The sequence below is a fragment of the Peptoniphilus senegalensis JC140 genome, from assembly GCF_000321025.1.
GTDB classification, from domain to species: Bacteria; Bacillota; Clostridia; order Tissierellales; family Peptoniphilaceae; genus Peptoniphilus_A; species Peptoniphilus_A senegalensis.
The window spans coordinates 560,950-617,238 of sequence record NZ_HE610717.1 but is presented as its reverse complement, the minus strand read 5'-3'; the positions used below and the strand labels follow the sequence as shown (position 1 = coordinate 617,238).

53 protein-coding genes and 1 pseudogene are annotated in these 56,289 nt (G+C 31.0%); 45 read left to right on the top strand and 9 right to left on the bottom strand.

Annotation, left to right across the window (positions count from 1 at the left end; all coding sequences use genetic code 11):
* Positions 1-270 precede the first annotated feature (270 nt).
* Positions 271-1,500: a sodium/glutamate symporter gene (gene gltS, locus PTSHG_RS02990; RefSeq protein WP_019107411.1), complete on the bottom strand. Its 1,230-nt coding sequence runs from the start codon at positions 1,498-1,500 to the stop codon at positions 271-273.
* A 265-nt stretch (positions 1,501-1,765) separates the two neighbouring features.
* Between gltS and PTSHG_RS02985 the strand changes: the two genes are divergently transcribed.
* From PTSHG_RS02985 to phaC, 5 genes are all read left to right on the top strand, one after another.
* A complete protein-coding gene (locus PTSHG_RS02985; protein ID WP_019107410.1) occupies positions 1,766-2,194 on the top strand; it encodes a flavodoxin in 429 nt (142 codons plus the stop codon).
* Positions 2,191-2,775 carry a DUF3793 family protein gene (locus PTSHG_RS02980; RefSeq protein ID WP_019107409.1) on the top strand — a complete coding sequence of 195 codons (585 nt, stop codon included), beginning with the start codon at positions 2,191-2,193 and terminating at the stop codon, positions 2,773-2,775. Before PTSHG_RS02985 ends, PTSHG_RS02980 begins: the two co-directional genes overlap by 4 nt.
* Before the next feature lie 166 nt (positions 2,776-2,941).
* Positions 2,942-3,607 carry a GNAT family N-acetyltransferase gene (locus PTSHG_RS02975; protein ID WP_019107408.1) on the top strand — a complete coding sequence of 222 codons (666 nt, stop codon included), beginning with the start codon at positions 2,942-2,944 and terminating at the stop codon, positions 3,605-3,607.
* Between the two features lie 115 nt (positions 3,608-3,722).
* Positions 3,723-4,781 carry a poly(R)-hydroxyalkanoic acid synthase subunit PhaE gene (locus PTSHG_RS02970; RefSeq protein ID WP_019107407.1) on the top strand — a complete coding sequence of 353 codons (1,059 nt, stop codon included), beginning with the start codon at positions 3,723-3,725 and terminating at the stop codon, positions 4,779-4,781.
* Between the two features lie 16 nt (positions 4,782-4,797).
* Positions 4,798-5,868, top strand: a complete 1,071-nt coding sequence (gene phaC, locus PTSHG_RS02965; RefSeq protein WP_019107406.1) for a class III poly(R)-hydroxyalkanoic acid synthase subunit PhaC — start codon at positions 4,798-4,800, stop codon at positions 5,866-5,868.
* A gap of 94 nt (positions 5,869-5,962) precedes the next feature.
* On the opposite strand, the gene PTSHG_RS02960 is transcribed toward phaC, so the two are convergent.
* On the bottom strand, positions 5,963-6,544 hold the full coding sequence (locus PTSHG_RS02960) for a class II aldolase/adducin family protein (protein ID WP_019107405.1): 582 nt from the start codon (positions 6,542-6,544) through the stop codon (positions 5,963-5,965).
* 92 nt (positions 6,545-6,636) lie between these two features.
* On the opposite strand from PTSHG_RS02960, the gene PTSHG_RS10190 reads away from it, so the two are divergent.
* From PTSHG_RS10190 to PTSHG_RS02950, 3 genes are read left to right on the top strand one after another with little or no spacing between them, the layout of a single operon-like run.
* Complete coding sequence (locus PTSHG_RS10190) at positions 6,637-7,167, top strand: purine-nucleoside phosphorylase (RefSeq protein WP_262361375.1); 531 nt, start codon at positions 6,637-6,639, stop codon at positions 7,165-7,167.
* Positions 7,145-7,465, top strand: a complete 321-nt coding sequence (locus tag PTSHG_RS10185; protein WP_262361374.1) for a phosphorylase family protein — start codon at positions 7,145-7,147, stop codon at positions 7,463-7,465. Before PTSHG_RS10190 ends, PTSHG_RS10185 begins: the two co-directional genes overlap by 23 nt.
* Positions 7,466-8,506, top strand: coding sequence for a s-methyl-5-thioribose-1-phosphate isomerase (locus PTSHG_RS02950; protein ID WP_019107404.1), 1,041 nt, complete (start codon positions 7,466-7,468; stop codon positions 8,504-8,506).
* Between the two features lie 79 nt (positions 8,507-8,585).
* Here the strand turns inward: PTSHG_RS02950 and PTSHG_RS02945 are convergent, their stop codons facing one another.
* Together PTSHG_RS02945 and PTSHG_RS02940 are read right to left on the bottom strand one after the other, a co-directional pair.
* Positions 8,586-10,400 (bottom strand): zinc ribbon domain-containing protein, encoded by a 1,815-nt coding sequence (locus PTSHG_RS02945; RefSeq protein ID WP_019107403.1) that lies wholly within the window; start codon positions 10,398-10,400, stop codon positions 8,586-8,588.
* A gap of 165 nt (positions 10,401-10,565) precedes the next feature.
* Positions 10,566-10,850, bottom strand: a complete 285-nt coding sequence (locus tag PTSHG_RS02940) for a hypothetical protein (protein WP_019107402.1) — start codon at positions 10,848-10,850, stop codon at positions 10,566-10,568.
* Between the two features lie 185 nt (positions 10,851-11,035).
* Between PTSHG_RS02940 and dnaX the strand changes: the two genes are divergently transcribed.
* From dnaX to PTSHG_RS02915, 5 genes are all read left to right on the top strand, one after another.
* Positions 11,036-12,706, top strand: a complete 1,671-nt coding sequence (dnaX, locus tag PTSHG_RS02935) for a DNA polymerase III subunit gamma/tau (RefSeq protein WP_019107401.1) — start codon at positions 11,036-11,038, stop codon at positions 12,704-12,706.
* A gap of 8 nt (positions 12,707-12,714) precedes the next feature.
* Positions 12,715-13,056, top strand: coding sequence for a YbaB/EbfC family nucleoid-associated protein (locus tag PTSHG_RS02930; protein ID WP_019107400.1), 342 nt, complete (start codon positions 12,715-12,717; stop codon positions 13,054-13,056).
* A gap of 1 nt (position 13,057) precedes the next feature.
* Positions 13,058-13,660, top strand: a complete 603-nt coding sequence (recR, locus tag PTSHG_RS02925; protein ID WP_019107399.1) for a recombination mediator RecR — start codon at positions 13,058-13,060, stop codon at positions 13,658-13,660.
* A gap of 55 nt (positions 13,661-13,715) precedes the next feature.
* Positions 13,716-15,602, top strand: coding sequence for an ATP-dependent zinc metalloprotease FtsH (gene ftsH / locus PTSHG_RS02920; protein WP_019107398.1), 1,887 nt, complete (start codon positions 13,716-13,718; stop codon positions 15,600-15,602).
* A 164-nt stretch (positions 15,603-15,766) separates the two neighbouring features.
* Positions 15,767-17,068, top strand: a complete 1,302-nt coding sequence (locus PTSHG_RS02915; protein WP_019107397.1) for a Na+/H+ antiporter NhaC family protein — start codon at positions 15,767-15,769, stop codon at positions 17,066-17,068.
* Between the two features lie 176 nt (positions 17,069-17,244).
* Here PTSHG_RS02915 and PTSHG_RS02910 read toward each other — a convergent pair whose 3' ends face one another.
* Entirely contained in the window at positions 17,245-17,661 is a 417-nt protein-coding gene (locus tag PTSHG_RS02910; RefSeq protein WP_019107396.1) for a Fur family transcriptional regulator, read from the bottom strand.
* 131 nt (positions 17,662-17,792) lie between these two features.
* Between PTSHG_RS02910 and PTSHG_RS02905 the strand changes: the two genes are divergently transcribed.
* The 3 genes from PTSHG_RS02905 to PTSHG_RS02895 are packed head-to-tail and all read left to right on the top strand — an operon-like array spanning position 17,793 to position 20,331.
* Positions 17,793-18,881, top strand: a complete 1,089-nt coding sequence (locus tag PTSHG_RS02905) for a metal ABC transporter solute-binding protein, Zn/Mn family (protein ID WP_019107395.1) — start codon at positions 17,793-17,795, stop codon at positions 18,879-18,881.
* A complete protein-coding gene (locus PTSHG_RS02900) occupies positions 18,881-19,540 on the top strand; it encodes a metal ABC transporter ATP-binding protein (RefSeq protein ID WP_019107394.1) in 660 nt (219 codons plus the stop codon). The genes PTSHG_RS02905 and PTSHG_RS02900 overlap by 1 nt, the downstream gene beginning before the upstream one ends.
* Positions 19,540-20,331: a metal ABC transporter permease gene (locus PTSHG_RS02895; protein WP_019107393.1), complete on the top strand. Its 792-nt coding sequence runs from the start codon at positions 19,540-19,542 to the stop codon at positions 20,329-20,331. The genes PTSHG_RS02900 and PTSHG_RS02895 overlap by 1 nt, the downstream gene beginning before the upstream one ends.
* Positions 20,332-20,388: 57 nt before the next feature.
* On the opposite strand, the gene PTSHG_RS09490 is transcribed toward PTSHG_RS02895, so the two are convergent.
* The gene (locus tag PTSHG_RS09490) at positions 20,389-20,997 is read right to left on the bottom strand and encodes a hypothetical protein (protein WP_019107392.1); all 609 of its coding nucleotides are present in this window, start codon (positions 20,995-20,997) and stop codon (positions 20,389-20,391) included.
* A 348-nt stretch (positions 20,998-21,345) separates the two neighbouring features.
* On the opposite strand from PTSHG_RS09490, the gene aroB reads away from it, so the two are divergent.
* From aroB to ppsA, 19 genes are all read left to right on the top strand, one after another.
* Positions 21,346-22,389, top strand: a complete 1,044-nt coding sequence (gene aroB, locus PTSHG_RS02885) for a 3-dehydroquinate synthase (RefSeq protein ID WP_019107391.1) — start codon at positions 21,346-21,348, stop codon at positions 22,387-22,389.
* Positions 22,382-23,617 carry a 3-phosphoshikimate 1-carboxyvinyltransferase gene (locus tag PTSHG_RS02880; RefSeq protein WP_019107390.1) on the top strand — a complete coding sequence of 412 codons (1,236 nt, stop codon included), beginning with the start codon at positions 22,382-22,384 and terminating at the stop codon, positions 23,615-23,617. Before aroB ends, PTSHG_RS02880 begins: the two co-directional genes overlap by 8 nt.
* Positions 23,607-24,692, top strand: a complete 1,086-nt coding sequence (gene aroC, locus PTSHG_RS02875) for a chorismate synthase (protein WP_019107389.1) — start codon at positions 23,607-23,609, stop codon at positions 24,690-24,692. Before PTSHG_RS02880 ends, aroC begins: the two co-directional genes overlap by 11 nt.
* A complete protein-coding gene (locus PTSHG_RS02870; RefSeq protein WP_019107388.1) occupies positions 24,689-26,197 on the top strand; it encodes a shikimate kinase in 1,509 nt (502 codons plus the stop codon). Before aroC ends, PTSHG_RS02870 begins: the two co-directional genes overlap by 4 nt.
* Complete coding sequence (gene aroQ / locus PTSHG_RS02865) at positions 26,178-26,618, top strand: type II 3-dehydroquinate dehydratase (protein WP_019107387.1); 441 nt, start codon at positions 26,178-26,180, stop codon at positions 26,616-26,618. Before PTSHG_RS02870 ends, aroQ begins: the two co-directional genes overlap by 20 nt.
* On the top strand, positions 26,615-27,664 hold the full coding sequence (locus PTSHG_RS10035) for a glutamine amidotransferase-related protein (protein ID WP_238318705.1): 1,050 nt from the start codon (positions 26,615-26,617) through the stop codon (positions 27,662-27,664). Before aroQ ends, PTSHG_RS10035 begins: the two co-directional genes overlap by 4 nt.
* Positions 27,665-27,708: 44 nt before the next feature.
* Positions 27,709-28,626, top strand: coding sequence for an anthranilate synthase component I family protein (locus PTSHG_RS10030; protein ID WP_238318703.1), 918 nt, complete (start codon positions 27,709-27,711; stop codon positions 28,624-28,626).
* Positions 28,627-29,412 carry a 3-deoxy-7-phosphoheptulonate synthase gene (gene aroF / locus PTSHG_RS02855; protein ID WP_019107386.1) on the top strand — a complete coding sequence of 262 codons (786 nt, stop codon included), beginning with the start codon at positions 28,627-28,629 and terminating at the stop codon, positions 29,410-29,412.
* A complete protein-coding gene (locus PTSHG_RS02850) occupies positions 29,396-30,109 on the top strand; it encodes an aminotransferase class IV (RefSeq protein ID WP_019107385.1) in 714 nt (237 codons plus the stop codon). The genes aroF and PTSHG_RS02850 overlap by 17 nt, the downstream gene beginning before the upstream one ends.
* Before the next feature lie 104 nt (positions 30,110-30,213).
* The gene (ybaK, locus tag PTSHG_RS02845; RefSeq protein ID WP_019107384.1) at positions 30,214-30,684 is read left to right on the top strand and encodes a Cys-tRNA(Pro) deacylase; all 471 of its coding nucleotides are present in this window, start codon (positions 30,214-30,216) and stop codon (positions 30,682-30,684) included.
* A gap of 2 nt (positions 30,685-30,686) precedes the next feature.
* Entirely contained in the window at positions 30,687-32,351 is a 1,665-nt protein-coding gene (locus tag PTSHG_RS02840; RefSeq protein ID WP_019107383.1) for a phospho-sugar mutase, read from the top strand.
* A gap of 4 nt (positions 32,352-32,355) precedes the next feature.
* Complete coding sequence (locus PTSHG_RS02835) at positions 32,356-33,264, top strand: PfkB family carbohydrate kinase (protein ID WP_019107382.1); 909 nt, start codon at positions 32,356-32,358, stop codon at positions 33,262-33,264.
* An 11-nt stretch (positions 33,265-33,275) separates the two neighbouring features.
* The gene (locus PTSHG_RS02830; protein ID WP_019107381.1) at positions 33,276-33,827 is read left to right on the top strand and encodes an isochorismatase family protein; all 552 of its coding nucleotides are present in this window, start codon (positions 33,276-33,278) and stop codon (positions 33,825-33,827) included.
* Between the two features lie 67 nt (positions 33,828-33,894).
* Positions 33,895-34,590, top strand: coding sequence for a metallophosphoesterase family protein (locus PTSHG_RS09120; RefSeq protein ID WP_019107380.1), 696 nt, complete (start codon positions 33,895-33,897; stop codon positions 34,588-34,590).
* 26 nt (positions 34,591-34,616) lie between these two features.
* Positions 34,617-34,916 (top strand): hypothetical protein, encoded by a 300-nt coding sequence (locus tag PTSHG_RS10025; RefSeq protein ID WP_019107379.1) that lies wholly within the window; start codon positions 34,617-34,619, stop codon positions 34,914-34,916.
* Positions 34,906-37,155 carry an ATP-binding protein gene (locus PTSHG_RS02820; protein WP_019107378.1) on the top strand — a complete coding sequence of 750 codons (2,250 nt, stop codon included), beginning with the start codon at positions 34,906-34,908 and terminating at the stop codon, positions 37,153-37,155. The genes PTSHG_RS10025 and PTSHG_RS02820 overlap by 11 nt, the downstream gene beginning before the upstream one ends.
* A gap of 7 nt (positions 37,156-37,162) precedes the next feature.
* On the top strand, positions 37,163-37,861 hold the full coding sequence (locus tag PTSHG_RS02815; RefSeq protein WP_019107377.1) for a metallophosphoesterase: 699 nt from the start codon (positions 37,163-37,165) through the stop codon (positions 37,859-37,861).
* The gene (locus tag PTSHG_RS02810; protein WP_019107376.1) at positions 37,845-38,378 is read left to right on the top strand and encodes a class IV adenylate cyclase; all 534 of its coding nucleotides are present in this window, start codon (positions 37,845-37,847) and stop codon (positions 38,376-38,378) included. Before PTSHG_RS02815 ends, PTSHG_RS02810 begins: the two co-directional genes overlap by 17 nt.
* A 55-nt stretch (positions 38,379-38,433) precedes the next feature.
* Positions 38,434-40,785, top strand: coding sequence for a phosphoenolpyruvate synthase (ppsA, locus tag PTSHG_RS02805; protein ID WP_019107375.1), 2,352 nt, complete (start codon positions 38,434-38,436; stop codon positions 40,783-40,785).
* 155 nt (positions 40,786-40,940) lie between these two features.
* On the opposite strand, the gene PTSHG_RS02800 is transcribed toward ppsA, so the two are convergent.
* Genes PTSHG_RS02800 through PTSHG_RS02790 form a run of 3 tightly spaced genes read right to left on the bottom strand, consistent with a single transcriptional unit; the run spans position 40,941 to position 42,394 of the window.
* Entirely contained in the window at positions 40,941-41,243 is a 303-nt protein-coding gene (locus PTSHG_RS02800; RefSeq protein WP_148498656.1) for a CC/Se motif family (seleno)protein, read from the bottom strand.
* Between the two features lies 1 nt (position 41,244).
* The gene (locus tag PTSHG_RS02795) at positions 41,245-41,532 is read right to left on the bottom strand and encodes a hypothetical protein (protein WP_019107373.1); all 288 of its coding nucleotides are present in this window, start codon (positions 41,530-41,532) and stop codon (positions 41,245-41,247) included.
* Between the two features lie 49 nt (positions 41,533-41,581).
* A complete protein-coding gene (locus tag PTSHG_RS02790; protein ID WP_019107372.1) occupies positions 41,582-42,394 on the bottom strand; it encodes a precorrin-2 dehydrogenase/sirohydrochlorin ferrochelatase family protein in 813 nt (270 codons plus the stop codon).
* A 214-nt stretch (positions 42,395-42,608) separates the two neighbouring features.
* Here PTSHG_RS02790 and PTSHG_RS02785 point away from each other — a divergent pair, with 214 nt between their 5' ends.
* From PTSHG_RS02785 to PTSHG_RS02740, 10 genes and pseudogenes are all read left to right on the top strand, one after another.
* Complete coding sequence (locus PTSHG_RS02785; protein ID WP_019107371.1) at positions 42,609-44,645, top strand: S-layer homology domain-containing protein; 2,037 nt, start codon at positions 42,609-42,611, stop codon at positions 44,643-44,645.
* A 75-nt stretch (positions 44,646-44,720) separates the two neighbouring features.
* A complete protein-coding gene (locus PTSHG_RS02780; RefSeq protein ID WP_019107370.1) occupies positions 44,721-45,794 on the top strand; it encodes an S-layer homology domain-containing protein in 1,074 nt (357 codons plus the stop codon).
* Between the two features lie 46 nt (positions 45,795-45,840).
* Positions 45,841-46,521 carry a tRNA threonylcarbamoyladenosine dehydratase gene (locus PTSHG_RS02775; RefSeq protein WP_019107369.1) on the top strand — a complete coding sequence of 227 codons (681 nt, stop codon included), beginning with the start codon at positions 45,841-45,843 and terminating at the stop codon, positions 46,519-46,521.
* Between the two features lie 46 nt (positions 46,522-46,567).
* Positions 46,568-48,763 (top strand): ATP-dependent helicase, encoded by a 2,196-nt coding sequence (locus PTSHG_RS02770; protein WP_019107368.1) that lies wholly within the window; start codon positions 46,568-46,570, stop codon positions 48,761-48,763.
* A gap of 9 nt (positions 48,764-48,772) precedes the next feature.
* Entirely contained in the window at positions 48,773-50,770 is a 1,998-nt protein-coding gene (ligA, locus tag PTSHG_RS02765; protein ID WP_019107367.1) for an NAD-dependent DNA ligase LigA, read from the top strand.
* On the top strand, positions 50,763-51,044 hold the full coding sequence (gene gatC, locus PTSHG_RS02760) for an Asp-tRNA(Asn)/Glu-tRNA(Gln) amidotransferase subunit GatC (protein ID WP_019107366.1): 282 nt from the start codon (positions 50,763-50,765) through the stop codon (positions 51,042-51,044). The genes ligA and gatC overlap by 8 nt, the downstream gene beginning before the upstream one ends.
* A gap of 9 nt (positions 51,045-51,053) precedes the next feature.
* A complete protein-coding gene (gene gatA, locus PTSHG_RS02755) occupies positions 51,054-52,505 on the top strand; it encodes an Asp-tRNA(Asn)/Glu-tRNA(Gln) amidotransferase subunit GatA (protein WP_019107365.1) in 1,452 nt (483 codons plus the stop codon).
* A pseudogene (gene gatB, locus PTSHG_RS09115) lies at positions 52,502-53,933 on the top strand (Asp-tRNA(Asn)/Glu-tRNA(Gln) amidotransferase subunit GatB). The gene gatA and the pseudogene gatB overlap by 4 nt, the downstream one beginning before the upstream one ends.
* A 220-nt stretch (positions 53,934-54,153) precedes the next feature.
* Positions 54,154-54,825, top strand: a complete 672-nt coding sequence (locus PTSHG_RS02745) for a response regulator transcription factor (protein WP_019107364.1) — start codon at positions 54,154-54,156, stop codon at positions 54,823-54,825.
* Complete coding sequence (locus PTSHG_RS02740) at positions 54,809-56,245, top strand: sensor histidine kinase (protein ID WP_019107363.1); 1,437 nt, start codon at positions 54,809-54,811, stop codon at positions 56,243-56,245. The genes PTSHG_RS02745 and PTSHG_RS02740 overlap by 17 nt, the downstream gene beginning before the upstream one ends.
* The last annotated feature ends 44 nt before the right edge of the window (positions 56,246-56,289 follow it).

Below are 56,289 nucleotides of genomic sequence, written 5' to 3'. Positions count from 1 at the left end.
CCACCGGCTATACTGGTGGTAGGAAAACAAGCTTTAGTTTCAAGCAAAAAGCTCTATGTCAAATATTTGATAGACTGCTTATTTGGAGTATATTTTTTTATCATCATAATATCCATGCTTGGACCTGGGTATTCTAATTACAAAAAAACCACCGGCTTATGAACTGACCCCAAAAGTTGGACTAATAAACCAACTTGAGGAGGTCAGTTCATTATGGGGTTACCACATAAGCCGGTGGTTATGATTATTAGATAAATTGCAATAGTATTTTTATTTTACAAAGGTCTTAATAAATGTCAATACTATAGGTTGGTAGATTATATCAACTAAGAAAGCTCCCACAATAGGAACTATCATCATAGCCTTTCTACTCATTCCATATTCTTCGTTGATTGCTGTCATGTTTACTATAGCAGATGGTGTAGCACCAAGTCCATGACCACAAAGTCCGGCACACATAACAGCGGCATCATAATTCTTTCCAAGAACTCTAAATACAAAGAAGTAAGCGTAAATTAACATGAAGATGACTTGACAAATTAGGACTACGAGAACGCCACCCATTAAGTCTTGAAGTTCCCAAAGTTTTAATGTCATAAGTGCAAGTGCAAGGTAAAGGTTAAGCATTACATCGCCTATACCGTCAACTAGGTTGCCGTTAAATTTATAGAAGTGAGCTTTTTCATTTACATTTCTAAGTATAACTGCTATAAACATAGCACCTACATAATCTGGGAAGTCCATATCAATTAATTTACCAATTTGTTTTGAAACAAGAGTACCTAATGCCATACATATAATAATTGCTGCAACATTTTTTATAATATCTAAGTTTGTTAGTTCTACTTTATCTTCTTTAAATAAATTGTCAAGTGCTGATGAATCAAAATTATCATCAATAGGTTTTAAGTCGTTTTTAAATATTAACCTTCTACCAAGGGGACCACCAATAACTACGCCAAATATAAGTCCAAAAGTTGCTGCTGCGGCACCAACTACTGGAGCTTGTTCATAACCCATTTTTGCAAAGGTTGAACCGTAACTCATTGCAGCGCCATGACCACCAATCATTGAAATTGAAGATGCAAGCATTCCATAAGCAGATTCAAGACCAATTGCTTTCGAAACTCCAATTCCAATTGTATTTTGAACAAGTGAACAAAAACCACAAACTAGCCAATAGATAATTAATAATTTACCGCCTGATTTTAAAATTTTTAAATTTGCACCAAGTCCAACTGTTGTAAAGAAAGCCAACATAAATGTAGATTGAAATATATTTTCATAGACAAAGTTAAAAGTATTTGTCTTATAACCAATAAAAGTTATAAACATGAATATAAATCCACCAACTACTGGTGCAGGGATACAATATTTTCTCAAAAATTTAGATCTATTCTTTACTCCATAGCCAACTAATAAAACTATAACTGCTAGGGCTAGAGTTAAAATAGAATCCAAGTTAATTGTTAAGATGCCATTTTCTCTTACAAATTCCATAAATTCCTCCTTATTATCCTTATTGCAATTTTTATCTATATAAATCATAACAAATATTAGCTTTTTACTCAAATATATAGATGAAAGCATGTGTTTAAATTTATAAAGTTTTACAAATAGTAGAAAAAATAGGATTAAGTCCAAATAAATATTTGGCAGTAAATATTTATTTAAAAAATTATAATAATTTTATATAAAAATTATTCCTAAAATTTATTAAAATTAAAGTAAATGATAATTAATTTCAAAATATGGAGGAAATGAAATGAGTAAAGTAAATGTAATATATTGGTCAGGAACTGGACACACAGAAAAAATGGCTGAAGCGGTAGTAAGAGGAGCAGAAAAAGAGGGCGCAGAAGTAAAATTAATTCAAGTTGCTTCTGCAACAGAAGATGATGTAAAAGGTGTAGATAGAATTGCTTTTGGATGTCCTGCAATGGGAGCAGAAGAGCTTGAAGAAACAGAAATGAGACCTTTTATGGATAAAGTAAATTCACTTCTAGCAGGAAAGAATGTTGCTTTATTTGGATCTTATGAATGGGCTGATGGTGAATGGATGAAATTATGGCAAGAAGAAGTTGAAAATACTGGAGCAAAATTAGTTGATGATGGTCTAATTGCTTATGATGATCCAAATGAAGAAGCAATAGAAGATTGTGAATCTCTAGGAAAAGAACTTGCAAGATCATGACTTACAATTCTATATTCATTGAATTTTTAAGCCAAATTAAAAATTTTAAAGATTTTGAATATTTACTTGCCCTTATTAAATCAACAGTTGCCCCAACTTTAAAAGATTTAAAATTGGGGACAATGATGAATTTAAGAAATGGGAAGAGATTATTGAAAGATACTTGGTTAAAAAATAAATTTATTATAAAAGATTCTCTTAATATTGATTTTTGCGAGCTAAATGAAGGGGAAGATTTTATATTAGTTTATTTTTTTAAAAGAAGTATGCTCATGAAAAGACTTTCTCAAAAGAAAATTTTGGAGTTTTTAAATTCAATGGGTTATGAAAATTGTAAGTCTATAGATGACTATTTAAGTCACTTGAAAAGTAAATTTGTGAATTTTTGTCCAGATGAGATTGGAATATTTCTTGGTTATCCTTTAAATGATGTAATTGATTTTAAGGACAGAGATAAAAAAGTTTGCAAGTGCACAGGTTATTGGAAGTGCTTTAATGATGAGAAGAGCTCAAAAAAAGCCTTTGAAAAGTTTGATGAGATAAAGATTGTTGAAATGAAAAGTATATTGGAAAGTTTTTAGACTGCTGAATTTTTGGCAGTCTTTTTTAGAATTCACTAGATTATTTTATTATTATAAGGTAAAATAGTAAGAACATTTAATTTATTAGAGTAATAAAGGGAAATATACTTAGTATTTACAAGGAATTTATTTTCAATTAAAATTTTATGATTATTATAGAGGTACTATGAAAAAATTAATTTTTAAGTTTTTAGAAAAAGAAGATATTGATGAAATTTATGAGCTTACATCGGAAGTGTATGAAGGCATTGAGAACAAAGAAATTTTTTCTCACGATAGCAAAGAAGATTTGGAGCATTTGATTGACAAGGGTGGTGCTTTCATAGGTGTATATGATGATGACAAACTTGTAGCTTATAGAAGTATAAAGGTGCCAGGTGATGAAGAAAATTTGGCATACGATGTAGATTTTTATGTCGATCCAGACAGAGTTATTATAAATGACACAGTTGTAGTTTTAAAAGATTATAGAGGAAGAAATCTACAAAATATTACTAGGCAAAAGTTGGAAGAGAAATATGAGGGTTCAAAATTTGCTCACAAGATGTCAACTATTTCTCCAAAAAACCACCGCTCCTATAAAAATACCTTAGATTCTGGCTATATGTTAGTTGCACTTAAAAAGAAGTATCCTGATGAATTTTCAAAAGAGGGTTATGACAGGTTTATTCTCTTAAAATCAGATGAAATTGATTTTGATTTTACTGGAGAAGAAATCACAATCCATGCAAGTGAAATAGATAAGTTAAAAGATGCTTTTGATTCAAATTATTATGGAGTTGCTGTGGACGATGATGGCAATATTTTATTTAAAGAGGCAAAAGTAAAATAATTTATTTAATGAAATCATTAAATGTATAAATTGTTAATATTATAAAACATAGGGTATAACTTAAATAAGATAATAGTTTACAAGTATTTTATATAAAATAAGAGGAGGAATTATTTTGGATAAAGGATACAATTTTTTTGAAGAGTATATGAATTCACAAAAGAAGATGATGGACATGTGGCAAGACTATGCAAAGTCTTTTGGCGGCAATAACTTTAATCCTTTTAATGCTGAATATATTTCTAGTATGAATAGGATTTTTGGCGACTTAGGAACTGCAGACTTTTTTAATTTCCACGGAACTCCTAGCGAAGTTGCAAAGAAAATAAAGGATACTTCTAAGTTATATTACAGCATTTATGAACTTTATAAAAATATTTATGATGAAAATATTGAGCCTACTAAGGAAAATATTGAAAGAATAATGAAAGAATATAAGGAAGGCTCACTTCAGTACATCAATAATTATCTCTTCCCATATATTCCTGTAGACCTTCAAAATTTAATCAAACAGTGCATGGGTGCTGCTGAAAGCTATAGAGATATGCTTGTAACTATTTATGGTCCTTGGATGGACAATTCTTCTGATTTAATGGATGATATAATGAAGGGAATTTTTGAAGACCCTAAAGCATTCCAAGATTTTTTCAAACTTTGGAAGAAAAATTATGGAGAAACTTTTGGAAAGATGCTAAACTCTCCACAATTTGGAATTGACAGAAATACTTATGAAATGCAAATGAAGACTATAGACAAGCTTATTACCTTTATTGGAAATTATTCTGAGCTAAGTATAATGCTTTCTAATTTAATCAATGAATCAACAGAAGATGTCATAAAGAAATCCTTTGAGTTAATCAAAAAAGGAGAAGCTCCAAAGACTTTTGAAGAATTTTACAATTTTTGGAAAAACCAAACTTCTAATGAATTTGACAAATTATTCTACTCTGACGAATTTTCTAAATTTTTAGGAAACTTTGTCGATTCGCTAATGCTTCTTAAAATCGACTTAGATAGGGTAGTGGAAGACTCACTAAAATGGTTCCCAATACCAACTAACTCTGATATGGACTCACTTTATAAGACTGTTTATGAACTTAAAAAAGAAGTTAGAGAACTTAAGAGATATATTAGAGACAAGGAATATCAAGAAGATAATAAGGACAATAAATAAGTAGGAGGTTATTAATTTGAAAAATATGTTTGGAATAGATTATGTTAAGTCAATGTCCGATATGGTAGATTCTTACGAAAAACTTATTAAAGGTGTAGATACACTTATGAATGTTGACTACAGTGGCTATGATGCAACTCCAAAAGAGCTTATTTTTGAAGAAGACAAGATGAAGTTATTCCACTATGAGCCAAAGGTAAAGGATCCAAATAAAATTCCAACTCTAATTGTATATGCTCTTGTAAATAAGCAATACATGATGGACTTGCAAGAAGATAGATCTCTTATAAAAAATTTATTAGAAGGTGGACAAGATATTTATATCATTGATTGGGGTTACCCAACTATGGATGACAAGTACCTTGGACTTGAAGACTACATCAATGGATATATAGATGATAGTGTTGAAATTATTAGAAGAAAACACAATATTGATAAAATTAATCTTATTGGAATTTGTCAAGGGGGGACATTCTCTTTCATTTACACTGCAACTCATGGGGATAAGGTAAATGCACTTGTTTCACTTGTAACTCCAATTGATTTTTCTACTGATGATGGACTTTTATTCAAATGGGGACCTTATCTAAATCCAGAAAACATGGTTAAGGCTTTTGGAAATGTGCCAGGAGAATTTATGAATGCAGGTTTTGTATTCTTAAAGCCAATTGATTTAATGATGGACAAATATGTAGGCGTAATTGATTCACTTGATGATGCAAATAAACTTGCAAACTTCCTTCGCATGGAGCACTGGATTTTCGATTCACCTGACCAAGTTGGAAGAGCTTACAAAGAGTTCCAAGAAGAAATGTATCATAAAAATAATTTAATTAAGGGAGAATTTTATCTAGATGGCGAAAGAGTTGACCTTAAAAATGTAAAATGTCCTGTGCTTGCAATTTTAGGTACAAAGGACAACCAAGTTCCACCAAATGCAACTAGGCCTATTCCTAAGGCTGTTGGCTCAGAGGATGTAGAGCTTGTTGAAGTTGAAACTGGTCACATTGGATTATTTGTGTCTGGCAGAAGCCAAAGAGAAGTTGCACCAAAGATTAATGATTTTTTAACAAATAAATCTAAATAAAAAAATTACCGAGCATAATTTTATTTGTGCTCGGTTTTTTATGTCATTTTTTATTTTAAAAGCCTAAAAGATTTTATTCAAAAAAGAATTTTTACTAAGAAATAATTTTGGGTTCTCCAATATTTAAGGAATAATAATAAATTTTTGCCGCATCTTCAACATATTCTGCAGATAAAAAAGCAGATTCCATGTCCTTGCCACAAGAGACCACTCCATGATTTGCAAGTAGGCAGGAATTTGATTTTTTAAGATAAGGAATAGTTGATTTTGCAAGTTCAAGAGAACCTGAAAGTTCAAAGGGAGCGACTTCAATCTCGCCACCCAAAAAAGGATTCATTTCAATTAAAATTAGTGGAATTTTTTTTCGTGAAACTGCGAAGGCTGTTGCCATAGGAGAGTGAGTGTGGACTATGGCATTGTAAGATGGATAATTTTTGTAAATTTCTCTATGCATCATCCACTCTGAGGAAGGTTTCTTGTCTCCATCTAAAATTTCGCCATCAAAATTTATTTTTACAATGTCATTTTCTGTGATTTCTAAGTAGTCCATGCCACTTGGAGTAATGTAAATCTCATCGCCTTCTCCTCTAAGACTTAAATTTCCACTTGTGCCTGCCACTAATTTTTTATCTAAAAGTTTTTTACCATATTCTACTAAAATTTTTCTGTAATTCATCTCGCACCTCAAATATAATTTATCACATTTAGGATGCAATTGACAATTGATTATGCTGTGTTAGACTAAAGATAAATAAATGGAGAGGTATTATGTTAAAAGAAAAAATTTTTGATAAGTATAAAGAAAGTGCAGACTATATTTTAAAAAGGATAAAAGTAAAACCAGAAATTGCAATTATTTTAGGCACAGGACTTGAAAACCTATTAGATGAAATGGAAGATAAGATTGAAATTTCTTATGGAGATGTACCAAATTTTTTAATTTCAACAACTAATAATAGCCAAGGAAAATTTATTTTTGGAAAATTATCTGGAAAGTATGTTATTTGCATGACTAAAAGATTTCACTACTATGAAGGCTATGATTTTGACGAATTAGCCATGCCAGTCTATGTTTTAAAACTTCTTGGCGTGAAAAATTTAATTCTTACAAATGCAGCAGGTGCTGTAAATTATAATTTTTATCCTGGAGATATTTGTTTAATAAGAGACCATATAAATTTTTCAGGAGTAAGTCCAACTAGGGGAAACAATTTGCCAGAGTTTGGGGACAGATTTTATCCCATTGACAATTTATATGACAAGAAACTTCGTAGCCTTGCCAAAAAAATGTGCTCTTGAAGAGGGAATTGAATTAAAGGAAGGAGTCTACTTTTTCACAGTTGGTCCATTTTTTGAATCGCCATCAGAGATTAGGGCAATAAGAACTTTGGGTGGAGATTTAGTTGGCATGTCAACTATTACAGAAACTTTGACAGCAGGTCACTGTGGCATGAAAGTCCTTGCATTTTCTGTTGCCACAAATTATTCTTCTGACAGAATAGAAAATATGGATGGAAGCGAAGTGGAAGATGTAGCAAGAGAAGTTTCGCCAAAATTAAAAAATTTGATTGTGAAAATAATTGGAGAGTTGGATTAAATGAAAAGACAAGATTATGATATGCCCTTTATGTTAAAATATGAAAATGTAGCTTGGTATGAGGATGGAGAAGTTAGGATTTTAGACAGGAGAGTCTATCCCAAGGAAATACGCTTTGAAATTTGTAAGACTCACAAGGAAGTAGCAAAGGCAATAAAGGATATGGTTACTCAGTCAGCAGGGCCTTATACGGCTGCTGGAATGGGTATGGCACTTGCTGCTTATGAGGCGAGAGATTTAAAGGAAAAAGATTTAATAGGGTTTTTAGAAGATGCTGCCAAGACAATTTCCAATGCGAGACCAACTACATCTACAAGACTTAAAAAAGTAACAGAAGGCTCCATAGAAGCTGCCAAAAGGGCAATGGAAAAGGGAGAAAATGTAATAGAGGCTCTTTTTCAAGAATCAATAAATTCTTTAAACAGAAGATACAGCGCTATGAATGAAGTTGCAAAATATTTATGTGATTTAATTCCAGATGGAGGTAAAGTTCTCACTCAATGTTTTGCAGAGACAATTATAGGAACAATGACTAGGACTTTAAAAGACCAAGGCAAAAATGTGAAATTTTACTGCACCGAAACTAGACCATATTATCAAGGTGCGAGACTCACTGCAACTTGTATAAGTGAAATGGGCTTTGATACAACTGTAATTACAGATAACATGGTCGCTTACACCATGGAAAATATTGGCATAGATTTATTTACATCAGCAACAGACACTATAACTTTAGATGGTCATGTGGCAAATAAGGTTGGCACTCATCAAATTGCTCTTGTTGCTCGCGAATTTAAGGTTCCTTATTATGTAACGGGAATGCCAGATGGAGAAAAGAAAGGTAAAGATGATATAGTAATTGAACTTCGCGACCCTTCGCTTGTCTTGGGAGACCACACAGCAAAAGGAGTAAAAGCAATTTATCCATCCTTTGACATAACTCCACCAGAACTTATAAAAGGTTTTGTGACAGATAAGGGGATTTATAAGCCAAGTGAGCTTAAAAAATATTTAGAGACAGATTATAAAAGTTATTATTAATTTGTAAGTAAAAAATTTCAATATAAGTAAAAAGGAGAGAAGTTCATAAAAACAACTCTCCTTATATTTTTATTAAATTTTAAAAAAGTGTTACAAAAATAAAATTAATTATAAACCAAATCATCTTAAATAGAAGTTCAAAAAGCGTAAATGCAATGGCATACCAGCCTATGAAATTAATCTTTGACCTTCCAATAAATTCTCTCTTGTAAAGAGTGATTGCAATTAGTAGAGATAAGATAACTAAAATTAAAGTTGCAAGGGGCATTGCTGTTAGTGCTTGCAGCATATTGTATTTGAAAAATCCACCAAAGGGACTAATCAAAAATCCAACAGATAAAAATAATTTACATATAATCCAGTTAATAAGTGCAAATTTTTTCACTTCTGGATAAGAGCTGTCAATATCATCTCTATCAGTTGCAATATTAAGGGGAACATAAAATTCAAAATAATCAAATAAAAGCTTTAGTGCCAAGAATACAATTAAAATAAATTTAAAAGAGCCACTGCCAATTAATAGGGTTAGAGCACTTAAAACTGTACCAATAGCAATTACAATTTTACTTTCCTTTGAGCCAAATTCGCCAATGTAATCTGAAACTTTAGTGGTAATTTTGCTTAAATATTGTAAAATTTTGTCAAGACCATCCATAGATGTCTTGGAAATTTTTTCTTCGACATTATTAATTTTATTTGAAAATTCTTTTTCCACTTTTGAATCAACTGAAGTTATCTCTTTGACCGGCTTTTCACCCTTTTCTTTAAAAGAAAATAAGTCTTTTAAATTTTTAGATTTCTTATTATCCTTTATTTTTTGACTTTCTTTAGTTGTTTGAGTTTTATTTTCTTTTGTTTCTTTATATTTTGTATCTTTATCTAAAGAAGCCTTGGAATCTTTTTTTTCTTCAGAAACTTTTTTAGTATCAGGACTTTTATCCTTTGAAGTCATGTCAATTTTAGGGGCTTCATCATCTGAATTTAAACTTTTTTTCTCAGAAGTTTTACTTTTTTCAACTTCTTTTTTACATTCTTCAGCTTTCTTTTTTGTTGCTTCTTTTCTTTTAATTTCCTCGGATTTTTTTATGGCATTTTCAATATCAATCTTTGGAGTTGAAAGAGTATTTTCAAAAGGTTTTTCTGAATTTTCTAGGGATTTACTTATTTCTAAATTTCTCGTGTCTTCTTTTTTCTTAGTATCGTCCCTTATTGTAGAAAAAATAGAAAATTCATCATCATCTTCATTTATAAAGTTTTTCCACTTGTCTTTTAAAGAAAATTTTTTAGAACTTCTATCTTCAAAAGAAGATGATGTATTAGGAGAATCTAAATTCATACTTTCATAAGAATTTGAAGAAGCATTTTTAGAATTTTCCTTGAAATTTGATTTTTTTAGCTCTTCTTGAACTCGTCTGACAAGTTCTTTTTGACTAATGCCAGAGTCAGATTTAATTTCTTTGTTTGCGTCTAAAAATTCTTTATCTGCTTTTTTGGTATCAATAACTTCATGACTTTTATCAGAACCTTTAGATTTATTATTTATTTCTATATCCTTTAAAGGTGATTTTGTTTTCTTTTCCTTTTCAGGTTGTTTTTTTGGGACATTGCCCTTTTCGTAGTCTTCAATATTTTTGGAAATTTTTCTGTCTACTTCTGCAATGATATTTTTGAGTTCATCGGTAGTGTCTATGCCGTCAAGTGATTTAGGATTAAAGACTCTAGTATGCTCAGAAATTTTTTCAACTTTGTTAGTATTTTCTTTTTTGCTCAGGTCATTTGATGAAAAACTTACTTTTACATCTTTTAAATTGTAACCACAGTGAGCACAAAAGTTGTCATCTTTAGAGACAGGATTCCCACATTTTGGACAAAACAATGTAGCACCTTCTTTCATTATTTCTTCTAAAATATTATAACATATTTTTATTGGTGGACAAATCTTTTATATAGTAAATAAAAGACTTAAAAAAGTTATCTTTATTAAAAAATATTACTATTTATAATAAATTTATGTAAAAAAAGAAGCCTCGAAAGGCTTCCTTTAAAAAGTTAAGCTAAATTATTTTGCTTGTTCTTCAGTAGCTGCATTAGCTTCTGCATCAGCTTCAGCTTTTTCTTGTTCAGCGTTCATAGCTGCGTTAGCTTCTGCTTCTTTAGCTTCAGCTTCAACTTTAGCTTGGTTAGCATTTGCTTGTGCTTTGTTAGCTTCAGCTTGTTCTTCTACTGCATTGTTTTTAGCGTTAGCAGCTTCTTCAGCTTTTTTGTTAGCGCCTTGGCATGCTACCATACCTAGCATTAATACAGAGATCATTCCAACACTTGCTATTTTCTTTAAATTTTTCATTTTAATAAATCCTCCTATTTGAAACACATTGTTTCTTTGATTTGTTTACATAATATACTTGCCATGTGAAAATTATGTGAAGATGATGTTAAAGATTTTGGAAATAAGAAAATAAAAGAATTATAAAAATTTTAAAACTAATTTAATAAAATATTTTTTCATGTATAATTATTTTAGGTGAGAAAATGTACAAAGCATTATATAGAAAATACAGACCAAAAACTTTTGATGAAATTTGTGGTCAAGAAGCAGTTACAGCTTCTTTAAAAAATCAAGTGAAAAATAATGAAATAAGTCACGCATATATATTTCAAGGAACAAGGGGAACAGGAAAGACGTCTGCAGCAAAAATTTTATCTCGTGCTGTTAATTGTCTTCATCCAGTTGATGGGAATCCATGTAACGAATGTGAAAACTGCAAACAAATTTTAAATGAATCAGTTTTAGACGTAGTTGAAATGGATGCGGCTAGTAACAACGGTGTGGACGATATAAGAGAATTAAAGGAAAAAGTAATTTATCCCCCTCAATCATTAAAATACAAAGTCTACATAATTGACGAAGTTCATATGCTCTCTAAGGGGGCTTTTAATGCACTTTTAAAAATTTTGGAAGAGCCGCCAAGACATTTAATTTTTATACTTGCAACTACTGAAATACAAAAAATTCCTACAACAATTCTTTCAAGGTCTCAAAAATATAATTTTAAGAGAATTTCCATTGATGAAATAAAAGAGAATTTGAAAAGAGTAACTGAACTTGAAGGAAAATCTTGCGATGATGAAGTTTTTACACTTATAAGCAAATCAGCTGATGGAGCAATGAGAGATGCACTTTCAGTTTTAGATCAGCTTCTTACTAAAAATAAAGAACACATAAATATAGATGACGCAATGGAAGTCCTTGGTATTTCTTCTTCAGAGCTTTTATTTTCACTTTCAAAAGCTCTTGTAGAAAAAAATACGAGCCAGACACTTTTCACAATAGATGAGATTTACAAAGAGGGTGTGGACTTTAATACTCTTTCTTCACAAATTTTAAGCCACTTTAGAGACCTCTTGCTCGTGAAAACTATGGAAGAAGCTCAAAAGATTATTTACACTTCTCATTTAAGTGAATTTCAAGAAATTGCTGGAAGAGTAAATTTGGAAGACCTTTTGATTATCATTGATATTTTAAAAAATCTTTCTGTAGAAATAAAATATGCAGACAATAAACGTGTTGTCTTTGAGATGAATGCAATAAAAATTTGTAACAGAGTTCTAAAAGATGATTTGATTTTAAGGGTCAAGGCTTTGGAAGATAAGGTAAGTAATTTATCAAATAATAATTATCTACAAAATAATTTTAGGGATAACGAAACTATAACAAGTCAAAATAATTTTAATAATATAAAAAGTAAGAGCAAAGAAATTACAAATCAAAAAGAAAATAGTTATGAAGAAAAGCCTGATGAAAAAGGCAATGAGTCAATTGAAAAATCAAATCAATCTGCTATAATAAAGAATAATGGTGAGGTTAATGAAAAAGGAGATACTTCACTTTCTCTTGAAAAAATAAAAAGTGATTGGCAAAAAATTGTAAATGAACTAAAATCACAAAAGTATTCTGGTTTTGGAGGATTTATAGAATTTGCTGAACTAGAAAAATTTCACGATGGAATTTTAGAGATAGTTTTTCAAGAGGAGTATAATTTCTACTATGAATATTGCTCAAATCCTGACAGAAAAAATATTTTGCCTGATTTATTAAAAAATATTTACAGCAGAGATATTGATGTAAGGATAGAATTAAAAAAGAGTGGAATAGATAAGTTAGAAGAAATTTTTGGGAAAAATAATATAGAAGAAATTTAGGAGGAAATATGGCTAGAGGTGGATTTAGTGGCTTCCCTGGTGGAGGCGGAAGAAATAATATGATGAAGCAAATTGAAAAGCTTCAAAAACAAATGGAAGAGATGCAAGAAAATTTAGCAAATGAAGAAATTTCTGCTAGTTCAGGTGGCGGTGCAGTTTGTGCAACTGTAAATGGAAATAAGGAGCTTATTTCTATTAAACTAGATAAAGAAGCTGTTGATCCTGAGGATGTGGAAATGCTTGAGGATTTAATCGTGGCTGCTGTAAATGAAGCTATGAAAAGTGCTGAGAGCAAGATGAGCTCTCAAATGGGTAAGTTTACTGGTGGATTAAATATTCCAGGACTATAAGATGAATAAAGAAATTGGTCCTATTGAAGACTTAATCAAAAAGCTAAATAGACTCCCTGGTATTGGCTCTAAAACAGCTCAAAGGCTTGCCTATCATATCATTGGTCTTGATGAAACTGAGGTTACTAATTTGACTGACGCTATAATTTCTGCAAAGAGAAATACTGTCAAGTGTTCAATTTGCATGAATTATGCTGACAGTGACCCTTGTGAAATTTGCTCAAACAAGGGAAGAGATGATGCTGTCATTTGTGTAGTAGAGATGCCAAAGGATGTAGACGCAATGGAGAGGTCTAACAGTTTTCACGGTAAATACCACGTTCTTCATGGTGTAATTTCGCCATTAAAAGGAAAATCGCCAGAAGATGTAAGTGTAAAAGAATTAATTGAAAGAGTGAAAAAAGATAATATTAAAGAGGTAATTGTTGCAACAAATCCAACTGTGGATGGCGATGCAACTGCCACTTATATAAAAAATGTTTTAGCTGACTTTGATGTGGAAGTTTCTAGAATAGGTTATGGTTTGCCAGTTGGAGGAGATCTCGAGTTTTATGACGAGATTACAATTCAGACTGCCATAGAAAATAGAAGAAGATTAGATTAATTTTGGGACTTGTTCCCAAATTTTTTCTTTTTAGACTTTTGGAAGGGGTAAAATTTTGTCTAACAACAAAAATAATTTTAATAAATATATTCCCACAATTCTCTATGTAATTTTGGCGATAGTAATTTTTTATGTAGTTGCTATTATCCTTGTGCCGAGACTTAATAAGGATACCAACATAAAAGAAATCGACTATGTTTCCTTTGTAAATATGGTAAATAGAGGAGAAGTGAAAAAGGCAGAGGTTAGAGATCGGACTATTGCCTTTGAAGTAGAAAAAGATGGGAAAAATGTTAAATACGAAACTAATAGGATGTATGACCCTAATCTAGTGGATAGATTAGTAAATAAAAATGTGAAATCAGCTCAAGTCTATAAGGCTGAGATGAATCCTGTGCTTTCTTTTATAATTTCAACAGTTGCAACTTTTGCGATTTTTATTGCCTTTTGGTTATTTTTGTCAAAATTTATTTTTAAGAGAATGGGCGATGTAGGTCCAATGAACTTTGGCAAAAGTGGAGCAAAAATTTATGTTGAATCTACTGATGGTATTAAATTTGAAAATGTCGCAGGGCAAGATGAAGCTAAAGAGGCTTTATCAGAACTTGTAGATTTCTTGCACAATCCAAAGAAGTACACAGAAATTGGTGCAAAGCTACCTAAAGGTGCACTTTTAGTAGGTCCTCCAGGTACTGGTAAGACTCTTCTTGCAAAGGCAGTAGCTAGTGAAGCTGAAGTGCCTTTCTTTTCAATTTCTGGCTCAGCCTTCGTTGAAATGTTTGTAGGTCTTGGAGCTGCAAAGGTAAGAGACTTATTTAAGCAAGCAGTTGAAAAAGCTCCATGTATAATTTTTATCGACGAAATTGACACAATCGGAAAGAAGAGAGATGGAGCTGGAATATCAGGCAATGATGAAAGAGAACAAACTTTAAATCAACTTCTTTCTGAAATGGATGGTTTTGATGCTAAGGCAGGGGTTGTAATTCTCGCTGCAACAAATAGACCTGATTCACTTGATCCAGCACTTCTAAGACCAGGAAGATTTGACAGGAGAATTCCTGTGGAACTTCCAGATTTAAGCGGAAGGACAGCAATATTAAAGGTTCACGCAAAAGATATAAAAAAAGAAGATGCTATTGACTTTGAAAAGATTGCTCGTGCAACAGCAGGTGCATCTGGTGCAGATTTAGCTAACATGATAAATGAAGCAGCTCTTCGTGCAGTTCGAGAAGGTAGAGATAAAATGAGTGAAAGAGATTTGGAAGAATCTGTAGAAGTTGTCCTTGCGGGTTATGAAAAGAAAAATGCAGTTATTTCTCAAAAGGAAAAGAGAATTATCGCCTATCATGAAGTTGGTCATGCTCTTGTAGCTGCAAAACAAAAAGATTCTGCACCAGTTCATAAAATTACTATTATTCCAAGAACTTCAGGAGCTCTTGGTTACACTATGCAAGTTGATGAAGAGGAAAAATTCTTAATGTCAAAGGAAGATGCAATAAATAATATTGTAACACTTACAGGAGGAAGGTCAGCAGAAGAACTTATTTTTAATATAAGGACAAGTGGAGCGTCAAATGATATTGAAAAAGCGACAAAAATTGCCAAGGCAATGGTAACGAGATTTGGGATGACAGATGAATTTGGTTTTGTCGCCCTTGAATCAATGACAAATGCTTATCTTGGCGGAGATACTTCATTACAATGTTCACCACAAACTCAATATGAAATTGACGAGGCTGTTCAAAAAATTATTGAGGATGCTCACAATAAGGCAAGGGAAATATTAAAAGAAAATATAAGGGCACTTCATGCCATTGCGGAATATCTTCTCCGCCAAGAGACAATTACTGGCGAAGAATTTATGGATATTTTAAAAGAATATGAAGAAAAGTATGATAAAGATCATGAAAAAGAAATTACAGAAATTAAGGAAGAAAATTAAAATTTTGAGAATATTATCAATATAAAGTTAAGTCAAATTAAATAGAAATTAAGAAAAAGATTTTTCACAAATTAAAGAAAAGTCTTTTTTTTTAGTGAAATTTTGGATTATTATATATAAATAGGGTATAAGGTAATTAAGAAAAAAAGAAAAGGGGAGAAAAAATGATTTTTACAAATGCAGTTGTGTTGTCTGTAATTATTTTGGCGGCACTATGTTTAGCAAAAGTACCTGTGTTTTTTTCGCTTATGATTTCAGCAGTATGCGCAGGACTTATTTCTGGAGTAGGAATTACAGATACGATGGAACTTCTCATAGGAGGAATGGGAAACAATGCAGAAACAGCTCTTAGTTATATTCTTTTAGGATCTCTTGCTTATTGTATGCAGGAAACAGGAGCAGCAGATATAATGGCTAAGAAGATTGGTTCACTTGTTAAGGATAATAAAATTTTGCTCTGTGCAATTATAATTGTTATTGCTATGGCGGCAGAAACAATAATTCCGATTCATATAGCTTTTATACCAATTTTAATACCTCCACTAATTTCTCATATGAATAAGATGAAGATGAATAGAAAAATGCTTTCTGTTTCCTTCGGTTTTGGTTTAAAGGCACCTTATATAGCTATACCTGTTGGGTATGGTGCAATATTCCAAGGATTAATAGTTGATTCATTCAATAGATCAGGACTTTCTATTGTGAGAAAAGATGTTATTGCAACAAATTGGATGGTTGCAGTGATAATGCTTATAGGACTTGTGGCAGGCTTGATATTTTTCTCAAGAGATAGGGAATATGCTCAAAAAGATGTTAAGGAGCAAGATGTGAAAGAGATTCCAAACAAGTTGGAGAAAAAGCACATACTTGTTCTTTTATCAGGAATTATAACTGTTGTAGTTCAAATATTCACTGAATCACTTCCATTAGGAGCCTTGGTAGGTCTAATATTTATAGTAGTTACTAGAGTTATAAAATGGCAAGACATACAAAAAATGCTAGATGGCGGAATAAATATGATGGGCTTTATAGCCTTTGTAATGTTAATTGCAGCAGGATATGCAAATGTACTCATAAAAACTGGAGCAGTTAATGATTTAGTTCAATTTGCAACATCTCTACTTGGAGGATCAAAACTTGTAGCATCTTATGTAATGATCCTATTAGGACTTATGATTACTCTAGGAATTGGAACATCTTTTGGAACAGTTCCAATTATTTCTGCAATTTATGTACCAATAGCAGTTAGCCTTGGATATTCAATTCCAGCAACAATTTTGCTTGTTACAATTGCAGCAGTTTGTGGTGATGCAGGTTCTCCAGCATCAGATACAACTCTTGGACCAACGTCTGGACTTTCAGTAGATGGTCAACATGAACACATAAAGGATACTTGTGTTCCACAATTTATTTTTTATGGAATACCTTTAATTTTAATAGGTGGTTTTGTAACAACCTTAGTTTAAAATAAAAATCAAAAAATAAAAGAGACTTCTGCGGGGTGTACAGAAGTCTCTTTTATTTGTCAAAATATAAGTAAAGTTCGTAAAATAATTATTTCTATTTTACATATTTATTATAACTCTAAGAATGTAAAAGTAAAGAAAAATTTTGTAATGTGAATAGCATTCCACAATACGGTTTAACTATTTTTTTGACAGTCAGGACAGATGCCACGAAGTTCTACTATGTGGTTTGTTACAGTGTAACCTGTTTCTTCTTCAGCAATTTTTTCAAAATCTGATATTGGACAATTTTCTATGGCAGAAATTTTTCCACACTTGTCGCAAACTATGTAATGTCTGTGCCCCATATTTGCAAATTCAAAATAGTATAGCCCATTGTGATACAAGTTTTTCTTTAAAATATTTTTATCAGTAAGTTCATTTAACATTCTATAAAGTGAAGTGAAGCTAGGTAGTGACTTTTTATCTACAGCTTCAAAAATTTCTTCTGTATTCATTGGAACGTGAGACTTGTAAAGTAAATCTAAAAGGGCAAGTCTACCTTTAGTTACTTTTAAATTATTTTTCTTTAATACATCTTCAAAATTTTTCAAAAATTCACCTACTTTCAATCTTATAAGTATTATATCAAAATTTATTTAATTTAAAAATTTCCTTTAATATTTATTTGTAAGTGTTATAATAACTAATAGAAATCATTATTGTTTAGGAGGAAATTATTAAGATGAAAAACATTAAAAAGATTTTGTTTTTATTGGTTGGGATACTTTTACTCTCTGCTTGTTCTAAGTCAGCAGAAACAAAAGATGCTTTAAAAGAGTCTGAAAATAAAGAAGGACTAAAGGTCTATGCTTCAGTTTATCCAATGTATGACTTTGCAAAAAAAATTGCTGGAGATAAAATTAATGTAGAAATGATTATGCCACAAGGTACAGAGCCTCATGGTTGGGAGCCAGATTCTAATGCCATTAAAAATTTAGAGAATGCTGATTTGTTTATCTACAATGGAGCAGGTCTTGAATCTTGGGCTGATAAGGTTATAGATTCTCTATCAAATAAAGATTTAAAAGTTGTTGAAGCATCAAAGGGTGTGGAACTTATTAAGTCTACTCACAGTCATGACCATGAAGATGAAGAGCACGATCATGATCATGAACATGAGAATTCAGAAGAAAATCACAATAACAACCACAATCATGAAGTAGCTGAAAACAATCATAATCATGAAGCAAATGAAAATAATCATAATCATGAAGCTCATGAAGATGAACATGAAGGTCATCATCATGGACCAATGGATCCTCATGTTTGGATTTCGCCAAAGAATGCAAAAATTGAAATGGAAAATATCAAGAATGCTTTAGTGGAACTTGATAAAGAAAATGCAGATTATTATGAGTCAAATTACGAAAAATATGCTAAAATGTTAGATGAACTTGATGCAAAATATTCTGAACAATTAAGTGCTCTTCCAAATAAGACTATTGTAGTTAGTCACGAAGCTTATGGATACTTATGCAAGGACTACAATCTAACTCAAATTGGTATAAAGGGTGTAAACGCAGAAACTGAACCAGATGCAAAGAAAATGGCTGAGATAATTAACTATGTAAAAGAAAATAAAATCACAACTATTTTCACAGAAGAGTTAATTGATCCAAAGGTTTCAAAAATTATTGCCGATGAAACGGGATGCGTTGTGAAAGTTCTTTCTCCAATTGAAGGATTAAGCGAAGAACAAATAAAAAATAAGGAAGATTATTTTAGCATCATGGAAGAAAATTTAGAAAATTTAGTAGGTGCTTTAAAATAGTGAAGGAAAAATTGTTAGAAATCAAAAATCTAAGCTTTAAATACAGTGATGAATTAGTTTTAGATGATATAAATTTTGATGTCTATAGGGGCGACTACATCGCCCTTATAGGTTCTAACGGTGCCGGAAAGTCGACTTTAGTTAAGCTGATTTTAAATCAACTTAAACCACTTACCGGCACTGTTTCTTTTTATACAAAAAATGGATTAAAGGATATAGGATATGTGCCTCAACTATCTGTCCCATCTTCTTTGGAATTTCCAATAACAGTGGGGGAATTATTGTCTCTGGCACTTTATCCAAGGAACAAGGGCTTTAGAAAATTAAAATCCTATGACAGGGAAAAAATTACAAGTGCCCTAAATCTTGTTGGTATGGAAAAATATAGGGATAGACTTTATACAGAGCTGTCTGGAGGTCAAAGGCAGAGAGTTTTAATTGCCAAGACTCTTGTTGCCACGCCTGAATTTTTAATCTTAGACGAACCAATGACTGGAGTGGACAGAGAGTCTAAGGAATCACTTTTTAATCTTTTAAGCCACATTAACAGAGAGCATAATATTACAATTTTAATGATTACCCACAACCTTGAAGAAGTGGAAGAGAATGTAAATAAAGTTTTTGAGATAAAAGATGAAAAAATTAGGGAAGTGAAATAATGGAAATCTTTCAATATTCATACATGATAAAGGCGCTAATAGTTGGAGCCTTCTTGTCAATAATCATCCCCTGCATGGGAGTTGTAGTTGTCAATAAAAAGATTTCTGTAATAGGAGATGCTCTATCACATGTGTCCCTTGCTGGTGTAATGCTTGGATTAATAACCTCAACTTCTCCAGTCCTTGGAGCATTAGTTTTGTGTGTTTTCGGCTCTTTATTTTTGGAATATGTGAGGACGAAGTTCCCAGGTTACCAAGAAATTTCATCTGCAATTTTAATGAGCACAGGTATTGGTCTTGCATCACTTTTTTCTGGTTTTGTAAAGACAAGTGCCAACTTCGAAGAATATCTCTTTGGGTCTATAATTGCCATACCAAAATTTGATTTTTATTTGATTTTAATAGTTTCTCTTGTTGTATTTATTTTATTTTTCTATCTTTTTACTGACCTCATGTATATATCTTTTGACGAGTCATCGGCGAGACTATCAGGAGTAAATGTTGATAGGGTAAATCTAATTTTTATGATTTTAATTGCAGTAACAATTTCTGTATCTGCAAGAACTGTTGGGATTTTAATTATTTCATCCCTTATGGTAGTGCCAGTGGCATCAGCCATGCAGTTTAAGCTGGGCTATTTAAAGACGACTATACTTGCATCAGTCTTTGGTTTTATTTTCACAATAACAGGGCTCGTGTCATCCTTTTATATTGGACTAAAACCAGGCGGGGCAATTGTATTAATTGGAGTTTTATTTTTAACTCTTATACTTTTAATAAAGAAAAAATAAGAGTGAGGACGCCATATGTCCCCACTCTTTATTAATATGTTAAGTTTAAATTTTCAACTAATAGTGAACATAATCTTCTTCATAGAAATATTTAAAATGAGAAGATGCTCCTATTAGGGAAAAATACAATTCACCACCTTCGCCAATACCAACACTTCCGCCACCAGTAGTGCTAATTGTACCCTTATTATAGAAGTCTCCATTAATTGAGTAATAAATTCTTGTGTTAGTTTCTAAGTTATAGTATATGTTACCTGTAAAATTTTTTGATTTTGAATTATACTGTCTATTCATATCAACCTTTAAGATTTTATAAATATAATAAGCACCATTACTAGAATCAACTTGAATATAAAATTTTAATGTAGGTTTATAGTCTGGACTTACGCTTAATGGTTTCGATAATGTAGTATAAGAAAAATCTCTTAATTCAGCTTCATTATTATTTGAAAAATCTCTGCTAAGAATAGAATATATTTCACTTTCAGTATATCCATCTTCTAGCATGGTATTGAACATTTCATCATAGGTTAATAATTTGTTTTCAGAAGGATTAATATCTATAGTTTCCTTTTGAATATTTAATTTATCTGAATTAGCAAATATAAGTAGAAGAGATACGAAAAGTAATAAGCTTAAAAGTAAGAATTTTTTAAATAAATTCATGACAGCCCTCCTAAAAAATAAATAATCTTAATTAAAATTAAGCTATCAAATAAAAAATAGAGGTATTTAAGAATATAATACTCTTTCTTAAAGGAATTTTTAAAATCATAAAACCCAATTTTTACAAGGATGACGGTAAAAAGGGACGATAAAATAATTAAAGAATGTCTAAACAAATAATTAAAATAATCGATGATCTAATTAACTCAAATAAATTTTAATATAAAGATTGAAACTTTTCAATGATATTTAGATAAAGTAAAAATATTTTAGCTTAAAACTAAGAAGATTCTTTATTTATAGGCATCTTTGTTTTATGATAGAGAGAGCAAGGCATAGGAGTGTTTTATGAAAATTCAAGTTAAAGAAAATAATTATACAATAGATATTGACTATATAAGTGATAAAAAGTTAAGAGATTATTTATTTAAAAATAAGGAAGCAAAATTTTTAGTCATAACAGACGAAAATGTCTTCGGTATTTATAGCGAGAGATTAAAAAATATTATGGATGGCTTAAATTATTTTATTTATAAATTTCCTGCTGGAGAAAAATCCAAGTCCATGGAATCTTACATAAGTATAAATAAATTTTTGCTGGAAAATAATTTTAATAGAGGGGACATAATAATCGCCTTTGGCGGCGGTGTTGTGGGAGACATATCTGGCTTTGTGGCAGCAACTTATTTAAGGGGGATAGATTTTATCTCTGTGCCTACAACTCTTCTTTCAATGATCGACTCTTCCGTTGGCGGAAAAAATGGCATAAATTTTATGAACTTAAAAAATCAAATTGGCGCCTTTTATTTTCCTAAATATGTCCACATTGATTACAGCTTTTTGGAAAGTCTTGACGATAGAAATATTAACAATGGACTTGCAGAAATTTTTAAATATTCCGTCTTAAGGGATAGGGGATTTTTTGATTATTTAAAGTCTGCAAAAAAACTTGACTACGAAAAAATTATTTACAAATCTTTAAATATTAAGCTGGACTTTGTAAGAGATGATGAAAGGGACAAGGGGAAGAGACAAAAGTTAAATCTTGGTCACACTATTGGTCACGGCATAGAATCTCTTTCAAAATATAAATTAAACCACGGCGAAAGTATTGGAATTGGACTAATTTATATGGCAAGGGCAGCTTATAAGATGGGTCTTGCGGAAGAAGATTTTTCCGGCGAAATAATTTCTGCTTTTAAAAATCACAATCTTCCAACTTCTTATGACTTTGAGACAGAAGAAATTTTAGGGATTTTAAAGCACGACAAAAAAATAAATAAAAATCTTATAAATGTAATTCTTCCAGTAAAAATAGGCGAGGTTATAAGTAAAAAAATTACTTTTGATGAGTTTAAAAAAATAATTGATTTAGGTAAGGAAAATGAATAGAATTATTGAAAACAAAAAATTATCTGGAGAAATTTCTGCAATTACATCAAAATCCTATGCCCACAGAGCTATTTTTTGTGCAGCACTTGCAAAGGGAGAGTCGGTAATTGAGATAGATGAGCTTTCAAAGGACATTGAAGCATCTCTTAATGCTGCAAAATCTCTTGGAGTAAGGATAAAAAAAATAGGAAATAAATTCTATATCAATCCACCAAAAAAATTCCTTGGGCCAGTTACTGTGGATGTATTTGAAAGTGGAAGTACACTTAGGTTTTTGTTGCCAGTCATTGCCGCCCTTGGCCTTGAGGCAAAAATCATTAGGAGGGGAAGTCTTGTTGGAAGAACTAATTCTGTCTACTTCCATGAATTTCCCAATCATGGAGTAGAAATTAAAGAAGTTGGAGATTCAATTTATTTAAGGGGAAAGCTAAGAGATTTTAATTTTACTCTTCCAGGAAATATAAGCTCTCAATTTATTTCTGGTCTTATGCTTGCATCAGGATACTGTCAGGAAGATTTTAATATAAGGCTAACAAATGAAACGGAATCAAAACCCTATATTGACATGACTATTGATGTCATGAAAAATTTTGGAGTGGACGTTATAGAAAATGAAAATTTTTATACTTGTAAGGGAAAATTTTCTCCGGTAAATTATGTTGTTGAAAAAGACTGGAGCAATGCTCTATTTTTCTTGGTAGCTGGTGTAAAAGTGCTGGGACTTAATAAAAATTCAGTTCAAGGAGATAGAAAAGCCTTAGAATTTTTAAAAGACCTGGGGTATTATAATATTTCTAAAGAAGACTTTCATCTAAAAAAAATAAATGATGCTAAGAAAAAAGTAACCTTAGATGCAAAAAATATGCCTGATGCTGTCCCAATTTTATCAATAGTTGCAGCACATTCAAATACAGAGACAGAAGTTATAAATATAAAAAGGTTGAGACTAAAGGAAAGCGACAGGGTAAAAAGCACTATTGACATGCTAGAAAATTTGGGAGTTCAGGTAAAATTATTTGAAGACTCCTTTTCCTTTAGGGGAGTGGAAAAATTCAAGTCTTGTAAAATAAACACTTATAATGATCATAGAATTGCTATGTCTGCATCTATTGCGGCTACTTTTGCAGATGGTCCTATAAGGATTAATGATTGTCAGTGCGTGGAAAAATCTTACAAAAACTTTTTTTGTGATTTTAAATCTTTAGGAGGTAAGACAAATGTCATATAGTTTTGGCAAAAATTTTAAAGTAACTTTATTTGGTCAATCACATTCTGAAGAAATTGGAATTATTATTGATGGAATAAGTGCTGGATATAAAATAAATAAAGATTTAATAAGAAAAAATCTTGATAGGAGAAGACCTGGCAAAAATAAATTTTCTACTGCGAGAAAAGAAGATGATGATTTTAAAATTGTAAGTGGAGAAGTTGATGGTCTAACTTGTGGGACACCAATATGTGCAATTATCGAGAACAAGGACCAAAGAAGCAGGGACTACGATAATTTAAAGGATAGACCTCGTCCATCTCACGCAGATTATCCTGCCTATGTTAAATTCAAAGGCTTTAATGACATGAGAGGTGGTGGACAGTTTTCTGGCAGAATGACTGCTCCTATAGTTATAGCAGGCTCAATTGCTGAAGATTTACTTTTAAAGAGGGACATAAAAATTTACACCAGGATAAAAAGCATAGGCGATGAAGAAGATGTTAAATTAGAATTAAGGGACATTAATGAAGATAAACTTTCTAATCTAAAAAATGAAGACTTCCCAGTTTTTGACCATGAAGTAAGAGAAAAAATGGAGGGAGAAATTTTAAAGGCAAAGGAAGATGGAGATTCCATTGGTGGAATTGTGGAAACTTTTATTTTAAATATGCCAGTAGGAATTGGAGAGCCCTTTTTTGATTCCATTGAATCAGTTATTTCTCACGCAGTTTTTTCTGTTCCAGGCATAAAGGGAATTGAATTTGGAAGTGGATTTGCAGCCTCCAAAATGCGTGGAAGCCTTCATAATGATGAATATTATTACGAAAATGGAGAAGTTAAGACAAAGAGCAACAATAATGGTGGAATAATTGGAGGACTTTCAACTTCTATGCCAATAATTTTTAGGACTGCAGTTAAGCCGACGAGTTCAATTTCAAAAACTCAAAGCACTATATCCTTAAAAGACAAAAAAGATGTTGATTTAAAAGTTGTAGGAAGGCATGATCCTTCAATTGTGCCAAGAGCTCTCGTTGCCATTGAAATGATTACTGCCATTGCAATTTTAGATTTACTTATGGAAGGTGAAAGATGAAAAATTTAGATGAATCAAGAAAAATGTTGGACGAAATTGATTCACAAATTGTCTATCTTTTGGAAAATAGAATGAAGATCTCCGAGGAAATTGGAATTATTAAATTAAATAGCAATTTAGAGACAGAAGATTCAAATCGTGAAGATGAAATTATAAAAAAACTAGAAAATAAAATTGCTCCAGAATTTAAAAGCATAATTGGATCAATTTATAGTGATATTTTTAGAGAGAGCAAAAAGATAATCTCAAAAGTGAAGGACGAGAATTTTAAATTTGGACTTATTGGCGAAAGTTTATCTCACAGCAAATCCAAGGAAATTCACGAATTATTTGGAAAATATGACTATAATCTAAAAAATTTAAAAGAAAATGAAATTGAGGACTTTTTTAAAAAGAAAAATTTTAGGGGAATAAATGTTACTATTCCTTATAAGGAACTTTCTTTAAAATATTTAGACCAAGTTGACCCTTTTGCAAGCGAAATTGGTGCAGTAAACACAATTGTAAATAAAGGTGGAGAATTATTTGGCTATAACACAGACTATCTTGGATTTGATTATTCCTTAAAATATTTTGGCATTGATTTTATGGATAAAAAGATTTTAATTCTTGGTTCTGGTGGTGCAAGTAAGATGCTCCAAAAACTTGCAGCTGACAAGGGTGCAAAAAGAGTAGTTGTAATAAGTAGAAGTGGCGAAAATAATTACGACAACTTGGATAAATTTAGTGACTTTAATATTATTATTAACGCAAGTCCAGTAGGTATGTATCCAAATAATATGGATTGTAAGGTTGATTTAAGTAAATTTAATGACTTGGAGACTGTAATAGATTTAATTTACAACCCGCTAAATACAAAATTAATTTTAGATGCCAAAAAGCTTGGCATAAAAACTATGTCAGGACTTTTGATGTTAGTTGCTCAAGCCTTTTTTGCAGGAGAACTTTTTTTAGACGAGAAATTAGATGAATCTTTAATTGAAAAAGTTTACTTTAAAATAAAAAATGATATGGAAAATATTGCCTTTGTGGGTATGCCTTCCTGTGGCAAGACTACAATGGCAAGGCTCTTGTCAGAAAAACTAAAGATAGAATTTTTTGACACAGATAAATTAATTGAAAAAAGAGAAGGGAACATTCAAGAAATTTTTGAAACTAAGGGCGAAAAATATTTTAGAGATATAGAGACAAAAGTGTTAGAAGAGGTTTCTAAAAAAACTGGAGTAATTATTTCAAGTGGTGGCGGCACGCCCCTAAGTGAAATCAATAGAGATCTCATTTTGCAAAATTCTCTTATAATATATTTGGATAGGGACTTAAAAAATCTTGAAACAGAAGGAAGACCTCTCTCAAAAAATTTAGAAGCTTTAGAAAAAATGTATGAAGATAGAAATAAAATTTACGAAGAAATTTCTCATATAAAAATAAAAGTTATTGAAGATAAAGAAAAGACCTTGGAGAAGATTTTGGAGGGAATCAAAAATTATGAAAATTTTAGTAATTAATGGTCCCAATATAAATATGCTTGGAATTCGTGAAGTTAATATTTATGGCAGTGAAAGTTACGATAAATTATTAAAATTATTAGATGAAGTTGCTGCTGAAGAAAATATTGAAATTGAGGAATTTCAATCAAACCACGAAGGGGCAATCGTGGATATAATTCAAAAATCCTACAAAAAAATTGACGGTATAGTTATAAATCCTGCTGCCTATACTCACACGAGCCTTGCAATTTTAGATTCCCTAAAGGCAGTGAGCATTCCAACAGTTGAAGTTCACATTTCAAAAGTTTCAGAGCGTGAGGATTTTAGACAAATTAATTTTATTAGGAACTATGCCATAAAATCTTTTGAAGGTTATGGAATTGATGGCTACAAAATGGCAATTATATATCTAAAAAATTATTTAAAGGAGCAAAAATGAAATCACTTATAATTGACAATTACGATTCTTACACTTACAATCTTTTCCAGTTAATTGGAAAAGTCAGTGGCATAGAACCTCTTGTGATTAAAAATGATGAGATGACTTATGAAGAAGTTTTAAATTTAGACTTTGACAATGTAATTTTGTCTCCCGGTCCAGGAAGCCCAGAGAAGGAAAAAGACTTTGGGGTTTGTAAAGACATTATAGAAAAATTAGACAAACCAATTTTGGGGATTTGTTTAGGACACCAAGGAATTTATCATTATAATGGTGGCGAAGTTTTAAGAGCTAAAGAGCCAATGCATGGCAGACTTAGCCAAGTAATTCACAATGGCAAAAATTTATTTAAGGGAATTAAAAATAATTTTGTTGTTACAAGGTATCACTCACTGACTTGCCAAGACAAGGAACTTGAAAATATAAATATTGATGCGAGAACTGAAGATGGAGTTGTCATGGCAATTTCTCACAAAACTAAACCAATTTACGGACTTCAATTTCATCCAGAATCAATTGCAAGTGAATGCGGAGAAAAATTAATTGAAAATTTTATAAATATTTGCAAAGATTTTTATAAAGAAGATAAACTTTATTATGAAATAATAGATAAGAGTTTTGATACAAAAAATATTTATGAAAAATTTTATAATTATGACGAGAAAACTCTTTGGCTAGACTCTAGTAAGGTGGAAGATGGACTTTCAAGGTTTTCAATTTTTGGGCTACAAAGTCCAAAGGCTCACACAATAAAGTATGACGTGGACAAAAATCTTTTAGAAAAATCTTTTGTAGATGGAAGAGGAAATGAAATTTATAAGGTAAATATTTTTGATTTCTTAAAAGAAAATCGCAAGAGATGGATTTACAATGAATCTCTTCCCTTTGATTTTCAATTGGGTTATATTGGATACTTAGGTTATGAATTAAAAAAAGATACAGAAAATGTAATTAACAATTATTCCTACGACTATCCTGACGCTTATTTTAAATATTGTGATAGAGCTCTTGTTTACGACCACAAAGAAAAAAACTTTATATTTTAACTTGTGAAGATGATAAAGATTGGATTAAAGAGATAAAAAATATTTTGGAAGAAGATTTTAAGGAAAAAATAGAGGATACAAGCAAAAAAGACTTTCCAGAATTAAAATTTATGAAGGACAAAAAAACTTACATAAATGACATAAAGAAAATTAAAGAATTAATTTGCCAGGGAGAAACTTACGAAGTTTGCCTAACAAATAGGCTGGATATTTTTGATAAAATTGATGGTAAAAAATATTACATGAAGCTTAGAGAAAAAAGTCCTGGACAATATTCTGCCCTCTTGCCCTTAGATGAAATAAAAATTGCATCATCTTCTATGGAAAGATTTTTAAAAGTCGATAAAAATAAAATTGTGACAACAAAACCTATTAAGGGTACTATTAGAAGAGGAAATTCATTAGAAGAAGATCAAAAACTAATTGATGCACTAAGAAATGAAGAAAAGACTAAATCAGAAAATTTAATGATTGTAGATTTACTGAGAAATGATTTGGGTAAATTTTGTGAGATTGGCTCTGTAACTGTGCCAAAGTTAATGGATGTTGAGACTTATAAAACTCTACATCAACTTGTAACTACAGTTTCTGGAAAAATTAAGGATGATGTCGATATAATAGATGTACTGAAAAAAACTTTTCCAGGAGGATCTATGACTGGTGCACCAAAAAAACGCACACTGGAAATAATTGATGAGCTAGAAGATTATCCTCGCGGAGTTTATTCAGGCACTCTTGGATATATATCAAACAATTCTACAATGGATTTTAATATTGTAATAAGAACTGCCCTAATAGAAGAAAATAGGGCAACTCTTGGAGTAGGCGGAGCAATAATTCTTTTATCAGATGCAGAAGAAGAGTTTGACGAAATTGTCTTAAAGGCAAGGGGGTCTCTTCTTGCTCTGCAAGCTTATTACAATAATTTTGATGAAATAGATATTGAGGGAAAAAAAGATTAAATGAGAGAATTAGGAAAAGAAAAAATTGTAAAAATTAGAGATGTGAGTGTGGGTTCTGGCAAAGCAATTATTATTGCTGGACCATGCTCTATTGAGTCTCGAGAGCATATTATTGAAGAAGCAAGGGCATTAAAAACAATGGGCGTAGATATTCTTCGTGGAGGTGCTTTTAAACCAAGGACAAGTCCCTTTGATTTTCAAGGCCTTGGATTTGAAGGAGTAGAGTATTTAAAAGAAGCATCAGAGGAAACAAATCTACCAATAGTTACAGAAGTTTTGAGTGAAGATTTTGTTGATATCATGAAAGATTATGTAGATGCCTTTCAAATTGGCTCGCGAAATATGTATAATTATGCCCTCCTAAAAAAAATTGGTAGAACTAACAAGCCAGTTATTTTAAAGAGAGGATTTTCTGCGACTCTTAAAGAGTGGGAAATGGCTGCAAAATATATTGAAGTAGAGGGCAATCACAATATAATTTTTTGTGAGAGAGGTATTAGGACTTTCGAGACAGAACTTAGAAATACTCTCGACTTTGCAGGAGCTTATTATATAAAAGAAAAAGCTGGTTATCCAGTTATTGTTGACCCTAGTCACGGCACAGGCAAGAGAGAGTTAATTGAACCAATGGTTAGAGCCACACTTGCTCTTGGTCTCGATGGAGTAATGATTGAAGTTCATCCAAATCCTGACCAGGCAAAAAGTGATGGACAGCAAACTATTGACTATAAAAGCTATGAAAAAATTGCAAAGTTTGTAGGAGAATTTAATGAAAATAGAATTTGATGATGGACTTTCCTTTGGAAAGGGCGCCTTTGAAACTATAAAAGTAGTGGATGGGGCTCCTCTATTTTTGAATAAACATTTGGATAGATTGAAAAACAGCTTAAAATTTTTTGGAATAGAAAAAGAAATCAGCGAAGAAAAAATTTATGACTACATAAATAATTCAGAAGAAAAAAATTTTGCCTTAAAGATAATAGTTTCCGATGAGAATTTTATTTTGACAAGTCGTGCAGATAATTACATAGGTAAAAATGATAGTTTTAGTTTAAAAATTTCTAATGTAAAGAGAAATAGTACATCAAAAATTATTTATCACAAGAGCCTTTGTTACTACGAAAATATTTTAGAGCATAGATGGGCTATTGAGAATGGTTATGGATCTGCTCTTTTCTTAAATGAAAGGGATGAAGTTTGTGAAACTTCTTTTGCAAATATTTTTTTCGTGAGGGATAATAAAATTATTACACCAGAATTTTCTTCTGGTCTTTTAAGGGGAACTATGAGAGATTTTCTCCTTGAAAACTTTGAAATCACTGAAGAAAAAATTTATGCAAAAGACTTAGATAAGTTTGATGAATGTTTTATTTCTAATTCACTAATGGGTGTGAGGAATGTCACATCAATCGACGATGTAAAATTTTGTGGCACTGAAAAGACAAGGACCATTCAAGAAAAATTAAAAATTTATGGATTTTAAGAGACTGGCTATACAGTCTTTTTTAATTTGCTAAAGAAGAAGATTAAATAGATGAAGAAAATTCTTTTTTGTTGTAAAATTAAAGTAGGTAAAAAGGTGATTATATGAAAAAAACAAATGCAATGAGAATTCTTGAAAGCGAAAACATAAATTTTGAAATAATCGAATACTCAACTAAGGACGGAATTGGTGGACTTGATGTTGCAGAAAAGCTTGGAGAAGATAAAAATAGAGTTTTTAAAACACTTGTAACAGAAGCAAAGGACGGCGAGCATTTTGTTTTTGTAGTTCCAGTTTCAAGTGAACTTGATTTAAAAAAAGCTGCAAAGGCATCAGATTCTAAAAAAATTGAAATGATTCCACAAAAAAAATTACTTCCACTAACAGGTTATGTTCATGGAGGTTGCTCTCCAGTTGGGATGAAAAAATCTTTTAAAACTTTTATAGACTCATCAGCGGAAGAGCTTGACTTCTTTTATGTAAGTGGAGGAAAAGTTGGTATGCAAATAAAAGTAAATCCAAGGGAATTAATTTCTGCAATTGATGGAGAATTTTCTGATATTAAAAAGGAGTAAGTATGTATAAGGATATTTATGAAAAATGGCTAGCAAGTGAAAACTTAGATAAAAATTTAAAATGTGAACTTTTAGATATTAAAGATAATGAAGAAGAAATAGAAGATAGATTTTATAAGGATTTAGAATTTGGAACTGCAGGACTTCGCGGGATTTTAGGTGCAGGAACAAATAGAATGAATTATTTAACTGTAGGAAGAACTGCAATAGCTCTATCAAATTTAATCGAAAGCCTTGGAGAAGATGCAAAGAAAAGAGGAGTTGTCATTGGCAGAGACATAAGACATTTCTCCTACGAATTTTCTATTTTGACTGCAAAAATTTTGGCTGAAAAGGGAATTAGGGTTTACTTGTTCCCTGGAATTACTCCAACTCCACTTCTTGCATACTCAATTAGATATTTGAAGACAATTTCTGGCATTATGATCACAGCTTCTCACAATCCAAAAAATTATAATGGATTTAAACTTTACTGGGAAAAGGGTTCACAAATTTTATCTGATATAGCAGACAAAATGGAAGCTGAAACACAAAAAGTAAACATATTAGATTTTGATTTTACAAGTTTAAAGAAATTGGGAGAGTACGAAAATATAAAATTTATTGGAGATAAAGTAACAAAATCTTTTTATAGAAATACATTAAAAAATACACTCACTGATGATGTTGACAAGGAAATAAAAATTATTTACACACCACTTAGTGGTTGTGGCAATAAATTTGTAAGAAATATTTTAGCTTTTCGTGGCTTTGAAAATGTAAGTGTTGTTCCTGAGCAAGAAAATCCTGATGGAGATTTTACAAATGTAACAAATCCAAATCCAGAAGATATAAGGGCATTTGACAAGGCAATAGATCTTGCAAAAAAAGAAAATGCAGATATAATTATTGCAACAGACCCAGATTCAGATAGGCTTGCTGTAATGGAAATGGGCGATGAAATTTTAAGAATAAGTGGTAATCAAATGGGTTTTATCCTTGGAAGCTTTATTTTGGAAATAATTAAGGATAAAAATATAAAAAATGGTGCAATTGTGAAGTCAGTTGTAACTGCTGACTTGATTAAAAAAATTGCCAAAGATTATGGCGTAGAAGTTTTTGAAACGCTAACTGGCTTTAAAAATATTTGTAATCTTCCAAATATTTGGGAAGAAAATCATGAAAAGAATTTTATATTTGGATATGAAGAGTCCATCGGTTATGTAATTGGTGACCATATAAGAGATAAGGATGCCATTGTTACATCAATGATTGTAGTAGAGTTGGCAGGATATTTAAAAAAGAGAAATTTAAAAATAAAAGACTACATTGAAGAAATTTATAAAAAATATGGTTATTATGAGGAGTTTTTAGACTCAGTTTACTTTGAGGGTAAAGATGGAAATGAAATTATGAAAAAAATCATGGATAACTTTAGAAAAATTGATAGTTTCGAAAAAATTGGAAAATTAAAAAGAAAAGTTGACTTTATAAATGATGAAGAAAATCCTCAAGATTTATTAAAATTTTATTTTGACGAAGAAACTTGGTTTGCACTTAGGCCTTCTGGAACCGAGCCAAAGTTAAAAATTTATGCATATGCAGTTTCAAAGGATGAAGATGAGGCAAGGGAAAAAATAAATGTAATGAAAGAAGAAATAATTAAAAAAATTGAGACAAGTAGGTGATTTAATGATACTATTTTGTGATTTTAACCCCAAAATTGTCAGAGAATATAAATTAAATAATGAGACAGAAAATATAATCGAAAGCTCAAAAATTTATCCAAGTGGCAAGGGAATTTATATGGCGCTTTTTGCGAAAAAACTTGGCATTGATTCCGAAGTTTTTATGCTAAAGGGAAGCAGCAGAGGTAGAGAAATTGCTCTTACTCTAAGTAGACTTGGAATTGATGTAAATTATACTGCTCTTAAAGATGAAAATGTTGAAGAAATTTTTATAATGGGCGATGAATTTGAAAAAAAATATAAGACCCAAGACCCAAGAATTACCATGGAAGACAGGAATGATATTTTAAATTCCTTTGAAAGAGCTCTTTACAACAAAAAAATTGCAGTAATTCCCAAAATTGATTTATTTGGACTTGAAGATGACATTTACGAAAAATTAATTAGAATTTGTTACAAAAATAATATAAAAGTTGCTGTCAATCCCAAAAATCTTGATGTAATAGAAAAAACTAATCCCTATATTTTAATGTTTGACAAAGATGACATTGAAAGAGAAAGAAAAATTAATTATACTGGTGAAGTAATTGAATACAACAAAAGATTTATTCAAGCTGGAACAAAGATAGTTTTTGTAAATAGTAAAAGAGCTACAATAATTTCAACAGAGGATAAAAATTATAGGGCTTATGTAAATAAAAAGAAGCTTGAAAGAAATGAGATAACAGAAAAATTTGACACAGGTTTGTCTCTTGCTGGTCTTGCCATGGCAATTGATAGAGACTATGATTTTATCACTTCTATAAAACTTGCAATATCCTGTGGAGTGTGGGAAAATTTTGTTGATAAAGATAAGATTGAAATGAGTGCTATTAAAAAAATTATGAATAGCGTTGAAGTTGAGGAAATTTAAAAGGAGGATAAATGAAGAATTTTCAATTAAATAGAGAAGATGTAGTTTTTGCTTTTATAGATATACAAGATAAACTTTTAAAGGCAATGTATAACAGAGATGAAATTGTAAAAAACTCAACAATTTTGGCAAAAGTTGCAAACATAATTGGTGCAGAAGCAATTTATACAGTGCAATATCCAAAGGGACTTGGATATACAAATGATGAAGTAAAGGCTCCGCTAAAGGATAAAGAAGAGTTTGGGAAAGTTACTTTTAATTCCTATGGAGACGAAGAAATTAAAAAGGAATTTGATAGACTTGGCAAGAAACAAGTAGTTCTTTGTGGCATGGAGACACATATTTGTGTATTCCAAACAGTTAGGTCATTACTTGAAGCAGGCTTTGAAGTTTTTGTAGTAGAAGATGCAATAGGTTCAAGGGCAGAAAAAAATTATAAAAATGGATTGGAACTTCTTCGTGAAATGGGTTCAGTTGTTACAAATACAGAAACAGTTTTATTTGACCTTGCAGGAATTGCAGGCACAGACGAATTTAAAACTTTACAAAAATTAATTATTTGATAAAGGGTTCCCTTGGAGGAGCTCTTTTTTTGCCTTTAAACTGTGTTATAATTGTTTTGGTGATAAGATGAAGATAATTCATACAGGAGATTTACATTTAAAAAAATTTTATAAAGGAAGTCTTCCACTTGATGTTTCGAATAAACTTTTAGAGGATACTTGGCGTGCTTTTAAAGATGTCGCTGACTTTTCAAATGAAGTTAATGCAGATATTTTTTTAATTGCAGGAGATTTATTTGAGAGAGAATTTTTTAATCTAAAGGATTTAGAGAGATTTTTAGATTTAATAAAAGATATAACAGCAAAAGTTTTTATAGTTTTTGGAAATCATGATTATCTTTCAAGTGACAATTTATTTTTAAAAGTAGATTTGCCAGAAAATTTATATATATTTAAGAGTGAGCTGGATTTTTTTGAGTTAAAGGAACTTAATACTAGAATTTATGGTATTTCCTACGACAATTACAGTTTCAAAAGAGATTTTTATAATGTCAAATTAGATAAGAAGTTTATAAATATTGGACTTTTTCATTCAGATTTAAAGGACGAGAGGTATCTGCCACTTGATGAAAGTTTTATGAGAGACTTTAATTACCTTGCACTTGGGCACATTCACAAGAGAGGAAAAGTTTTAGACAATGCCTACTATTGTGGCTCGCTCATTCCACTTTCCTTTAAAGATGAGGGAGACAGAGGAATAATTTTTTTAGATGATGAGAAAAAATCTTTGAATATAAAAATTTTTCCAAGAGAAAATTTGTAAATCTTGAAGTAAAAATTGAGGATGATATGACTTTTTACGAAATTTTAAAAAATATTCAAGATAAAATAGAAGAGGACAATTTATATAGGATTACTCTAAGGGGAAGAAGTATTCACAAAATGGAGATTGAAAGTTTTTTGAGGGAAAACTTATCAGCCTTTTATTTTGAAATTATTAACGAAATTGTTGAGGGTTCTCTTCATGATTTTGAAATTAAGGATAAGTATATTTTAGATTTTCTTCATAGTTTTTCTGATAGCAAGCTCGAGAGAGATGCTATGGAAATGTCAAAGAATTACATTTTGGAGCAATATTATGATATTTAAAGAACTTGGAATTTTAAATTTTGGAAAATTTGAAAATAAAATAATAAAGCTTGAAGATGGAATTAATTTAATAATTGGAGATAATGAAGCAGGTAAGTCTACTGTCGTAAATTTTATTGATGGAATTTTTTATGGATTTAGCAAAGATTCCTTAGCTAGAAAAGTTCGCGACGAAGTTTTTGAAAAATCGAGACCGTGGTCTTCAAATTTATATAAGGGTTATGTAATTTTAAGTGATGGGGGAGAAAATTTTAGAATTAGCCGAGATTTTGATAGTGATGAAATTTCTATATTAAATTTGGATAAGGGCGAAGACTATTCAGAGGATGAAAGAAACTTTTTAAATTCACGAATCCCACAACCTGGTCTCTTGTTTTTTGAAATTAGTAGAAAAATTTATCAGTCCACTTTTTTTATTTCCCAAAGACTAGCACAAGTGGAGGAAGATGCTGCAGAAGAGTTAAAAAATAAAATTGACAACTTCTCTGTCTCTCAAGATGAAAATATTGATTTGAAAAAAGTTTTAGATAGGATGAAGGATGATTTATACACTTTGGGAACAAATAGGAGAAAAACTTCTGAAATTGGAAAGATTTACCAAGAGCTAGATAAATTAACTTCAGAGAAAATAAATTTTGCAAGTCTTAAAGATGATTATAGAAAATCTGCCAATGATTATAAAGAAGCTAAGGAGAAATTAAAAATTTTAGAAGATAATTTAAGGGGCAGAAAGCTTTTTGAGCTTCAAGAATTAAATAAGAAGCTAATGGAAATTCAAAAGGAAAAGTCTAATAAAGATGAAGATTTTAAATTTTCTGACTTTGAAAGAGCGATTGAAATAAATAGAAGTATAGGACTTTATTCGAGTAAGCTTGACGATTTACTATCTCAGAGAGAATATAATTATGAAGTTGATGACGAAGTTGAAGTAGATTATAAGAGACTAAAGGATATTAAAGAAGAAATTGCAATTTTAAATGAAAATAATTTTTCTAAGGAGATTGAAATAATTTCTGTCGATATAAAAAATATAGAAAAAAAGGGCTTGAGATATTTTTTGAAAGTACTCTTCTCATTTATTGCTGGTGTTGGAATAATTCTTTTATCAATTTATCTTAAAAAGTATTTTATAATTATTTTTTCCCTAATATTTTTTACATATTCCTATTTTAGAGTTGTAAAATTTAGAGAAAATAAGGATCTTTTAAATAGATTAGAGAGTAAGCTCCTTGATTTTAAGAAAAAATCTTTGGATAAAACTATAAAGAAGAGAAATTATGACAAAGATTTTGCTGAACTTTTTGAAAAGTATGGAGTAAAAGATTTGAGAAGTTTGACAGAAGTTTTAGACGAGAAAAAAGAAGAAAATTTAAAAAATATTTCAAAAAATGAATACAATGAAAGCTGGAAAGAAAAAAATAATATTGAAATTGAAGATACAAAAGAAAAAATAAAGAAGCTAGAAGATGAATTAGATAAACTCTTTGATAAATATGGAGTAAAAAATATTAAAGATTTAAAGAATTTATTTCATGATATTAAAGATTCTCAAAGTGACAAGTCCAGCGAATATAAGTATAGGATTGAAGAACTAGAAAAGGAAAACTTGTCTGGCGAAGTTTATTCTGAGGAGTCCATTGAAAGTATTTCAAATAACATTAAGGAAACAAGGCTAAAAATTTCCAATTTCGGTGGAATTTTAAAAACTCAGGAAGATTCTCTTGAAAGGCTAAGGATTTTGGAAGAAAAGACCTTTGAAGAAAGGGACAAATTAAAAAGCCTAGAATACAAGAGGGATTTGCTTGAAATATCAATTGAAAAACTTGAAAACTTTATAAAAGTGAAAAGAAATGACACTCTTCCTATCTTAAAAAATATTATTTCAAAATATTTAGAGGGTATGACTAATCATAAATACAGTGAAATTTTAGTTGATGACAGATTTGACATAAAGGTATATGATAAATTTATTGGCGATTATGCTGAATTAAAAAGCTTGAGTCTTGGCACAATGGAGCAAATTTATCTTGCTTTTAGACTTTCTATTTCAAAAATAATTACAGATAAAAATATTCCTCTTGTTCTTGATAGTCACTTCGATTCCTATGATGAAAAGAGGCTTAAAAATACTCTTGAACTTCTAAAGGATGAAAAACAAGTTTTAATTTTTACAAGTACAGATAGGGAAATGAAAATTTTAGATAAATACAATATGAAATATAATTTAATAAAACTTTGAGGTGTATATGATATTCGCAATAGGAGATCTTCACTTCGATTATTCAGAAGAAAAGCCTATGGATATATTTGGAGATAACTGGGAAAATCATGAAGAAAAAATAATTGAAGACTGGAATGAAGTTGTAAGTGATGATGACTTAGTTTTATTGCCTGGGGATATTTCTTGGGCATTAAAACTTGAGACAGCTCTCTTTGACTTAAAAAGGATTGATGAACTTCCAGGAACAAAAATAATTTCTAAGGGAAATCACGATTATTGGTGGTCTTCTCTTAATAAGATGAATAACTTGGGTCTAAAGACTATTCATTTTTTGCACAACAATTCCTTTGAATACAAGGATTATTCAATTTGTGGTACTAGAGGTTGGGCATCTCGTGATTCTTTTGAATTTTCGAAAGATGATGAAAAAATATATTTGAGAGAAGTCCAGAGACTTAAAAATTCCCTGGATTCATGCAAAAACAAAAAAATAATTGCAATGATTCACTATCCGCCCTTTAATCAAGATTTGGATGCTAATGAATTTTCTAAAACTCTTGGGGAATATAATGTTGAGAAATGTGTTTACGGACATTTACATGGCAAGGGACACAAGTATTCCTATGAGGGAGATTTATTGGGCGTGAATTATTCATTTGTAGCGAGCGATTATTTAGATTTTAAACTAAAAAAATATTGGAGGACTAATGGAAAGAGAAATTGAAGTAAAACTTCTTGACATTGATATAGATGATTTTGAAGAAAAAATTAAGAAAATTGGTGCTGACTTTGTAAAGGAAGAAGACCAAATTAATATTACAATTAATTCAACAGCTCATAAAATTTACAAGAAACATGGTTACCTTAGAATAAGAGTTGCAAAATCAGATGGAATTGAGAAAAAATATTTTACTTTTAAAGAAAATATTTCTGACATCAAAGTTAGAGACAATATAGAGCATACTACTGAAATAAATAGTGTGGAAGATTTAATAAATATTTTAAAGTGTCTAGGTTATGATAAATTCCATAAGGGATTTAAAAACAGAAAAAAATATAGCTACAAGGGTCTTGTAATTGACATAGATACTTGGGATAAAGACACATATCCAAAACCTTATGTAGAGATAGAGGCACCTAGTATGGAAGAGATTTATTCACTTGTGGATGAGTTAGAAATAGACAGAGAGCACGTATCAACTATGTCCATAGATGAACTTAGAAAATCTCTAAAAAAATAGTGTGACATATATAATTTATGTGTTATAATAATTTTAGAAAATTAAGGAGGAAGTCATGTCTAAGTATAATTATATTAAATGGTTTGATGAAATTGGTAAAGGCGATGTAGGAATTGTTGGAGGAAAGGGAGCAAATTTAGGCGAGTTGACAAGTTTTGGTCTACCTGTGCCTCCAGGATTTTGTGTTACAGCTACTGGTTATACAAAATTTATTAAATACGCAGAGCTTGACGAAGTTGTAAAACTTTTAATGGAAGCTGTTGACGTAGAAGATGTTGATGAACTTACTAATGCTTCAAAGGAAATTCAAACTAAGATTAAAGAAAAAGAGTTTGACCCAGAACTTAAAGAAGAAATTTTATCTGCTTACAGAGAATTTTCTGAAAATATTGGAGTAAAAGATCCAGAAGTTGCAGTTAGATCTTCAGCAACTGCAGAAGACCTTCCTGACGCATCTTTTGCAGGACAACAAGATACTTATTTACACATTTCTGGGGAAGAAGAATTATTAAATCACATAAGAGATTGCTTTGCATCACTTTGGACTTCAAGAGCAATTTACTACAGAGAAAAACAAAATTATGACCACTTCGATGTTGCTCTTTCAGTAGTTATTCAAAAGATGGTTAATTCAGAAAAATCTGGAGTAATGTTTACAGCAAATCCTATTAACAATAGCTCTGACGAAATGATGATAAACGCAAGCTATGGTCTTGGAGAAGCAGTTGTATCTGGAATTGTTACTCCTGACGAATATATTATCGACAAAAAAACTAAAAAAGTCATTGAAAAAAATATTGCCGAAAAAGAATACATGGTTATCAAGAACGAAAATGGTGTTGGAACTAGAGTAGTGAATGTTAAGGATGTACTTGGCGAAGATGCAATTAAAGCAGAAGCACTTTCAGAAAAAGAATTAAATACTCTTATAGAAAGAGGACTAAAGGTAGAAAAACTTTACGGTTCAGTTCAAGATACTGAGTGGGGATTTGACAGAGATACTAAAGAATTTTACTTCTTACAATCAAGACCTATAACAACTCTTGGCGATAAAGAAGAAAAAGAAGAAAAATTAATTACTCTTGTAAAGGGACTTCCTGCTTCTCCAGGAATTGGCAGAGGTAAAGTAAAACTAATAAAGGACATTTCTGAAATCAATCTTGTTGAAGAAGGCGATGTACTTGTAACTGCAATGACTAATCCAGACATGGTTCCTGCTATGAGAAAGTGTGCTGGCGTTGTAACTGATGAAGGTGGAAGAACTTGTCACGCAGCTATTGTTTCAAGAGAGTTACAAATTCCATGTATAGTTGGAGCAAAGACTGCAACTAAAACTTTAAAAACTGGCGACTCTGTAACAGTTGATGCTGTAAGAGGAATCGTCTATGAAGGCGAAGTTTTAAAGGAAAAAGAAGAAAAGAAATCTGAAAAAGTTGAAGGAAATGTTTCAAGCATTGCAAATTTAGATGAATTAAGAAATCTTTTTGCACCAACTACAGCTACTAAGATTTACATGAATCTTGGCGAACCAGAATTAATTGAAAGATATAAAAACTTGCCAATGGACGGCATTGGACTTATGAGAACAGAATTTATCTTCACAAATATGATTGGCGCTCACCCAATGTATCTAGTTAAAACTGGTCAAGGAGACTTAATGGTAGAAAAACTTGCAGAAGGTATTTCTAAAGTTGCTCAAGCAATTTATCCAAAAAATTTAGTTGTAAGAACTTCTGACTTTAGAACAAATGAATTTAGGGGCCTTAAGGGCGGGGATGAAGTTGAGCCAATTGAAGCTAACCCAATGATAGGTTGGAGAGGAGTTTCAAGATACATTTCTCCTGAATATGAACAAGGTTTTAGACTAGAATGTCAAGCTATTAAAAAAGTTAGAGAAGAATATGGACTTACAAATGTAATTGTTATGCTTCCATTTGTAAGAACTCCTGAGGAACTTAAAGTTGTTAAAGGAATTATGGCTGAAGAAGGACTTGTACAATCTAAAAACTTTAAGATTTGGATAATGGCAGAAGTACCAGCAGTAGTTCTTCAAGCAGAAGAATTTGCAGAATTAGTTGATGGATTCTCTATTGGCTCAAATGACTTAACTCAACTTGTAATGGGAGCAGATAGAGATTCTGGAATTCTAAATAACATGGGTTACTTTGATGAAAGAAATGACGCAGTAAAAATCGCCCTAAAGACTATCATTGATGCAGCTAACAAAAAGGGAATCACTTGCTCAATCTGTGGACAAGGACCAAGCCAATATCCAGAACTTGCAGAATTTTTGGTTGAATGTGGAATCACTTCAATGTCAGTAAACCCTGATACAGTTGAATACACAAGAAGACTTGTTGCAAGTGTGGAACAAAAAATTATATTAAAAAAACTTAGACAAATGTAATCTCAAAAAGATTAAAAATTTATAAAACTTTCTTTTAAAGAGGGTCTCATGATTAATTTCGTGAGGCCTTTTTCACTTTCAAAATAAGTATGAAAATTACAAACCAAAAAAAGTCTGTAGAGAAATTAATCCCAACAGACTTAAAAAAATTAGCATTATATTAATTTGTCATAATCTAAAAAGTTTGCTACAAGACTTTTTGTAAAGACAAGTTTTACTAAATTAATACTACAAGTGTCATCCTTAAATTTTAGCGACTTGTCAATATTTATTTTTATGTCATTTTGATTTAGCACATCATAATCTCTTGTAGAATTTTTGGGTGCTCCAAGATAAGTGTCAGAAGAGGGCAGACCACTTCCACAACATTGCTTTGAATTAACCAAATCAATAGTAATTTCACTTGCATTTTTATCCCGTAAAAAATTAAGTGCATCCTCTGTAAATTTTACTTTCAATTTAATCAACCTTTTTAATTAGAGTTACAAAAAACTCACTTTTCTCCAAAGCTTCTATTTCGACAAAATTTTCTCCATCAAATTTTAAAACTTTGCCTGGCTCAAATTCTCTATCCTCATCAGCATTTAATATAACTTTAATATGACCTTTAACTATAGTTATAAGTACAGTAAAGCCAGGGTGATTGTGCTTGTCAATAGTTTCGCCAGATGCCAAAACTTTTTTTACAAGAGCAAATTCCTTTTCATTAAAAACTTTTCCAGGCATACTTCCTACATAACCAATCATTTTTTACCTCATTTCTACAACTATTTCAATTATATTTCCAAAATTTTAATTATTTTTCAAATTTATTTAAGTCCTTGAAGGACTCTAAATGTAAATCATCTTTATTAAGATCTTTATCTCTCGATAAACTTTTCGCATCATCTAAATTCTTTTTGATGATTTGTTCATCTTCTAAAGTGCTTTCTTTTTCAACTTTTATGTTTGAGCCATTTTCAATACTATTGATAAGCTCTTCAGAAGATTTTAAATCTTCAATTTTGTATTCAGGCATTTCTTCCAAGAAAGTTGAAAGATTTATAGTCTCACTTTCATATAGATTTCTTATAATTTCATCAATGTTTTGTGAATTTTTGCGGACAAGTTCAGACCTTATTTCACTTAATATATTTAATTTTTCTAAATTGTATTTTTTCACAAAATTTTTCAAGTCTTCAAAAACTATATCTGTAATAGTTGGATTAAGTCTCGAAGAATTTAGTGAAAAAGTCAAAGGACCATGTTCAAGAGATTTGTTAATGGACATTAAAGATTTTGAAAAAATATCAAATCTTTGATAAATCATATTTCTTGAGCTTGCTCTCTTTTCAAGTGCTTCATTTAATTCAAAATCTTCAGTGGCAATTAGCACATAGTCAAAGCCCATGAATTTAAAATCTTTTTCGAGTTCATGTTCTTTTAACTTAATTTTACCATATGATTCTTCAGATTTTTTTACTATATCTTTTGTGAAAGTGTCTGCAATCATATATATTTCTGCTTCAGTGTCAATTACAGATTTAAGTGCAGAAAGTGCAAGATAGCCTCCACCTAAAATCAAAATCTTTTTCTCGTAAGTATCTAAACTCACTGGAAGGTAACGCATTGTATCACTCCTTTAATAAAAAATAAAATAAATTTACAATAATATGTAAGTCTTAGCTTAATTATACCAAATAAAAGTTTAATTTAAGCAAATTATTAAATTAATTACAACTTTTCGCTATTAATTTAATAAAATTTTAATATTTAAAAATTATTATGGGTATATTATGTGTTATAATAAAGAAAACAGGCTATATAAAAATGGAGGTTTTATAATGAAATCTAATAATTTAAAAAGAGCAGCTGTTCTTGGACTTGCGACTATTATGTTAGTGCCAAGTGTAACTTTTGCAAAAGAGTTTAAAGATGTAAAAAAAGATAATAAATATTCTTGGGCTTACAATGCAATTGACCTACTAAGTGATAGGGGTGTAATAAATGGACATCCAGACGGAGAGTTTAAACCAGGAGATTCTGTTTCTCTTGAGGAACTGCTACAATTAATCAAACAAGTTTTAAATCCATCTTCAGATGAATTAAAAACTGCCCGCGAAAAATATGAAAAAGTAGCAAAACAAAATGGAGTAAATTCTTGGGCTGAAGAAGCAATTTGCTTAGCTCTTCACAGAGGTTATCTTGACGAAAGCGCACTAAAGAAAGCTTCTGAAAGAGGATTTTTTAAATTAAGTGCAAGAGAATATCCAAGCAGGGGCGATATTGCAATTTTCTTTGCTAGAGCTCTTAACTTAAATGCAAATGGAAATACAAGTTTATTAAGACACAGTGACCAAAATAAAATGAGCAATACTTTAAAGGGATATCTTGCATCACTTGTTGAAGCAGGAATTTTCTCTTCAACTGGTTCTGATGGAAACTTTGAAGGAGATAGAGCTATAACTCGTGCTGAAACTGCAATAATTACTAAGGCATCCTTTGACTATGCTTCTAAGAACACTCTAAGCAATAAAGTTGAAAAGAAAAAAGGAACTGTAATTCTTTCTTCTAAGTTAAACAATGTCAATGTAATTATTATAGAATCAAATAAGCAAAAATTCTCCTTTGATATCGACAACAACACAAAATACAAAATAAAAGACAAAGACATCAAGCTTGAAGACATAAAAGCTGGTCAAGAAGTAGAAATTGAATATTTAAAGAGTAATTCTAATGACAGAGAAGGCGTAGCAAAGACAATCACTGTTACAAACGCTATGCTTGATATGGTTGGCTATGTAAACTCTAAAGGAATTAACGAAATTACACTTAGATATAGAGACTATTCAGACACATTGAACTTTAGAACAACTTCAAAAATTTCAACTTCTGATACAAAGACTTTTAAACTTGATTCAAACGCAAAGATTAAGGCTTATGGAAAAGATTTAAAACTTGATGACATAAGAGTTGATGACTTAGTAGAATTTAAGACAAATGCAGACAATAATATTACTGAAATGACAGTTTATCCTAAGGAAGCTCAAATTAAAGGAAGAATTATTTCAATTGATACTTCAAATAGGGATAAGGCAGGATTAAAAATTAGACTAAAGGACAACAAAGATTATGAACTTTATATTACAAATGAAACTAAAGATTTAGATAAAATAACATTGAATGACGATGTAAATCTTTATATAAACTATAAAGTAGTAATGGGTCTTGCATCAAATTATAATAAAGATGGCAATGTAATGGGAGAAGTTGTTGGATATAGCGGAGATGAATCATCTTTCTCAAACAGAAATCGTTACATTGATATAAAAACAAATGATGGATATACTAAAAAGTATTATCTTGCTAATAGATTTGAAATAAAAGATTTTAGGGGTTATGGCTTATCACAAGTAACTGAAAGTTACCTTAGAGGTAAGAGCGTAAATTTATCCTTTAATAATTATAATGAAGTTGAAACAATTACTATAATTGATTCAAGTTTACAATTTAGCGGAATGTTCCAAGTTGTAAGTAATAGAGATGTTGGATATAATTACAACAAGATAGGAATTAGAGTTATACAATCAGATAATGATAAATTGAGTCCAGGTAAGACGCTTTATTTCCAAACAAATCAAAAATTAGAACTTTATGATGTTTTAACTTTTGATGGATATATGAATTATGACGGGGAAATAATCTCAGATTCAAATAATAGAATTCTTGGAAATCCTAGAGAATATCTAAATGTTGCCAACAGAACTACTAGAAAGAGTGATTTTAAGGACTACACTTATTTCTTAGACAGTAATCGCTATTACAATGGAAACTACAATAATAGATACAATAGCGGATACAATAACTTTCCTCAATTTTAATAGCAAAATAGAAACCCATAGTGGTTTCTATTTTTTTGCCTAAAATTATGATATAATTTAGGACGGAGTGATGAGATGAAGAAAAAAATTATAGCAATAAATTTAAGCCTTCTACTTTTATTAGCACCAGCAAGTATTTTTGCAAAATCTTTTACAGATTTGAGCAAAGAGGGCAAAACTGCTTGGGCATATAAATATGTTGACGAATTGTCAAATAAAGGCATATTAAATGGATATGAAGATGGAAGTTTTAAGCCAAATAATCCAGTGAGCTTCTTAGAAACAATGCAAATTTTAAAGACAGTTCTAAATCCAAGTGAAGATGAATTACAAAAGGCAAAAAATGCTCATCTAGAGTTTGTAAATGCAAATGGAATTGTGGACTGGGCAAAGGATGCTGTTTGCTACAATCTCTACCAAGGCACAATTACTGAAAAGACGCTTACAAGTGCTCGTGATAGAGGATTTTTGGAAAATAAAGTTTATCCAAATAGAAATACAATTGCAGTTTACTTTGCGAGAGCTTTTAAGATTGAGAAGACTTCTGAACGCTCAAATCTAAGTTATAAGGATGCTAATAAAATAAATCCGCTAACTCTTGAATATCTGTCAAATCTTGTAAAGGCAAATATCTTTACTAGCACAGGCTCTGAAGGAAATTTTAATGGAAATCTTGCCATAAGAAGAAGTGAAATGGCAGTTATTACTTCAAAGTCTCTATCTTATGTGAATGGAAATATTGATAAAATTAAAAATCAGGAAAATGTAATTGAAGGCGAAAATCTTTTGGTAAATAATGCCGAAAACAAGATTCCTGATGGAAATAAAGTTAATGATAAGAATAATAGCACAAAGGATAATAATTCTATTTTAGGAAATAAGACAAGTAATAAGGATGTTCAAAATACAGATGATTTGACAGCAGCTGAAGCTTCTACTCCTGTTAATTTTAAGGGAGAGGTTACAGAAGTTATAGATGGTGGTAGTGTTAAATATATAAGAGTAAAAGTTACAGAAAGTGACTCAAGTAAATTTATGCCGGGAAATATTATTACAGTTAATACTTTTAGAAATCACAAGGTAAATGATCTTGTAGAAGGTAGTGGTATTTTTGGCGAAAACTCTTTGACAAATATTAATTTAAAATAATAATTAAGGGCTGTTTTATGACGGCCCTTTCAAATTTGGAGGAAAATTGGAATTTTTAAGTAGAACAGAAAGAATGCTATCAGCAGATGAAATAAAAAAGATAAATTCAAAATCTGTTTTGGTTTTTGGACTTGGTGGAGTTGGTGGTTCCTGTGTCGAGTCACTTGTCCGTGCTGGAATAGGAAAAGTTGGCATAGTTGATGGCGATGAGTATGAAATAACAAATGTGAATAGACAAATTTTTGCAACAAGAAAAACTCTTGGTATGCGAAAAGTAGATGCTTGTCAAGAGAGACTTTTAGATATAAATCCAGAACTTATAGTAGATAAATATGATTTATTTGTGACTGAAGATAATATAAAGGATATTGATTTTGAAAAATATGATTATATAGTTGATGCAATTGACACAATTACATCAAAACTATTAATAATAAAAGAAGCTTACGATAAAAATATTAAAATTATTTCTGCTATGGGAGCTGGAAATCGCCTTGACCCAACAAAATTTAAGGTTTTAGACATAGAAAAGACAAAAAGTGACCCAGTGGCAAGAATTATGAGGAAAAAATTAAAAGATATGAATATAAAGAAGCTAAAGGTAGTTTGTTCAGAAGAACTTCCAATAAAGACAGGAGATAGGACTCCTGGTTCAATTTCTTTTGTGCCACCTGTTTGTGGTATGGTTATGGCATCTTATGTAGTCTCTGATATCTTAAAAAGTTGAAATGATAGTTAAAAAAACATATAATATTTAGCAGTAAGGAGAAGTCATGGATATAAATACACTAAATGATAAACAAAGAGAAGCACTTTTGGAGACAGAGGGTCCACTACTCATTTTAGCAGGGGCAGGATCTGGCAAGACAAAAGTTGTAACTTCAAAAATTGCATACTTAATTGAAGAATTAAATGTGCCATCATGGAAAATTTTAGCTATAACTTTTACAAACAAGGCAGCCAAAGAAATGAAGGACAGAGTTCAAAAGTTAATTGATAGGGACATCTCCTCAATGTGGATAGGAACTTTTCACTCAATTTGTGTGAGAATCTTAAGAAGAAATATTGAAAGAATTGGCTATAATGGAAATTTTACTATTTATGACAGGGATGACCAAATAACTGTTGTAAAGGAAGCTATTGCTGAGCTATCTATTGATAGAGATATTTATAAACCTAGAGCAATTATAAATGATATTTCTAACATTAAATCAGAAGGCATAAGTCCTATAGAATACATAGAAGCTAATAAGGACAATTTTTTCAAAGAAAATCTTGGGAAAATTTATGATTTATACGAAAAGAAACTTAGAAAGAATAACGCCTTAGATTTTGATGATCTTTTGATTAAGACTGTTGATATTTTAAAATCCGAAGAAGATATTAGAGATTTTTATAGAGATAAGTTTGAGTATATTTTTGTAGACGAGTATCAGGATACAAATAAAATTCAGTATGAACTTATAAAATTAATTGCAGGAACAAAACCTAATTTAACTGTAGTTGGCGACAATGACCAATCTATTTACAAGTGGCGTGGTGCTGATATAAATAATATTTTAAATTTCCATAAGGATTTTCCTGGTGCAAAAATTGTAAAGCTTGAGCAAAATTATCGTTCAAGTCAAAAAATTCTTGATGTGGCAAATCAGGTTATTGAGCACAATACAAGTAGAATTGAAAAAAATCTTTGGACTTCAAGAGATGAAGGAAAGGATGTAGTTTATAGGGAATTCCCTCATTCAAATGAAGAAGAGTATGGAGTTGTCAATAAAATTATTGCCCTAAATTACAAGGGCGAAGAATTTAAAGATATGGCAATTTTATATAGAACAAATGCCCAATCAAGAGGTTTTGAAGAAGCCCTTGTGAGGGAAAGAATTCCCTATAAAATTGTTGGAGGATTAAAGTTCTATGACAGAATGGAAGTAAAGGATGTTCTTGCTTATTTAAGGATATTAAATAACACTGATGACAATGTAAGTCTTGCTAGGATTATTAATAGACCAAAGAGGGGAATTGGGGACACTTCTCTTTCTGATTTATTAGACTATGCAGATGAAAATAGGCTTTCACTTTATGATGTAATTACAAATATAGACGACTTTGAAGACTTAAATTTAAGAGCGAGAAAAAATATTAAGGAATTTGGAAGCATCTTAAAGATTTTAAAAGATAGAGCAGAAAATCTTTCTATAGGGAAACTTTTTGAAGAAGTTCTTTATGAAAGTGGCTATGTAAATGACTTAAAAAATCAAAATACAATCGAGGCAAAGACTAGACTTGAAAATATAGAAGAACTTCACTCAAATATTATGGAATATGACAGAGAGGGAGTTGAACTAGCTGAATATTTGAATACACTTTCTCTTTTATCTGATGTTGATAAAACTTCTGAAGACACTGGGGTTAACCTAATGACACTTCACGCAGCCAAAGGACTAGAATTTGGGACTGTATTCTTAGTTGGTCTTGAAGAGGGACTTTTCCCAACAAGTAGGGCTCTTGAAAGTGAAGAAGAAGTAGAAGAGGAAAGAAGACTCTGCTATGTTGGCGTAACTCGTGCCTGCAATAATTTATTTATTTCATCTTCAAGGACTCGCTCCATGTATGGAAAGCTCACTCCTGCCAAGAGAAGCAGATTTATAGAAGAGATGGAAGGCAAAATAGAAATTATTGAAGATAAAAAGAGAGAATTACTTGAAATCCGCGATTACAATGAGGAAAATACTTCAGTTACTAGACCTAAAAAATTCTTTGGTATGGACAAAAAAGTTGAGACAAATAAAAATTCTAGTGATGGAAAAAATATTAATGTTGGTGACAAAGTTAAACATAAAATTTTTGGTAAGGGAATGGTAGTCCAAAAGAAGGAAAAAAATGGCGACTATGAAGTTGTAATTTCCTTTGATAAAAAGGGTCTAAAGAGACTCATGCTCTCTGTTGCTCCAATAAAATTAGTTGACTAGGGGAAAATCATGGATGATAAAATAAAAGAGATGGATGAATTAATTTCTGAAATTGATAAATTAAATTACCATTACTATACTTTAGATGAGCCACTTTTATCTGATGCAGAATATGACAAACTCTATGACAGACTTGTAAACTTAGAAAATGAAAGTGGGACAGTTTTGTCCTATTCTCCAACAAGCAGAGTCGGTGGTGCAATTCTAGATAAATTTGTAAAGCACACTCATCTTGCAAGGCTTTACTCTATGGATAAGGCTCAAGGAGATGACGCACTTCTTGCTTGGTACAATCGAATTGTAAAGTTTGTGAAAGATTACAACTCTGAAAACATAAATAAACTACCAGAGCCAGAATTTATTATTGAATTAAAATTTGATGGTCTTACAATTAACCTAACTTATGATAATAAAAATCTTATTATGGCATCAACTAGAGGAAATGGAATAATTGGCGAAGAAATTTTAGAACAGGTCAAGACAATTTATTCTGTTCCACTTAGAATATCTTATCCTGGAAAAATTGAAGTTCAAGGGGAAGGTCTAATGCCTCTTTCTGAGCTTGAAAAGTACAATGAAAATAATGACGAAAAATTAAAAAATGCCAGAAATGCTGCGGCAGGCGCTCTTAGGAATTTAGATTCTAAAGTTACAAAAAAAAGAAATCTAACAGCTTTTTTTTATAATGTTGGTTACACTGAAGAAGAAATTTTTAAGTCAGATGATGACATAAAAGAATTTTTGAAAGAAAACAACTTTAAAGTTTCAAAATATAATTTTAAAGTAAAAAAGTTTTCTGAAATTATAGATAAGATTCGTGAAATAGGAGATAATAGAGATAAGCTTGATATTTTAATTGACGGAGTTACTATTAAAGTTAATGATATGGCAACTAGAAAGGCTTTAGGTTACACAAATAAGTTTCCTCGCTGGGCAGTTGCCTATAAATTTGAGGCAGAAGAAATTTCAACAACTCTACTTGATGTAGTTTGGAATGTTGGTAGAACTGCTAAAGTTACACCTTCAGCAATACTCGAGCCTGTTGATATTGGTGGAGTTACAGTTAAGAGAGCGACATTAAATAATTATGATGACATTTTAAGAAAGAAAGTTAAGATTGGCTCAAGAGTTTTAATAAGAAGGTCAAACGATGTAATTCCAGAAATACTTGGAACTTTACCATCAACTAATGAAACTAGAGAAATTGAAAAGCCAGAGACTTGCCCATATTGTGGGTCACACTTGTATCAAGATGGAGTCCACATTTTTTGTCCTAATACGCTTTCTTGTGTGCCACAGCTTGTTTCAAGACTTACTCATTTTTCATCAAGAGATGCAATGAATATAGAAGGTTTCAGCGAAAAGACAATTGAAAAATTAATGGAAACAGTTGATTTGAAAGAAATTCCTGACATTTACAAATTAAAGTATGATGACATTATAAAAATAGAGGGTTTTAAGGAAAAGAGGACAAACAATCTTTTACAGGCTATTGAAAATTCCAAGAAACCACATCTTTCAAACTTTATTTATGCACTTGGAATTCCTAATGTTGGCATAAAAACTGCAAGAGATTTGGCTAATCACTTTAAAAGTTTTGAAAAACTAAAGAATTCTAAGGAAGATGAGCTTATATCCATTGGCGATATTGGAAATATTACTGCAAGAGAAATTGTAGAATTTTTTAATGACAAGAGAATTTTAGCAGCCATTGATGAATTATTTGAGCTTGGAGTAAAGCCAGTTTATGAAGATGAAGCTGATATTCCAAAGCCACTTCTTAATAAGACAATAGTAATTACAGGTACACTTGATTTGCCAAGAAAGGAACTTGAAGAGAAATTAATTTCTCTAGGGGCAAAGGTCACTGGTTCAGTTAGCAAAAAGACAGATTATGTAATTGCTGGAGAAAATCCAGGATCAAAGTATGACAAGGCAGAGTCTTTAAATATAAAAATTTTAAGTTTAGAGGAACTTGATAAATTAGTAGGAGGTTTAAATGAATAAAGAAGATATAAGGCATATTGCAGATATTGCTCAAATTGATTTTACTGATGAAGAACTTGACAAATTTGCACCAACCTTTGAAGAAAATATTGAACTTGTAAATAAAATCAAGGAAATTGACACAGAAGGTGTGGAAAAAGTTTTTCAAGTAAATGGAACTGAAAATAATATTCGTGAAGATAAAACTGGAGAGTCTCTTTCACAAGAAGAGGCACTTGAAAATGCCGCTACTAAAAAATACGGTTATTTTAAACTTATTAAGTTTGTAGATTAGGAGGGACTCATGACTTTTAGCAATTTAAAGGCCTGGGAGATTGCCCAAGGGTATAGGAATAAAGACTTTTCTTGTGAGGAAGTTACAAGAGAATTTTTAGAAAATATAAAGGAAAAAGACGGCGAAATAAATGCCTACATCACTGTTACAGAAGACATGGCAATGAAAAAGGCAAAGGAAGTTGATGAAAAGTTCCACAATAGAGAAGAAGTGTCTCCTCTAGCAGGAATTCCAATTTCTATTAAAGACAATATTTCTGTAAAAGGTGTAAAAATGACTTGTGCATCAAGGATGCTAGAAAACTATACTGCTCCCTATGACGCAAGTCTTGTGAAAAAAATAAAAGAAAATGATGGCGTAATTCTTGGTAAGGTAAACTTAGACGAATTTGCTATGGGAGCTTCAACTAAGACTTCTTATTTTGGAGTTACTAAAAATCCTCTTGATACAACAAGAGTTTCTGGTGGTTCATCAGGTGGCTCAGCTGCATCTGTTAGTGCCAATATGGCAGCTATTTCTATTGGTTCAGATACTGGCGGCTCTGTAAGACAGCCTTCAAGTTTTTGCAAAACTGTGGGAATGAAACCTACTTATGGTTCTATTTCGAGATTTGGAATGGCTTCAATGGCTAACACTTTTGACCAAGCAGGCGTTATTGCTAAGGATGTAAGAGACTTAACTATGATGTTTAATGTAATTGAAGGACGAGACGAAAGGGACGCAACTTCTGTAGGAAATCCTGGACTTAAATACGACTTTGATTTTTCTGATGATGTGATAAAAAATCTTGAGGGCAAAAAATTTGCAATTCCAAAAACTTATTTAGAAATGGATTTAAACAAGAGGGTTCGAGCAGAACTTGATAAAGCCATTGAAATTTTAAAGGACAATGGTGCAAAAGTTGAAGCGTATGATATTGACTCACTTAATCATACAATTGAAACTTATAATATTTTAGTAAATGGCGAAATTGCATCTAATTTAGCTCGTTTTGACTCTATTCGTTATGGTCACAGAACAGATAAAAAATTCGAAACAATAGAAGAAATGTATCGTGCATCAAGAAGAGAAGGCTTTGGCGAAGAAGTTAAGAGAAGAATAATGATTGGGACTAATATTCTTTCGATGGAAAATGCCGATGAATTTTATTATAAAGCTCTTAAAGTTAGGGGACTTATAAAAAGAGATATGGATAGAATGTTTAAGGACTATGACTTTATGATTTGTCCAACATTTCCAGTTTTACCTTTTAAAATTGATGAAGAAATGAGCCCGATTGAAATGTATCAAGCTGATTTATTTACAATTCCTGCTAATATGGTTGGCTCCCCATCAATATCTCTTCCAATGCCAGAAGCTGAAGATGGACTTTCTGTTGGAATTGAATTTACAGCAAAGAGGTTTAAGGATAAAGATTTACTTCAAACATCACTTGCTTTTGAAAGGAGTTTAAACAAATGAAATATAAAACAATTGTAGGTTTGGAAATTCACGTTGAACTTTCCACAGAAACAAAGGCTTTTTGTTCATGCAAGAACTCCTTTGGAGATGAACCTAATACAAATGTGTGTCCAGTATGTTTGGCACTTCCTGGTGGGATGCCAGTTTTAAATAGAAATGTAATAAATTATACAGTAATGGCTGGTACTGCTTTTAACTGCAAGATTAACAACCAATCAAAATTTGACAGGAAAAATTATTTTTATCCAGACTTAACAAAGGGATTTCAAATAACACAAAATGACAATGCAATTTGCACTGATGGTTATCTTGAAATTGAAACTGATGAAGGAAATAAAAAAATTGGACTTTTCCAAATTCAAATGGAAGAAGATACTGCAAAGAGTCTTCACACTGAAGAAAATGAAACCCTTATGGATTATAACAGATGTGGTGTCCCTCTAATTGAAATTGTTACTAAACCAGATATCTCAAGTGGTAAAGAAGCACGTATATTCCTTGAAAAATTAAAGTCTACTTTAAGATTTTTAAATATTTCTGACTGCAAGATGGAAGAAGGCTCACTTAGATGTGACGTCAATGTCAACATTAAAGATATGGAGACAGGAGAAAAAACTGCAATAACCGAAGTTAAAAATCTTAACTCCTTCAGAGGAGTGGAAAAGGCAATTGACTTTGAAGTTGAAAGACATATAAAACTTCTTGAAAATCATGAGGAAGAAATTAGAACTACAAGAAGATGGGACGATGCAAAAAACGAAACAGTCCTTATGAGAGTAAAGTATACAGCAAGCGACTACAGATTTGCGCCTGAAGGAGACCTTCCAATAGTTCACATCACTGATGAAGAGATAAAAGAAATTGTGGGCAAAATGCCAGAACTACCAGGACAAATGATTGAAAGATTTGTAAATGAATATGGCATCACAATAGAGGATGCTGAAGTTCTTTCATCATCAAGAGAGCTTGCCAAGTTCTTTGAAGAAGTGGCAAGTGATTTTAAAGACTACACGCTTCTTTCTAATTGGATTCAAACAGAAATTTTAAGGAGAGTAGAAATTTCTGATGATGAAGAATTTAGACTTCCTTTTGAAAATAAAGAATTTATTGAACTTTTAAATTCAATTAAGAGTGAAAAAATTAGTAACAATGCCGGCAAAAAAAGTTCTTCGTCAAATGTTTGAGACAGGCGACGGTGCAAAAGAAATTATTGAGAGACTTGGTCTTGTTCAAATGACGGACTTTTCTGAAATTGAAAAAATCGTAGATGAAGTTTTAAATGAAAATGAGCAGTCAATTGTTGACTTTAAAGAAGGAAAGGACAGAGCTCTTGGTTTCTTAATGGGACAAGTTATGAAAAAGTCAAGAGGAAAGGCCAATCCAAAAGTTGCAAATGAAATGCTAGTAAAAAAATTAAAGGAAAGATAATTTAATAAATTTGATTTTAAGGTGTCGCTTATGGCACCTTTTTCTTTTGCAAATTTTTGAAATTCAAAAATTATTTGAAAATCCATAAAAAGATTTTTACAAAAATTTATTAGTATTGATATAATGAAGTCAAATAAAAAATTAAATTTTATATGGACACTCTTAACAAAGTTGTCATTAAAAATTCACAAATTTTTATTATAATAAAGCAGGTGATTAAATGTTTAAGATATTAGTAGTTGACGATGAAAAGAGTATAAGGGAAGTTATAAGAACTTATGCAGAGTTTGAAGGTCATGAAGTAGTAGAGGCAGGAGATGGTCTCGAAGCAATAGATAAAGTTCGCGAGGAAGATTTTGATGTTATTGTAATGGATATTATGATGCCTAAGCTCGATGGTTTCTCTTCCTACAAGGAAATTAAAAAGATAAAAGATATTCCAGTGCTAATGCTTTCTGCTAGGGATGAGGAATATGACAAATTATTTGGCTTTGAAATAGGGATTGATGACTATGTTACAAAACCATTTTCTCCAAAAGAACTTATGGCAAGGCTAAATGTAATTGTAAATAGAAATAATAAAATTGAAGAAAATAATACTATGGAATTTGAAGGTTTGAAAATTGATTTAGATGGAAGAGTTGTATTTGTTGATGATGAAATTGTTGAATTAACTCCTAAGGAATATGACCTTTTGGTTTATATGGTAAAAAATAAAAATATAGCACTTTCTAGAGACAAACTTTTAAATCAAGTGTGGGGTTATGATTTTTACGGAGAAGACAGGACAGTTGATACTCACATAAAAATGCTTAGAAATTCAATTAAAAATTACAGAAAATTTATTATTACTGTAAGAGGAGTAGGATACAAGTTTGATACAAGAAATTAAAGAAATAAGAAGAGTTAAAATTGACAAGAATAGCATCCTCTTTAAATTGTGGAAATCCTTTGTCTTTTTTGCTGGGCTTATATTAATTTCTATTTGGCTTTTTCAAACAGTTTTTTTGTCAAGCTTTTATGAAACTATGAAAATTCGTGAGGTTACAAAAGTTGGCAATGAACTTAGAAGTGATTACAATTCTGAAGACTTCGAGACAAAGCTTTCAAATTATGCAAACACAAAGGGTCTTGAGATAAAAGTTCTTGATGAAAATGGAGCTTGGGTCTTTCCTTTAAGGTTATTTGATGAATTTGTTGAAAGACCAAGAATGATTTGGGAAAATTTCGACAAGTTTTTCGGCTCTCTAAAAAGGGATAACAGGACTTATAAAATTTATACAGTTAGATACGAAAATTTGAAAGATCCATCAATTATTTATGCAGGGTATCTTGGCAATACTGATGGAGAAGATTATTATCTCTACATCAATTCAGTTTTAAAGCCGGTAGATGCAACGGTTGATGTAATAAGAAGAATGCTTATAATAATTTCTTTCTTGGCACTTTTTTTTGCATCTATAACTGCATATTTTGTTTCAAGAAGACTATCCAGACCACTTGTTAGAATGTCAAATACAGCAAAGGAACTTGCCAAAGGAGATTATAAAGTTCAGTTTAGGAAGGGCGAATATACAGAAATTGATGACCTTTCCAACACACTTAACTACGCAAAAAATGAACTCACAAAGACTATTGAAATGAGAAAAGACTTGGTGGCAAATGTAAGTCACGATTTAAAGACACCTCTTACAGTTATAAAATCTTATGGAGAGATGATAAGAGATATTTCTGGTTCAAATGAGACTTTGAGGAATAAACACCTAGAGACAATAATTAGTGAGGCAGACAATTTAACTGCTCTTGTAAATGATCTATTGGATCTTTCAAAAATTGAATCAAACCTTGAAGAAATTAAGAAAGAAGAATTTGATTTAAAGGATTCAGTTTATGAGGTACTAGATAGATTTAAAATCAATAAAAATTATTCTGACTATAAATTTGAAATTGATTCACAAGGGGATACAAGAATTTTGGGCGATAGGTCAAAAATAAATCAAGTCATTTATAATTTGATTAATAATGCCATAAACTATTCTCCAGTAAACAAGGAAATTAAGTTAGTAATAAAGAGCGATGAAAATAAAACTGAATTTCATTGCATTGACAAAGGAATAGGGATAAAGGAAGAAGATATTAAAGGAATTTGGGATAGATTCTATAGAGTTAGAAATAATCACACTAGACCAGAAATTGGAACAGGTCTTGGTCTTTATATTGTAAAGACAATTATGGAACTCCACGGTTTTGAATATGGTGTATATTCAAAAATAAATGAAGGTTCTGATTTTTATTTTGTAGGAAATAAATAAAATTAAAAAATTTATTATTTTTAAGGTCGACTAGCAATAGTCGA

Coding starts and splice junctions, on each gene's coding strand:
- gltS (WP_019107411.1), bottom strand. CDS start 1,500: ATGGAATTTGTAAGAGAAAATGGCATCTTAACAATTAACTTGGATTCT.
- PTSHG_RS02985 (WP_019107410.1), top strand. CDS start 1,766: ATGAGTAAAGTAAATGTAATATATTGGTCAGGAACTGGACACACAGAA.
- PTSHG_RS02980 (WP_019107409.1), top strand. CDS start 2,191: ATGACTTACAATTCTATATTCATTGAATTTTTAAGCCAAATTAAAAAT.
- PTSHG_RS02975 (WP_019107408.1), top strand. CDS start 2,942: ATGAAAAAATTAATTTTTAAGTTTTTAGAAAAAGAAGATATTGATGAA.
- PTSHG_RS02960 (WP_019107405.1), bottom strand. CDS start 6,544: ATGAATTACAGAAAAATTTTAGTAGAATATGGTAAAAAACTTTTAGAT.
- PTSHG_RS10190 (WP_262361375.1), top strand. CDS start 6,637: ATGTTAAAAGAAAAAATTTTTGATAAGTATAAAGAAAGTGCAGACTAT.
- PTSHG_RS02950 (WP_019107404.1), top strand. CDS start 7,466: ATGAAAAGACAAGATTATGATATGCCCTTTATGTTAAAATATGAAAAT.
- PTSHG_RS02945 (WP_019107403.1), bottom strand. CDS start 10,400: ATGAAAGAAGGTGCTACATTGTTTTGTCCAAAATGTGGGAATCCTGTC.
- PTSHG_RS02940 (WP_019107402.1), bottom strand. CDS start 10,850: ATGAAAAATTTAAAGAAAATAGCAAGTGTTGGAATGATCTCTGTATTA.
- dnaX (WP_019107401.1), top strand. CDS start 11,036: ATGTACAAAGCATTATATAGAAAATACAGACCAAAAACTTTTGATGAA.
- PTSHG_RS02930 (WP_019107400.1), top strand. CDS start 12,715: ATGGCTAGAGGTGGATTTAGTGGCTTCCCTGGTGGAGGCGGAAGAAAT.
- recR (WP_019107399.1), top strand. CDS start 13,058: ATGAATAAAGAAATTGGTCCTATTGAAGACTTAATCAAAAAGCTAAAT.
- PTSHG_RS02915 (WP_019107397.1), top strand. CDS start 15,767: ATGATTTTTACAAATGCAGTTGTGTTGTCTGTAATTATTTTGGCGGCA.
- PTSHG_RS02905 (WP_019107395.1), top strand. CDS start 17,793: ATGAAAAACATTAAAAAGATTTTGTTTTTATTGGTTGGGATACTTTTA.
- PTSHG_RS02895 (WP_019107393.1), top strand. CDS start 19,540: ATGGAAATCTTTCAATATTCATACATGATAAAGGCGCTAATAGTTGGA.
- PTSHG_RS09490 (WP_019107392.1), bottom strand. CDS start 20,997: ATGAATTTATTTAAAAAATTCTTACTTTTAAGCTTATTACTTTTCGTA.
- aroB (WP_019107391.1), top strand. CDS start 21,346: ATGAAAATTCAAGTTAAAGAAAATAATTATACAATAGATATTGACTAT.
- PTSHG_RS02880 (WP_019107390.1), top strand. CDS start 22,382: ATGAATAGAATTATTGAAAACAAAAAATTATCTGGAGAAATTTCTGCA.
- aroC (WP_019107389.1), top strand. CDS start 23,607: ATGTCATATAGTTTTGGCAAAAATTTTAAAGTAACTTTATTTGGTCAA.
- PTSHG_RS02870 (WP_019107388.1), top strand. CDS start 24,689: ATGAAAAATTTAGATGAATCAAGAAAAATGTTGGACGAAATTGATTCA.
- aroQ (WP_019107387.1), top strand. CDS start 26,178: ATGAAAATTTTAGTAATTAATGGTCCCAATATAAATATGCTTGGAATT.
- PTSHG_RS10035 (WP_238318705.1), top strand. CDS start 26,615: ATGAAATCACTTATAATTGACAATTACGATTCTTACACTTACAATCTT.
- aroF (WP_019107386.1), top strand. CDS start 28,627: ATGAGAGAATTAGGAAAAGAAAAAATTGTAAAAATTAGAGATGTGAGT.
- PTSHG_RS02850 (WP_019107385.1), top strand. CDS start 29,396: ATGAAAATAGAATTTGATGATGGACTTTCCTTTGGAAAGGGCGCCTTT.
- ybaK (WP_019107384.1), top strand. CDS start 30,214: ATGAAAAAAACAAATGCAATGAGAATTCTTGAAAGCGAAAACATAAAT.
- PTSHG_RS02840 (WP_019107383.1), top strand. CDS start 30,687: ATGTATAAGGATATTTATGAAAAATGGCTAGCAAGTGAAAACTTAGAT.
- PTSHG_RS02835 (WP_019107382.1), top strand. CDS start 32,356: ATGATACTATTTTGTGATTTTAACCCCAAAATTGTCAGAGAATATAAA.
- PTSHG_RS02830 (WP_019107381.1), top strand. CDS start 33,276: ATGAAGAATTTTCAATTAAATAGAGAAGATGTAGTTTTTGCTTTTATA.
- PTSHG_RS09120 (WP_019107380.1), top strand. CDS start 33,895: ATGAAGATAATTCATACAGGAGATTTACATTTAAAAAAATTTTATAAA.
- PTSHG_RS10025 (WP_019107379.1), top strand. CDS start 34,617: ATGACTTTTTACGAAATTTTAAAAAATATTCAAGATAAAATAGAAGAG.
- PTSHG_RS02820 (WP_019107378.1), top strand. CDS start 34,906: ATGATATTTAAAGAACTTGGAATTTTAAATTTTGGAAAATTTGAAAAT.
- PTSHG_RS02815 (WP_019107377.1), top strand. CDS start 37,163: ATGATATTCGCAATAGGAGATCTTCACTTCGATTATTCAGAAGAAAAG.
- PTSHG_RS02810 (WP_019107376.1), top strand. CDS start 37,845: ATGGAAAGAGAAATTGAAGTAAAACTTCTTGACATTGATATAGATGAT.
- ppsA (WP_019107375.1), top strand. CDS start 38,434: ATGTCTAAGTATAATTATATTAAATGGTTTGATGAAATTGGTAAAGGC.
- PTSHG_RS02795 (WP_019107373.1), bottom strand. CDS start 41,532: ATGATTGGTTATGTAGGAAGTATGCCTGGAAAAGTTTTTAATGAAAAG.
- PTSHG_RS02790 (WP_019107372.1), bottom strand. CDS start 42,394: ATGCGTTACCTTCCAGTGAGTTTAGATACTTACGAGAAAAAGATTTTG.
- PTSHG_RS02785 (WP_019107371.1), top strand. CDS start 42,609: ATGAAATCTAATAATTTAAAAAGAGCAGCTGTTCTTGGACTTGCGACT.
- PTSHG_RS02780 (WP_019107370.1), top strand. CDS start 44,721: ATGAAGAAAAAAATTATAGCAATAAATTTAAGCCTTCTACTTTTATTA.
- PTSHG_RS02770 (WP_019107368.1), top strand. CDS start 46,568: ATGGATATAAATACACTAAATGATAAACAAAGAGAAGCACTTTTGGAG.
- ligA (WP_019107367.1), top strand. CDS start 48,773: ATGGATGATAAAATAAAAGAGATGGATGAATTAATTTCTGAAATTGAT.
- gatC (WP_019107366.1), top strand. CDS start 50,763: ATGAATAAAGAAGATATAAGGCATATTGCAGATATTGCTCAAATTGAT.
- gatA (WP_019107365.1), top strand. CDS start 51,054: ATGACTTTTAGCAATTTAAAGGCCTGGGAGATTGCCCAAGGGTATAGG.
- PTSHG_RS02745 (WP_019107364.1), top strand. CDS start 54,154: ATGTTTAAGATATTAGTAGTTGACGATGAAAAGAGTATAAGGGAAGTT.